The following is a 56,578-nucleotide window of genomic DNA, read 5'->3' on the forward strand; positions in this document are numbered from 1 at the left end:
GGGGGTGCGGCCGACCGGCCAGATACTGGTTCACACGCGGAAACCCGGCAGGGGCCAGCGCAGGTTCTGGTCGAGATGGCAGCGGATACCGGGGGAATCCGTGATGGTTGGCAGTCGGTTTCGCGATCAGGATTTCACGCGAGATGGCGGATTCCTACGTCCCGGGTTCCGCGCTTGGAACTGGCGCCCCTCGCTCTCCAAGCGGAGGCGCTCCGCCTGCGGCGAGCGTGGATCGAAACCGTTCCCTCGGTGATCGGGACAAATCACTTGTCACTGGCTGGTAGCGCCCCTCGACCTGTTCGGGTCGACGGGCGCCGCACTCGAGATCGTCTCCGCCCGGTTGTTTTCTTGCCGTGGGCGCCGAACAAGATCAGTCTGCCGCTCTCCGCGTTGCAGACGTCGAATCGACGAAGGCAGTTGACGGTTGGCACGGTTCGACTGTATCGATCCGCGTTCAGTTTTGCCGACGAGTTCTCCTCGATAGTTCGGCAGTACGTCCGCGCATCGTTGGCGCTGCGCCGTGAGCTGCCGCGATCACAGCCTGTACTCGCTCTGACCCACGGACGACCGTGGGTCGGTCGTCGCCGAATCGGTCAGACAGTGTCGCCAACTCAGCAAACGGTCCTCCTGGAAACACTGTCATCGATGTCTGGTCGATCACGATGAAACTCGCTTCGTGCGCAGGCTTGGTATCACTGAACTCGATGCCGCCATCCGGGAATTCCCGCGACAGTCGGTCCAGCGTGGCCACGTCTGTCTTGGACAGCTGTTGACGCGGCGGGGTTTCTAGTGTGATGGGGGACCCGGCTTGCAGCAATTGCCGCATCACCGCGACGAAGTGCTCGGCGCGGTTGGTCGGCCACAGTCTGGACGCGGAGATCAGAACTCCCTGCTCGGCGGCGAGTAGCGAAACTTCCGAGTACTCCGCGGCTTCCATCACCGAAAGGCGCCGCACCGGCGCGGCTGCCAACTGAGTGCGGATCTTTGAGCGCCGCGCGTCGAGCGCGGTCTCATTCCGGTTCTCGGCGGCGATGGGGGTCAGACGTCGCAACTCCTCAAGTGCGTCCTCGATGAGGACATCCGGAGTCCTTGCTTCGAGGATCTCTTCGGGCAGAAGCCGATCGACACGGCGCCGGTCCTCGTCAATGCGCTGGGTCAACCGCATTGAATCCAACAACCCGTGCTCTCGCGCGAGGGTCTCGATTCGCTCGTCCTGGCGACCGTCGACGCACACTCGCAAGTATCGGTCCTGCGGGTCTGTCTCGGATTCGAACAGCAGCGCCGTCGCGGCCAGGTATTGCTTGGTCGTCGATTCCACCCCCAGTACGGACAGCAGTGTGCTCTCTCGCTCCGGGCGCACCGGATCGACGCCGAGGAATCGTGCGGTGTCGTCAGGGCCGATGTCGATGTCGACGTCCGAGTCGGGGTTGAGGACCAATCGAGGGTCGTCATCGAGATCATCGGCGGTCAGCACGAGGTCGCGCTTCACCGAAACAGGTTCGCCGGACAGACCATCGACCAGGTATGCAACCGTCCGTTCGACGACACGCTCCTGCACCAGCGTGCTCACCAGCGTCTTGCCGGTTGGGCTTAATTGCAGAACCGCCTCGTCCCCTGTTGCGTCCACCGTTAAGTATCGATCGAACAGCAGGTCGGCGATGATCGCGTCAACTAACCGGTCCGGCACATTGAGAAACCGGGCGACGTCTTCGGCGCGTTTGACGCCGACGCTGATGGCGCGCAGCACAAACTCTGTAAACGTCGATACCGGACTCCTCTTCAGAACGCGGCAGCGCACCACGGTCCGCCAGATCGGGATCGCAGCGCTCCGCGTGGAAAGTAGTCGGAACCCGTCGCGTCGGAGTAGTACGTCCGGGTTGGCGCCCAGGCGACCCTCAACGTCCATTGCCACCTCCCGCAGCCGTGATCGCGCGCGCCACCTCGGCGAGCTTGCGAGACCTTTGGCGATCACCGGACCCGTCCGCCATCGCCCTGTTACCGACGATCACCAGACCGTCGCGTGCACGTGAGATTGCGACGTTCAGGCGTTCCGGAGAGCCGAGAAAACCGACGTCGCCGCGACGATTGCTCCGCGTCAGGGAGACGATGCAGATGTCCGCTTCTTGACCCTGGTACGAATCGATGGTCGCGGCCTTGACCCGCACCACCTTGAGCTTCGATTTCGTGCTACTGAGAACTTCCTGCAACGTGCGCACCTGCGCCGCGTACCCGGCGATCACCGCGACCTCCACCTCGTCGAGACCGAGCAGCACCGCATAGTTGTCGATGTTCCCTACCAGCTCTGCCACGGTGCGGGCCTCAGCCCGATTCTCGTAGCTCAGCCCAGAGCGCCGTTCGCTCTCCTTTCGTCCGGTGTCCCACCAGGTCACCGCACCGCCCAGAGCTCGCTGGACCAACGGCGACACCTCTCGCGCGCTCGAACGCAACTCGCCGCCGTAGAACACGTCGCTGACCACCTTGCCGATCTCGGGATGCATCCGGTGCTGGTGGCTGAGCACCGCGACTGATTGTGCGGGAAGTCCGCCACCCAGTTCGGTGAACAGTCGCTCGTCGACCTCAGCGCGTGTCAGCTCGCGTTCCGCGAGGAAGTCGGCGTCGACCAGTGACGAGTCCAGGAACGGCGGCAGTTGCTTTTCGTCACCTACAAGTACCCACTGCCTGGCGTTCGCCATCGGAACCATCAGTTCCGTAGGCGTCGCCTTGGATGCTTCGTCGATGATGCACAGGTCGAACTCCACGCGCTCGGCGCCCTTGGAGCCGGTCAGAGCGACACACGTGGAGGCCACCACCGAGGCTCGGAACAGCAGCGCAACCCGGAACTCGCCGGTTGGACGGAACCGCTCCAGCCACTCGCCCGCCACAAGCTGCAGGGCCTGTACTCGTTCATCGTCGGCCGACATCGATTCGTCGATCCGTTGCAGCATATCTTCCTCATCGGCTGCATCCGAGAGATCGCCAACCGTCCGCAGCTCCGCGACAGCACGCTGGGTGTCTTCCCGCAGCTCAGTGAGTCGCTCACGGAGCTGAACTACGCGCTCACGCAATCCCTCCAGTTGCCGGATCGCGGGCAACCGCTGCTCCAAGTCCACTCCCAGTTGCTCGACGGCGTCGGTGAGGTGGCCGAGGTCGCGTGCGACGACGTCTGCGGTGTCAGCCGGGGTGGTGTCGAGATTGCTGACCGCCACGAACAGCTTCTCGATGGCAGCCCGCGTGATCTCCTGTTCCTCACGCGCCGCGCCGAGTGCCGCTTCCGTCTTCGCCAGCTCCGATTCTGTGCGAGTGCGACGCTCCACCTGGGCTCGCAGCCGCGTGGCGGTGCTGCGAGTCTGCACGTCGAGGACGCCGGCAGATTGCAGGTGGTCCTGCACGAATGCGGTGACGGTTTCTTCGGTTTCTGCCCGCCAAGCGTCGAGCTGGGACGGTACGGTCCATGCTTCGGAGCTCGCCGAGAGCTGGTCCGGCGATCCGATCCGCAGCACGGAGGCCGTCGGGGTCACCTTCGCCACCTTGCTGAGCGCGTGATCCAGGGCGATGTGCGTCTGCGACGCGAGCAGGATCTGCGCGTCCGGCTTGATGCGCAACTGCTGCGCGACGAGTTCTGCGATGAGCGTGGTCTTTCCCGTGCCCGGGGGCCCCTTCACCAGGCTGATTCCCTGCGCGCCGAGCACTGACGCTACAGCGCTGCGTTTGGCGTCATCCAGGTGGTCTTGGATGAACTCCTTCACGTGGTGTTCGGTAGGGAGCGGGTTCACGGCAGGGTTGCTCAGAATGTCTTTAAGGTCGGCGCGAACTGCGCGCCCTTCGAAGACGCGACGGACCGCGTCCTGCTCCCGCCGCAGCTTCGAGACCGTGCGTTCCGCGTCGACAGCCAACACGCCCTTGCGTGGCAGGTCGTCCGGGTTCCCCTCGTTCACGTAGAACACGACCGCGTTGCCTTCGATCGCTTCCACCTCGCCACGCACGAACCGCCCTGTCGTGCTGCGGATCACCCGTAGCTCTCCCAGTTGAGGATCCGCGGAGCGGTCAGTAGTGGTGAGGTAGACCCGAGCCCCCTCAACCCGCAGCGCAGAGTAGGTGACGTCTTTACCTCGCTCACGCGCAATCGCGAACTTCGCGTCAAGGACCCTCTCCCAGCGGTCGTGGACCTCCACGCGGGTGTGCTGCTCAGGGTTGGCTGCTTCGCGTTCCGCGAGGACGCGAAGTAGTTCGCTGATCGCGGCATCCGCTTCCAGCGGGCGCATCGGTGTCGCAACCCAACGGATCGTTGCCCCGACGCCGCGCTTGCGCAAACGCTCGAGGTGCGCGACTGGTGGCCGCCACACGTGCTTTACGAAGATTGAACCGGCGCGTGACTCGTGCGGTGCGACTGCTGCCAGCAGCGACTGACCGACGAGCAAAAGGCCCTGCTTGTCCACCGACTTCGGGTCACGGACGAGACAGACCCGGGGTCCGAACTCTCGACGGAACTCTTCGAAGCCGGCCGTCTCGGCGAGGGTGACGTCACGGAAGATCTGGGTCACATTGACGGGCAGGTGGATTCCGATTTCGGGGACATCCTGCGCGACTGCTTGGCCCTTGGCGATCTGCTTGATCTCGGCGAGTACCACTCCTGCGCTCCCGGGCCGTTGCTCCTCCTCGTCGCTCAAGCATCTGGCCAGCAGCAACCGGATGGGTTCCGGCACCGCCACCCGGCCCAGCGCCGCGGCGGGGGTGGTGCCGCTCAGTTCGAAATCACCCAACAAGCAGCAGATCACCAGGACAGCGAACGAGTAGACGTCGTACGCAGGTAGCGGGTTCTCGGTTCCCGACTCCGGAGGACAATAGGGGCGCGTGCCGAGTTGACTCATCGTCTTCCCGAAGTTCGTCACCTCCCGGTATCGCATCGTGCCGAAGTCCGCCAGCTTCACCTGTTCACCGTCCACCAGCACGTTGCCAGGCTTCAGGTCCCGATGCACCCACCCTTTCGCGTGCAAGACACTCAATCCAGCGAGGATCTCTAACGCAATGGGTCGAAGCTGTTCCCAGCTCAAAGCCTCGCGTGCCACTACAGCGCCGAGATCCTCGCCGCACCACTCGAACGCAATCCACGGCGCGCCATCAGAGGGGGTGCCGAACCCGACCACCTGCAATAGATTGCGGTGCGCCTCGAGCCGGCTGTATACGTCGAGTTCATTGCTCCACGAGAGTTCCAACGTCCGCGGGTCAACATGGGTAACGGGCGCGAAAAGCTTCACCGCCACGTGCGCCCCCGTCTCGTTGTCATACGCCCTGAAGAGTCGCGCGTGACCTCCGGAGTTCAGCTCGTCACGCGGCAGCACAAAGCGGTTGTCCAAGACGACCGGACCGTTCTCCACCCCACCCATTCCCAAAGGCTATCGCCGATGTCAGACAGTACTCGTGAACTCGAAGCCGCCGGCTCTTAGACCAGTTCGACTACTGGATCTAGGAAGAGCACCTCAACCTGATGCAAATTGTCGAGCATCTCCGGGATGTCCGCCGTACGCTCGGCGGCCGCAATTCCCAACATGTAGCCATTTTGCTTGACTGTGCATGGCTCTACCTGTTGACATGACGCGCGCGATCGATCACATCCGTCCAGTGCACGTCTCGAATGTACCCCTCGACCTAGAAGAGTACCTGCTGGGCGGGCCGGCTCGCGTTCGGGAGAAGGAGAACATAGCGATGCTTCTGGGCGAACTGCAGGCAGCAGGTGAAGTCCCCGACTCTGTTAATACCGACCCGCTCCCGCCACACACGCTCGCCATGGCGGAGCTCGTGAACGGAATTGTGCGGCGCAGCGACATGGTCGTCGACGCCCTGCAACACCTTAAATACGTCTCGAGCGTCACCATGGTCTCCGCCACGACCAGCGTTGCCGAGAATTTGGGGGCCGCTACGATCCGATCGCCGCAAAGACTGCCGAGAACGTGATCACCTTCCTGGTTCAGAGTGCGGAACTAGACGGAAGACTGCTTTTCGCGGCGCGCGGACTGCTCATCCGACCGGCAGGCGATACGACGACCTCGGGTCTTTCAGCAGATCATCGCGGGCCAGCGCGTCGGAACTCCTCCGCTGATCCTGCGTCGCGGGGCTGTCATCGAACGGATAGATCGACCCCGTCGCCGCCCGTCCGTCCGTCCGTCGCGATCGAATCATCTTCCACGACACTTGGCAGTACTGCCAAGTGACTGACAACTAGCTGCAGATTTTGCCAAGTACACGCCGAACCTAAAAGTCAGTTGAAGTCGCCGCCGGGGGCCATGTCGGCGAAGCGGGAGTAGTGGCCCTGGAACGCGACCGTGATCGTGGCCGTGGGGCCGTTACGGTGCTTGGCGACGATGAGGTCGGCCTCGCCGGGGCGCACGTCCTTGTCGTACACGGAGTCACGGTGCAGCAGGATCACCATGTCGGCGTCCTGCTCGATCGACCCGGACTCGCGCAGGTCGCTGATCGCGGGCTTCTTGTCCTGCCGCTGCTCGGGGCCACGGTTCAGCTGTGACAGCGCGATCACCGGCACCTGTAGCTCCTTCGCGATGAGCTTGAGGCTTCGCGAGAACTCCGAGACCTCCTGCTGACGCGACTCGACGCGCTTGCCCGAGGTCATCAGCTGCAGGTAGTCGATGATGACCATGCGCAGCCCGGCGCGCTGCTTGAGCCGGCGGCACTTGGCGCGGATCTCGACGAGAGTCATGTTGGGGCTGTCGTCGATGTACAGCGGGGCGTCGTTGATGCGCCCTCGGGTCGCGGCGACCGTGGTCCAGTCGCGCGGGTCGAGCGTGCCCTTGCGCATGTTCTGCAGCGGGATGGCTCCCTCGGCGCTGAGCAGACGCATGGCGATCTCGCTCTTGCCCATCTCGAGCGAGAAGAAGATCGAGGGGAAGTCGTGTCCGATCGACGCGGCGCGCGCGAAGTCCAGCGCGAGCGTCGACTTTCCCATGGCGGGACGCGCGGCGACGACGATCATCTGCCCGCCGTGCAGGCCGTTGGTCAGCTCGTCGAGCTCGCGGAAGCCGGTGGGGATGCCGGTCATCGAGCCGTCGCGACCGTTCGCCGCCTCGATCTCCTCCACGGCCGCGTCGACCGCGACGGTGAGGGGCACGTAGTCCTCGGCCGTCTCCGACCCGGTGACGGAGTAGATCTCCGCCTGGGCGTTGTTGACGATGTCGGTCGCATCGCCCTGGCCGTCGTAGCCGAGCTGCACGATGCGCGTACCCGCGTCGACCAGGCGGCGCAGGATCGCGCGCTCGGACACGATGCCGGCGTAATACCCGGCGTTCGCGGCCGTCGGCACGATCGACGTGAGCGTGTGCAGGTAGTCGGCGCCGCCGGCCTTGCTCAGCTCGCCGGTCTTGATGAGCTCGTCGGTGACCGCCACCACGTCGGTGGGCTCGCCGTGCGAGTACAGCGAGAGGATGGCCTCGAAGATCAGCTCGTGCTTCGGGATGTAGAAGTCGGCGCCCTTGAGGGTCTCGATCACATCGGCGACGGCGTCCTTCGACAGGAGCATGCCGCCCAGGGCGCTCTGCTCGGCGAGGAGGTCGTGCGGCGGGGTCCGCTCGGGTGGGCGCTGCCCGCCCAGGCGCTCCTCTGAGATGTCGGCGATCGACACAGTGTTCCCTTCGATGCGACGGTTCCGATGCACCGCCCCGCCATGCCTTCACCGGGGCGATCGATCGGGTGGCCGCGGCCGCGCGGACGGCCATCCCCAGCCAAACAGGAGCCCCCGACATTTGGTCGCTCGACCACGCTATGAGCGGTCTCCACCGGGTGCAACACAGCCTGTGGATAACCTTGTGGAGAGCGTGCGGACAAACGCGGAGTGTCTGTGCAGAACGGGTGTGGATAACCCGGTGGACGGCGAGGGACAAGAACTTTTTTATTAGCCCTGACCCGGAGTTTCCCGTTTCCCCAGCCTGTGGATGAAAACCAGTTTAAATCGCGCGTTGAAGGTTGCCCCGCGACGGGGGACATGTGCAGAACCTGGGGAAAGTCAAGCCGGAAATCCGCCGGGCGCGTCACGATCTGACACCCCTCGCCGCGGATGTAAATGCCCCTGGACAGGGTGGGGCCCCACGAGTATTCTGCTCCCCATCGACACACCCGTGCCGACCGGACGTTGCCTTCAGAGGGGGAGGACGACGTGGACACTCGGGCCACCCGACGCGGCGTACCCGCCGTCGCTCTGTGGGGTGGCTTCGGCGCGCTCGCGTGGGCGGCTCTGACCGTCCTCACGGGAGGCGGCTCCGCCCAGGCGGACGAGCAGCCGAACGGTCCGCTGGATGGCCTGACCTCCGTGGTCAGCCAGACCGTGACCGCCGTGACGGCTCCCGTCGTGAACGAGGTCGTGGCACCGGTCGTGAACCAGGTGGCGGCTCCGGTCGTGAACCAGGTCGTCGCCCCCGCGGTGACTCAGGTCGTCGCCCCCGTCGTGACCCAGACCGTCGCACCCGTCCAGCAGGCGGCTCCCGCCATCGTGAGCACCGTGACCGACGCCGTGGCACAGGTCCCGGTCGTCGGAGAGGTCGCCGCACCGGTGCTCGACACCGTGACGGAGACGGCCGAGGCCGTCGTCGCTCCCGTGACCGACCTGCTCACCGACTCGCCGGTCTCCGGCGTGACCGACCCGCTCCTCGACGCGGTCTCCGGTCTGCCCATCCTCGGCGGCATCGTGGTCGACACCGGAGTCGTCGACCTGGTGACCGACGTGGTCGGCGTCGTCGACGGCACCGCCGGCCTGGTCGGGGGCGTCGTCGATGAGACGCTTCCGCCGGTCCTGGAGGTCGTGCCGGGTTCGCCCGCTACGCCCGGTGGCCCGGTGGTCCCCGCGACACCGGCCCTGCCGGCGACCAGCTCTGCCGTCGCGGGCGTCTCCGCGGCTTCCACGGCCGCCCTATCGAGCGCGCGCGCCCAGACGCCGTCTGCCGCGCCCCCGCTCGGCACAGTCGACTCCATCACCACTGAGGAGCCGAGCGCGACCGGCGAGCACGCGCCCGCAACGTCAACTGCGCCGCCCGGCGCACCGCTCGCCCCGTCTTCCTCCGCCAGCTCCGGCGGAGGCTTCTCGAACGCCCACGCTCGCCTCGGCGACGACGGCGTGCCCCCGCTCCGTGCCTGGGAGCGGGCTTCCGGCGCATCCGACGACGCCCTTCCCGGCGCCCCGGTCGCCGACACCGACGTCTCTCCTGACTGACTGACCGTCGCGCCATCCCCCGCGGATGGCAGATGCCGTGCTGCGCGCGCACTCTTCGCGCGCACCCATCAGACACCCCAGTCATGTCAGGAGAGAAATCATGCGTACATACGCGAAGCGAGCCCTGTGGGGCGCGCTCCTCGCCGGCGGGATCACCCTGCTCGGCGCGACGGCCGCCAACGCGGCCGAGACATCCGGAGACGACGGACTGCTCTCCGGCACCCAGGCGGTGGCGCCCATCACCGCGCCGATCACGGTCGTGGACAACGCGATCTCCGTGCTCGGCCATGCGGTCGCCCCTGCCCCGGCTCCCGCCCCTGCGCCAGCTCCGGCCCCAGCCCCCGCTCCGGCCCCAGCTCCCGCACCGGCCCCGGCCCCAGCCCCCGCACCGGTCGCTGACACGGACGGCAGCGAGGGGCTCGCCTCCGGCACCCAGGCCGTCGTGAACGTGAACCTGCCCGTCACCGTGTCGGGCAACGCGATCAGCCTCACCGACGACTCCATGACCAGCACCCCGGCCGCCGCTCCACCCCAGAGCGCGGCTCCCCAGGCCCCTGACGCGGCCGGGGTGCTTTCCCTCGACACGGACGGGCTGGACGGGGTGCTCTCGGGCACCCAGGCCCTGGTGGCGGTCACCGCCCCGGTGACCGTGTCGGGCAACGCGGTATCGCTGCTCGGCGACTCCGCGTCCGCCTCGAACGGCGAGGGCGCCGCAGCACCGGCACCCTCGACCGGCGTCGACGCGGGCACCAGCGGCCAGGACGGCACGGCCAGCGGCACCCAGGTCGTCGCACCCGTGACGGCTCCCGTGACCGTGACCGGCAACGCGATCTCGCTGCTCGGCGACAGCGGCACCACCGGCGGCTCGGCTCCGATGGCACCCGCCACCGGAACCGGGACGACCGGCGCCCCCGCCACCTCGGGCGAGGACGGCACCGCCAGCGGCACGCAGGTCGTCGCACCCATCACGGCCCCCATCGGTGTGACGGGCAACGCGATCTCCGTCGTCGACGACGCCACCGTCACGCGCGGCACCACCGGGACTGGCACCGCGCCGACCGCACCCGCGACCGGCGCCCCCGCCACCTCCGGTGAGGACGGCGTCCTCGGCGGCAGCCAGGTCGTCGCACCCGTGACGGCTCCCGTAACGGTCACCGGCAACGCGATCTCGCTGCTCGGCGACAGCGCCACTACCGGCGGGTCGGCTCCGATGGCACCTGCCACCGGAACCGGGACGACCGGCGCCCCCGCCACCTCGGGCGAGGACAGCGTCCTCGGCGGCACCCAGGTCGTCGCGCCCATCACCGCCCCCGTGGGCGTGACGGGCAACGCGATCTCCGTCCTCGACGACGCCACCGTCACCGGCGGCACGACGGCTCCGACGGCACCTGCCACCGGAACCGGCACCGCGCCGACCGCACCCGCGACCGGCGCCCCCGCCACGTCCGGTGAGGACGGCACCGCCAGCGGCACCCAGGTCGTCGCCCCTGTCACTGCCCCCGTGGGCGTGACGGGCAACGCGATCTCCGTCCTCGACGACGCCACCGTCACCGGCGGCACCGGAACCGGAACCACGCCGACCGCACCTGCGACCGGCGGCAACACCACGTCCGGTAAGGACGGCATCCTCGGCGGCACGCAGGTCACGGCACCTGTCACCGCCCCCGTGGGCGTGACGGGCAACGCGATCTCCGTCCTCGACGACGCCACCGTCACCGGCGGCACCGGAACCGGAACCGCCCCGACCGCACCCGCGACCGGCGGCAACACCACGTCCGGTGAGGACGGCATCCTCGGCGGCACCCAGCTGGGGCTTCCCGTGACGCTGCCGATCACGATCGGCGGCAACGCCATCTCCGTCGTCGGCGAGAGCACGGTGACGAACCCCGGCACCACCCCCGGAACGGACCCGGGCACCGACCCGGGCACGGACCCCGGCACCGACCCGGGAACGAACCCGGGAACCGACCCCGGCACCGACCCGGGCACGGACCCGGGCACGGACCCGGGAACGAACCCGGGAACGAACCCGGGAACCGACCCCGGCACGAACCCCGGCACGACGCCCTCGACGGGCGCCGGATCGGCGGGGATGGCGTGGGCGACCGGAGCTGCGGCCACGGGTGAGGCCACGGGTCTCGCGATGACCGGCGGAGCCTCCTCGGTGGCTCTGTGGGCCCTCGCCGCTCTCCTCCTGCTGGGAGGTGCCGGTCTGCTGCGTCGCCGCACGGCGTAGCTGCTGAGCCCCGGCGCGCCGGTGTCCTCGGGGGAGGAGACACGGCCGCCGGTGCGCGGCAGCGTCCGCTCCGTGAGGCGGCGACGCCGCCCCACCCCCGCTGAGCATGACCGCCGCGCGAAGCGCGGATGCCCCGTGGCGCACCGCCACGGGGCATCCGTCGTGCCCTCGTCAGGCCAGGCGCGCGGGGATCGGCTGGCTCACGTGGGGTTCGTCACCGAGCGCGGTCTGCAGCTCCCACAGGCGCAGCTTCAGCTGCTCCCGCACCTGCGCGTACGCGGGGTCGTGATACACGTTGGTGAGCTCGTCGGGGTCGCGGTCCAGGTCGTACAGCTCCCACTCCGGCGCGAATCGGTGCGGCGACGATCCGGGCAGCCCCATCCCGTCGCTGTAGAAGTAGATGAGCTTGTGATGCTCCGTGCGGATCCCGTAGTGAGCGAGGACGTGGTGATTCTCGTCGTCGTTCTCGTAGTAGCGGTAGTAGAACGCATCGCGGGTGGGCTCGTCCGACCCGGCGAGCTGCGGCAGGAAGCTCTGCCCCTGCATGCGCTCGTGCGCCGGCACGCCCGCTGCATCCAGGAAGGTCTGCGCGAAGTCCACGTTCGTCACGATCTGCTCCATCGGCCCCGCGGGCGCGATCCGGTCCGGCCACGACACCAGCAGCGGCATCCGGATCGACTCCTCGTACATGAACCGCTTGTCGAACCATCCGTGGTCACCGAGGAAGAACCCCTGGTCGGAGCTGTAGGTGAGCAGCGTCGAGTCACGCAGGCCCCGCGCCGTGAGCCAGTCGATGACACGCCCCACGTTGTCGTCCACCGAGGCGACGCAGCGGAGGTAGTCCTCCATGTACCGCTGGTACTTCCACAGCGCCAGCTCATCGGGAGCGAGGTCCTGCGGCGGCTCCACCTTGAGATCGTCGAGCGTGAGGTGCTCCGCGATGCGCATGGTCGCGTGCTTCGCCGCGCTAGCACGCCCGGCGTAGTCGTCGGCGAACGTCGAGGGCACCGGGATCGGGTCACTGTACAGATGGGCGTGGGCCTCGTCGGGCTCCCAGGCCCGATGCGGTGCCTTGTGATGGATCAGCAGGCACCACGGCTCGTCACCCTCGAGCGATTCCAGCCACTGCAGCGACAGATCGGTGATGATGTCGGTCGCGTAGCCCTTCTCGATGCGCACGCCGTCCTGCGTGAGGATCTGCGGATCGAAGTACTCGCCCTGATCGCGCAGCACGGCCCAGTAGTCGAAGCTCTCCGGATCGTGCCCCGGCCCCTCCCCCATGTGCCACTTGCCGACGATGCCCGTGCGGTAGCCGGCCTCCTTCAGCAGCGACACGAACGTCGGCTGGCTCGCGTCGATGGGCGTGACCAGCGTGGAGACCCCGTTGACGTGGCTGTAGGTGCCGGTGAGGATGCTGGCGCGGCTCGGTGTGCACAGCGAGTTGGTGCAGTAGCAATGATCGACCCGGCGACCGGACTGCGCGATCTCATCGATGCGGGGGGTCTCGTTCACCACGGATCCGTAGGCGCCGATCGCATGCGTGGCATGGTCGTCGGTCAGGATCATGAGGATGTTCGGTCGCCGGTCGGTCATCGTGCTTCTCTCTCTGCGGGACGGTGATGCGAATCGGTGGTGATCTCGGCCGGTGGTCCCGTCAGCCCGGAGAGGTCGATCGGCTCCCAGACCCCCGATGCCATCGAGCGATAGCCCGCATCGATCACGGCGTTGTCGATCACGCCGTCGGCCAGGGTCTGCCGCGGGGCCACCCCCGCGCGGAAGGTCTCGATGAAGTGGGCGAACTGCCCGTGGTAGCCGTACGTGCGCGGCTCGTCGAGCACGGGACGGAGCCAGCCGCGCGTCGAGCCGGCCTTCTCCCCCACGTAGTCGAGCTCCTGCCCCGCGAACGCAGCGAGGGCGCCCGGCCCCGTCTCGTCCACGCCGAGCCAGCCGTCCGAGCCGTGGATCTCCCGGCGATTGTCGAGCCCGGGGCGATGGGTCCATCCGGCCTCGACCTGAGCCAGTCGTCCGTCGTCGAACCGCACGAGCATCACCGCGTTGTCCTCGGAGTCGACGTCGTCCCGGTCGAGCCGGTCCCCCCAGGCGAAGGCCTCGACGGGCGTCGCACCCTCCAGGAACCAGCGCCCGACGGCGACGCCGTGACAGCCGAGACCGCGCAGCGGGCCTCCGCCCATCCGGTCGATCTCCGTGGCGTGCTTGTGCGGACTGCCGTGGGCTTCGCGGGCGCGCACGGTCAGCACGCGGCCGATGCCGCCGTCGTCGACCATGGCCTTGGCGTGCATCACCGCCGGCGCGAACACCGCGGTCTCGGCATAGCCGTGCCACACGCCGGCCTCCATCACCGCGGCGAGGCAGGCGGCCGCCTCGGCCCCGCTGCGCCCGAGCGGCTTGGTGCAGATCACGGCCTTGCCCGCGGCGGCGGCCGCGCGCACCGCGGCGAGGTGTGCATCCTGCGGGACGGCGATCACGACGATGTCGATGTCGTCGCGGGCGGCGAGCTCCTCGACCGAGGAGACGACGTGGGGGACGCCGTGCGCGTCGGCGAGCTGCCGGCCACGCTCCGGGGATCGTGCCGCGAGGGCGACGACGTCATGGTCGCGCACCTCGGACAGCGCGCGAAGGTAGAAGTCGGCGACGAACCCGGCGCCGACGACGCCGAGGCGCACCCGGTCCGTCACGAGCGCTCCTCCATGGCGGCGGCGAACAGCTCGGTGTTGACGAACGACGCGGGATCGGTCATCTCGTCCATGCGGCCGGACTGGACGAACACCCGCATGATCGACTCGTACTGCTCGAACGTGGTGCCGTCCTCGTTGTTCGACAGGATCTCGTCGGAGGGCGTCCACCCGGAGATGCTCGCCTGCTGGGTGAGCTGGTCGACCGGGGCGCCGGAGGCCGCGGAGGCCCACTCGACCACCTGCTCCGTGTCGTCGATGCGGTAGTCGTTGACCTCGGCGTACACCTCGAGGAACCGCTGGATCGCGTCGGCCTTCGCGTCGACCGCCTCGTTGGAGGCGACCCACGACCCGAGGAAGGACGTGTCGGGGAAGGCGGCGTTGTCGGCCACGGTCACCGTGTCCGGCACGCTATCGAGGATCTGCGCGCTCAGCGGCGAGAAGATCGCGGCGACGTCGATCTGACCCCCGACGTAGGCGCTGACGACGCTCGGCGGGTCGAGCACCACGCGCTCCACGTCGTCGAACGTGAGCCCGGCTTCCAGGAGCGTGAGAGCCAGGATCATCTCGCCGGAGCCGCCCTCGGGCACGCCGACCCGCTGACCCTTCAGGTCTTCGGGGTCCTTCACGTCGCTGCCCGGCCGCGCGAGCACCACATCCCCGAGCGAGGTCTCGCTGGGCACGATCACGGTCGCCTGGCCGGTGGCGGGGAGCCAGGTGGCGCCCGCGCCGATGTAGCCCACGTCGATCTGACCGGCCTGCATGGCCTGGATCTGGGTGGGTCCGTTCGTGAAGGGGGTGAGCGTGACGTCGAGGCCGTACTTCTCCCAGAGGCCGAGCTCGTTCGCGGCGGCGATGACCCCCACCCCGTTGATGCTCGTGTCGATGTAGCCGACGTTGAGGGAGACGGGCTCGCGTGCCTCCTCGCCGGGCGCGGCGGAGGACGTGGGTTCGGCGGAGCCGGTGCAGCCTGCGAGGGCGAGGGCGAGAGCGGTGGCCGCGGCGGCAGCGGCTGCCACGCGGCGGGACGGTGTCGGGAAGCGCATCTTCGGGTTCCTTACGTGATCGGGTGTGGAGGAACGGACGGGCGGAGCGCCCGGCCGGTCAGGCGGTGGTGGGTTCCGGCTGGTGGTGCACACCGCGCCACACACGGGCGCGGAGGTCGGCGAACTCGGGAGACAGACGCATCTCCTCCGTGCGGGGGTAGGCGAGCGGCACGTCGATCACCTCGGTGATGCGGCCAGGGCGCGGGCTCATCACGATGACCCGGTTCGCGAGGAACACGGCCTCGTCCACGTCGTGGGTGATGAACACGGCGGTGCGGCGCTCCTGCTGCCACGTCTCCAGCAGGTTCTCCTGCATGCTCACGCGGGTGAGGGCGTCGAGCGCGCCGAACGGCTCGTCCATCAGCAGGATCGACGGCTGCGCGGCGTAGGCGCGGGCGATCGCGCAGCGCTGCTTCATACCGCCCGAGAGCTCCTTCGGCAGGGCACCGGCGAAGTCCCCGAGGCCCACCAGCTCCAGGTAGTGCTGTGCGACCTGTTCGCGCTCCGCCTTCTTCATCCCGCGGACGCGGAGCCCGAACTCGACGTTCTGCCGGGCGGTGAGCCAGGGGAACAGCGCGTACTGCTGGAAGATCACTCCGCGGTCGGGTCCGGGGCCGGTCACGGGCTGCCCCGCCACGAGCACGTCCCCTTCGGTGGGCATCAGCAGCCCGGCCATCAGGTTCAGCAGGGTGCTCTTGCCGCAGCCGCTCGGTCCGACGAGGGTGATGAACTCGCCGTCGGCGACATCCAGGTCGACGTCGTCGAGACTGCGGACCGTGCCGCGGCTGGTCTCGTAGTGCTTCGAGACTCCACGGATCGAGATCATCGCGGTCATTTCCGGACCTCCTGCCAGGCGGTGAGCTTGTTCTCGGCGAAGAGCAGGGCGCGGTCCATCGCGAACCCGAGTGCGCCGATGAGGATGATCCCCACGACGATGCGCGGGGTGTCGAGGAACTGCGAGGCCGCCTGCATCATGCGGCCCAGGCCGAAGGCCGCCGCGATCAGCTCCGATGCCACGACGGTCGCCCAGGCCGCCCCGAGAGCGACCCGGGTGCCGACGAAGATGAACGGCAGCGACGCGGGCACGACCACGCGGAGGAAGATGGTGCCGTCGCTGGCGCCGAGCACGCGGGCGGCGTTGACGAGCGTGGAGTCGACGTTGCGCACGCCCTGGAAGGTGGCGAGCACGCACGACAGGAACGACGCCAGGAAGATGACGAAGATCTTCGCCGGTTCGCCGATGCCGAGGAACACGATCACGAGCGGGATGAGGGCGAGCGGCGGCACCGTGCGGAAGAACTGCACCCACGGCTCCAACAGTCCGCGACCCCAGCGATACCAGCCCATGATGAATCCGGCCGGCACCGCGACGATCACTCCCAGCAGGAAGCCGGTCACGACGCGCTGCACGCTGGCGACGGTGTTCAGCAGGAGGCTCCCGTCGAGGAGTCCTTCCCAGAAGCTCTGCACGACGGCGATGGGGGTCGGCGCGAGCGGGTTGTCGCTGACGACGGCGATGATCCACCACACGGCGATGCCGATCACCAGCGTGGCGAGGTACAGCAGTGTGAGCGGCTTCTCGGTGCGGTTCGCGGTGCGCCGCGTTCTGGCGGTGCGCGGCACCGCGAGCGACGTGGTCGCCGTCTCGGGTGTGGCGTCGATCATGGGGCTCGTTCCCTTCGTTGCGATGGAGCCTGTGCGTGTCAGTCGGCCTGGGCGGCCGGCAGGAGTGGGGGCCCGAACACGAAGCTGTCCAGGGCGATGGTGGCGGCGCCGATCATGCCCGCGTCGGCGCCGAAGCGCGGAGGATCGACGCGGATGCCCTCGCGCAGCACCGGCATGACCTGGTCCACCAAGGCCGCCCGCACCGGTTCGACCACCACGGGCGCGAGGTCGAAGAGGAGGCCGCCCAGCACGATCTGCTGCGGGTTGAGGAGGCTGACGAGGTTGAGCAGCGCGGTGCTGAGGTGTCGGACGAGGTCGTCCCGCAGCTCCGCGGCCTGCGGGTCGCCCGCCTTGACCGCGGCGACGAAGGTCTCCGTCCAGGTGCGGTCGTCGGGGGCGCTGTCGGCGGCGAGCAGTCCGGCCTCGATCATCCGGCCGCGCAGCACGCCGTCGCTCACCAGGGTCTCCAGGCAGCCCCGACCGCCGCACGTGCACACCGGGCCGTCTGCCTCGACGCGCAGGTGGCCGATCTCGACCGCGCCGTGGGTGCCGCCGCGGTACTCGGCACCGCCCAGGATGAGGCCCGCGCCGACACCGGTGCGGACGTACACGAAGGCCAGACTCTCCAGCCCCTGCCCTGTGCCGTAGCGGGACTCGCCCGCGGCCATGGCGCGCACGTTGTGGTCGAGCACCACGTCGACGCCGAGGGTTCGCTCGAAGTGATCCGCGATCGGCACATCGGTCCAGCCGAGCGTGGGAGCCGAGATGTTGATGCGACGTCCGGCGTCGACGATGCCGGCGACGCCGACGCCGAGGCCGAGCACCTGGTCGAGCGTGATGCCGGCGCTGCTCATGACGCGCTGCAGCAGCTCGTCGGCGAGAGCGAGCACCGCGTCGGGAGCGGTGGGCACGGGGAAGCGCACCTGCTCGGACGCGACCACCTGCGAGGTGAGGTCGACCACGCCCGCCTGCAGGAACCCGGCGCCGATCTGCAGTGCGAGCACGTGGTGGGTGCCGGCGGCGAGGGCCACGTCGGTGCTGGGCCGACCGACCCTGGCCTCCCGTGTGACGGGGATCTCCTCTTCGGCGAGTCCAGCCTCGACGAGCTCGACCACGACGTTCATGACGGCCGCGGGGCTCAGGCCGGAGGCGCGGGAGAGGTCGCGTCGCGACAGCGGGCCGTGCGAGCGCAGCAGCTGGAGGAGAACACGCCGGTGGTGCGCGCGGATCGCCGCCGCATCCAGGCGGACCTCCGATAGTTTTTTTTGCACGTAGCTAAATAAACAGCACCCGTGCCGAAGCTGTCAAGGGCGGTCGTGCGATCGGCCGCTCGCGCGTCAGAGGATGTCGTCGACCTCGCCGTGCGGGATGATCGCGGCGCGGTAGCGCTCCACGAGCTCACGCCACCCGAAGCCCTCGGTGTACTCGTGCTCGTACACGGCCTCCGTGAAGTGCCACAGCAGGTACGGGTGCGCCCCGAGGCCGTACAGCGCGCCGTAGTCGCGGGCGATGAACGCCGCTCGCTCCTCCGGGGTCAGCTCGCGGTCGTCGGCTACGGCATCCGGCCCCGCGCCGCCGGCCAGCCACCGGTCGACGAAGCCCTCGGTGTCGGCCACGTATGCGTTCACGTTCGCCGTGCTCATCTCCACGGCCCGCATGAACTTGCCGATCATGTATCTGCTCACGATGCAGACCTCCACAGGAAGAACGGGCTCGAGGCGAAGCGCGACGTGGTGGCCTCCGCCAGCTCAGCCGGGCGGCCCTGCATCGCGGCGAGCGCGGCGACGATGTTCACGTACTGGTAGGTGACGTTGCCCGCGGCCATGATGCGGTCGAAGCGGCAGCCGTCGATCGCGGCGTCGAGGTCGCCGTCGCGCATCCACCCGACCGCCTCGGCGTCGAACGCGGGGTCGGGCGAGCCGTTGAACGTGCGCGGCCCGCCCACATCGGTCGCCATGTGGCCCGAGGTGAGCAGTGCCACCCGCCGGCCGCCCTCCCACGACTCGACCGCGGCGCGCAGGTGATGTCCGAGGGCGGCGAAGCGGGCGGCCGAGGGCAGCGGCGGCAGGATGGCGTTCGCGTGGATGGGCACGATCGGCAGATCGAGCTCTGGTCGCACGTACTGCAGCGGCAGCACGAAGCTGTGGTCGAGCCGCCACTCGTGCGACACCGAGAAGTCGATGGCCTCCGGCAGCACCTCGCGTCCGGCGATCTGCGCCGCGAGCTCCGGGTGCCCGGTGACCTCGGCGTACTCCATGCCGAACGTGCGGACCTCGTTCTCGTAGGTGCCGTGGTACGACGCCGCCTTCCCGACGATGAACGCGGGCGAGTTGTCGGCGAAGAACTGCCGCACGTGGTCCGTGCCGAGCACGATCAGCGCATCCACCTCAGCCTCCGCGATCGCCTCGCGGATGCGGCGGAAGTTCGCCGCCACCGCCACGAGGTCGTCCGGGTACGGCTCGCGCATCGCGCGCCAGAGCAGCGGGTTGTGCGGGGTCGCCGCCGCCAGCACCAGTTCAGCCACGGGGGGCTCCTTCCCTCGCGCTCACAGCCGGAACAGCTTCCGCGCGTTGTCGATCAGGATCTTGCGGCGCGACTCCTCCTTGAAGCCGAGCTCGTCGAACTCCGCCATCCACCGGTCGGCGGTCATCACCGGCCAGTCCGAGCCGAACAGCACCCGGTCGGAGATGAGCGAGTCCGCATACCGCACGACCTCGGGCGGCAGATACTTGGGCGCCCAGCCGGACAGGTCGAGATACACGTTCGACTTGTGCCACACCATCGCCAGGTTCTCCAGGTGCCACGGCCAGGCCGGGTGCGCGCTGATGATGTTCAGCTCGGGGAACTCCGCGGCCACGTCGTCGATGTACGGCACCGGGCGGGCGTTCTCCAGCCGGTACCCGCCGCCGCCCGGGGTCCCCGCACCGGCACCGGGGAAGCCGGAGTGGAACATGACCACGAGGCCGAGCTCGGCGCAGGTCTCCCAGATCGGCCAGAAGCGCCGGTCGTTGGCGAGGAACTTCTGCCGCGAGGGGTTGAGCTCGCCGACGCCCTTGATGCCGTACTCGTCGTGCATGCGACGGATCTCGGCGACCGCGGCCTCGCCCTTCCAGGGGTCGATGCCCGCGAACGCCAGGAACACGTCGGGGTGGTCCTGCTGCGCTCTGCCGAGCAGGTCGTTCGGGGCGCCCTTGATGCCGCTCGTGGTCTCCGAGTCGGAGTTCACGATCACGGCCATCATCTTCCGGTCGCGGTACTGGTCGGCCTGCTCCGCGAACGACACGACCGGCCGCTCCCGACCGAAGTGCGCGGCCATCTGCGTGTGCCGCTTCCCCATCGCCGCGATGAACTCCTCGGTCTGCGGGTGGGTGTGGACGTCGATCGCCACGAGGTCGTCGATGCCGGGCATCAGGCCGCCCCTTCCTCGGTGTTCACGGCCGAGGGGCGCAGCCCCGTCAGCGCTTCGGTGTCCGCCCCCAGCGCAGGGGCGTAGCTCAGCTCGGGCCGCCCGCTGCGGTGGAACCGCGTGCTGGGCACGGGGACGCGCACCGCGCCATCCGGTCCGTCGATCTCCTCCACCAGGTTCATGCTCGCGATCTGGGGGTCGTCGAACAGGTCGCCCATGGTGTTCAGCGGACCGTGCGGGATGTCGTGGGCGGCGAGCCGCTCCAGCCAGTGGTCGCGCGGGCGGGTGGCGGCGATCTCCTTGAGCACGAGGTCGAGCTCGTCGTAGTTGCGCACCCGCGCCTCCCGCGTCGCGAACCGCGGATCGTCGGCGAGGTCGGGTCGCTCGAGCACGTCGAGCAATCCCGTCCAGAACTTCTCCGGCACGGACATGTGGATGACGAACGCGCGGTCGTCCGAGCCGCGGCAGGCGTAGGCCTGGGCGCGGCGGGGGCGGGAGTCGGGGGACGAGATCTGCCCCGTCTCCAGGAACGCGGAGGCGGACTCGGTGAGGAAGTCGAGCAGCGCGCCCACCATCGACACCTCGACGTGCTCCCCCACCCCGGTGACGTCCCTGGCGTGCAGCGCCGCGAGCACGGCCTGCACCGCGGACATCCCGGAGAGCAGATCGGAGAACGCGGGACCGAGCGGGCGGATGGTCGACGCGGGGACGATCTGGCTGTACATCCCTCCGGTCGCGGAGATCACGGTGTCGTAGGCCGGGCGCTTCGCCGCGGGCCCGGTCGGGCCGAAGCCCGTGATCGAACAGGTGATGACGCGCGGGTTGTGCGCCCGCAGCGCCTCCGGCCCGAACCCCAGCCGGTCGGCCACCCCGGGGCGGAAGTTGTCGATCACGATGTCGGCCTCGGCCACCAGGGCGAACAGGGCGGCGAGGCCCTGCGGGCTCTTGAGGTCGAGCACCACGCCGCGCTTGCCGCGGTTGTAGGCCGCGAACTGCGGGCTCATGGTCGCCCTGCCCTCCCACCGCCGCATCGGATCGCCCTCGGGCGACTCCACCTTCACGACCTCGGCGCCGAGGTCGGCGAGCAGCTTCGCGGCGTACGGGCCGGAGATGTACTGGCCCAGCTCGACCACGCGGATCCCGGCGAGCGCTCCCGCGCCCGGCAGTGCGGAACTCGTCACTTCTGGTCTCCTGTTCGATACGGAGGGCGGTCAGCGCACATCGACGACGACCTTCCCGTCGGCCTTGCGGGGGAACTCGCGGTACGCCGTGGCGATGTCGTCGAGCGGGTACCGCGCGCCGACGAGCGACGGCAGCGCCCCGGTCGCGGCGAGCGCGAGCGCCTCGGCCACATCGTCGAAGCGGGCGCTCGCCACGCCGGAGAGGGTGTTCCGGCGGAGGTAGAAGTCGCGCGCGTCGATGTGCAGGTCGGGGTCGACGGAGGCTGCGCAGAACACCGCCCTGCCGCCCCACCCGAGAGCGGCGATGCCCGCGGCGAGGGTCGGCGCGTGGCCGGACACATCGAGCACCACGTCGAAGCCGCCGTCCACGGCAAGAGCGTCGCGGAGCGCGGCGGGGTCGGCGGCCTGCACGACGCGCTCGTCGCCGAGCGGTGCGAGCGGTCGACGGGAGGCGGCGACCACCCGGGCCCCGCGGGCGAGTCCGATCGCGACAGCGGCGCGCCCGAGGGTGCCGCCGGCGCCGGTGACCAGCAGTCGTTCCCCCGCGACGAGCGCCGCCCGCCGCAGGGCGTTGATCACGATCGCGGCACTGTGCACGACGGCGGTGGCCTCGGCCGCGTCGAGTCCGCGGCGGTCGATGGCATTGCGTGCGGGCACCGCCACGAACTCCGCGGCGCCACCGTCGCGGTGCACGCCGACGACGGTCTGCTGCGGGCAGTCGGCCTCATCGCCGGACAGACAGCGCGGGCAGGTCCCGCACGGAATGTTGGGCTTCACGACGATGCGCTGGCCGATGCGGCCGATGTCGACGCCGGGGCCGACGGCGACGATCTCCCCCGCGGGGTCGATGCCGAGGATGCGGGGCAGCGGGGCGTGGGCACCGGGACCGACGCCGGCGATGACGTTGAGGTCGAGCTGGTTGACGCCCGCGGTCTCCACCCGCACCAGCACCTCGCCGGCCTCGGCGGTCGGAGCGGCCACCTGCGACACGCTCAGGCCGTCGAGGTCGTGGCGGCTCAGCACGGCGGCACGCATGGTCACCTCTTCGTCGTGGGACTGTTTCGGATACTGTATCCAATTTTCACCGCGGCCGTCCAGACCTCGTTGTCAGCACGATATCGGCCGAACCATGGACAGCCGTTTCCAAATTGGATACCGTATCCCAAAATCCGCGTGAGACGCCCCCCTCACGAAGGGGCGCACGCACTGCCCGAATGGAGAGTCATGCGCACGACAAGAACCAGGCTCGGCCTCGCCGTGGCCGGAGGCGCAGCAGCACTGACGCTGCTCGCCGGCTGCACCTCGCCGACACCCGCCCCCGAAGGACCCGTCGACCTCGGCGACGGCGAACCCGGCGCCGCCGAAGACACCAGCATCACGGTCGCCATCCCCTTCCCCGACGTCACGATGTACTCCATGTTCGTCCTCGCGAGCGACCTCGGCTACTACGAGGAGGAGGGCCTCACCGTCGAGGTCATCACCGCGGACAACGTGACCGCCGCCGTCGCGAGTGGTAGCGCCGACATCGGCGTCGAGTCCACCGGCACCGTGATCGACGCCATCCGCGGCGGCGTCGAGATCGACCTCGTCTCCGGTCACTACTGCCGACAGAACTTCGACTTCGCCGCCCAGTCGGACGTCGACAGCGTGAAGGACCTCGACGGCACCTCCATCGTGCTGGCCGGGACCCCCGGCGACCCCGCCGAGTTCCAGCGCGCGCAGGTGCTCGCCGAGGAGGGCTGGGACCTGGAGACCGTCAACGCCGAGGTCGTGTACCCGGGCCCCGGCTCCGAGTCCTGGACGGAGTTCTTCGTCAACGACCGGATCAGTCTGCAGCCGTTCTACGCCGACGACCGGGCCGCACTCGAGGAGCACGGCGCGAACATCGTCGTGGAGACGCTGCGCAACTGGGCCAACGACGTGCAGATCGCCGGCACGAAGTGGGTGCAGGAGAACCCGAACTCGCTCGTGCGCTTCCTCCGGGCCACCCTCAAGGGCACCGACTTCATGACGGCGCCCGCGCCCGGCGAGTTCCCGGAGAACGCCGAGGAGGCGCTCGACATCTACGAGGCCAACGACTTCGACGTGGCGGAGCTGCGCGACTCGGACAGCGTCTGGATCCTCGACGGCCACCTCGCCTGCCCGAACCTGTACTTCGACACGGAGGCCTGGGACACCACGATCGAGACCCAGAAGCTCGAGCCGCTGGAGTTCGACGAGGGGCAGCTCGCGTACCTGTTCAAGGCGCAGGAGCTGCTCGGCCTGGACAACGAGGGACCGGCCACGCTGCCCTACCCGTGACCCGCTGAACCCCGGCGAGGCCCCACCGTTGCGCATGGCGGTGGGGCCTCGTGCATGTTGTGCGGGCGAGCATCGCCGACAGTAACCGATCAAAACGATCGATTGGTACAATCGGGGTATGACCGACGTACTTCCGATCTCCGACGCCAAGAGCCAGCTCGGCGCGCTCGTCGACCGCGCGCACCTGATGCACGAGCCGGTCTTCCTGTCGCGCCGTGGTCAGCGCGTGGTCGCCATCGTCGACGCCGACGAGTTCGACCGCCTGCGCGAGCTCGCGGAAGACGCCGAGGATGCCGCCGCCGCGGTGGCGGCGCGTCGGGAAGCGGCGGAGACCGAATCCCTGCCCGTGCCCTGGGAGGAAGTGAAGGCCGAGCTGGGGCTCGCGTGACGTACCGGATCGAGATCGCCGCTGCCGCCCGGCGTCAGCTGCGGAAGCTGGATCCTCAAGCCCGCCGTCGGGTGCAGGCAGCCATCGAACTCCTCGCAGACGAACCACGCCCGCCGGCGGCGACCATGCTCATCAACAGCGACGGCGCCTGGCGGGTCCGCGTCGGCGACTACCGGGTGATCTACGACATCGAGGACGACCGGCTGATCGTCCTCGTCCTCGCCGCCGGACACCGCCGCGAGGTCTACCGCTGACGGAACCGACCCCCGTCGCGCATGAGACGGGGGCCGGGGTCGAGGGCGGCGTCAGCCGACGATCTTCCGTTCGTCGTACCAGGGGGCGAGCCGGCGTCGGAGGACCGAGATCAGGAACAGCGTCAGGTTCGCGATGATGACCATCACCACGACCATCGCGATCGCCTCGTCCATGCGGAACTGGTAGGCCGCGAACTCCAGCAGGTGCCCGAGGCCACCGGTCCCGCCGAGGAACTCGCCGAGCACCTCGCCCGTGAAGCCGAGCGCGGCGCCGCGCTGGATGCCGGAGAGGCTGTACGGCAGGGTCGCCGGGAAGATCACCTTCCACCCCAGCCCGATGCCCTTCGCGCCATACACCCGTGCGGCGTTCACGAGCGAGGGGTTCACGGTGACCGCGCCCTCCATCGTGTTCAGCAGGATCGGGAACACCGCGAGCAGGATCACCAGCGCGATCTTCGACTCGCTGCCGAGACCGAGGCCCAGGATGAACAGCGGTGCGAGCGCCACCTTCGGCGTGGAGTACAGCACCCACAGGAACGGCGCCACCATGAACCGCAGCACGGGCGACCAGCCCACCGCGAGCCCCACCACGACACCGACCACGATCGCGATCGCGAGGCCGATCAGCAGATTCGTGACGCTGAAGCCGAACGCCGCCCAGAACTCCGGGTCGACCATGAGCCGTCCGAACGCCACCGCGATGGCGCTGGGGGCGGGCAGGAACGCCGAGGGCACGAGCTGGAACCAGCTGACGGCGGCCTCCCAGACGAGAAGCACCGCGGCCACGACTCCGATCAGGAGCAGCGTCCACCGCCCCTCACCGGCGCGCACCACACGCCGCGGTCGCACGATCCGCACGGTGCCGGTTGCCGAGACGACGCTCATCGCTTGCCCTTCCTCGTCCACGGCGCGACCCCGCGCTCGATGGCCGTCACCACCTGCGTCATGCCGACGCTCCACACCACGACGAGCGCGATCGCCGCGAACGCCTGGTCGGTCTGATACGTGTTGGACGCCCGGATGATCAGCGCGCCCATGCCGCTCGACGAGCCGGCGAGCTCGGCCACGACCATGCCGATCGTCGCGAGCACGACCGCCTGCCGCAGCCCCGCGAACAGGAACGGGATCGTGGACGGCAGATACACGGAGCGGTACAGCCGCAGGCGGCTGGCGCCGTACACGCGGGCCGCGCGGATGATCGAGGGGTTCGTGGTGCGCATGCCCGCCGCGACGTTCAGCAGGATCGGGAAGATCGCGCTGATCGTGACGAGGAAGATGACCGGGCCGATGCCGAAGCCGAACCAGGCCTTCGCGAGCGGCTGGTACGCGATCGACGGGGTCGCGTAGATCGTCCACGCGATGGGACCCACCACCCGGTCGACCGGCAGCGAGGAGCCCATCAGCAGCCCCACCGGGATGCCGACGACCACGGCGAGCGCGAAGCCGGTCAGCCAGGCCTGCGCCGAGACGCCCGCGTTCGCGGCGAGGGAGCCGTTCGCGACGATCTCCCCGAAGCCCTGCGCGATGGACAGCGGCGGCGGGAGGAACACCGGGTTGATCCACCCGAGGACTCCGACCACGAGCTGCCACAGCAGCAGAAGCACCACGACCTCGACCGCGATCACCGCCGCCTTGCCGCGCGTGCTCAGCCCCGCGAGCCACGCGGCCGCTCCCCCGCGACCGAGGTTCGGCCCGCTGGCGAGGAGGGAGCTCATTTCGACACCGCGGCCGCTGTCGCCTCGCCCTCCAGCGCCTCCCAGAGGTGGTCGCGGAGTTCGAGGAAGCGCGGGTCGTGCTGCACGGAGCGCTCCGAGCGCGGGCGCTCGATGCCCGTGGTGATGATCTCCTTGATCGCACCGGGGTGGCTCTTGAACACCACGATGCGGTCGCCGAGCAGGATCGCCTCCTCGATCGAGTGCGTGATGAAGAGCACGGTCTTGCCCGTGGCCTCGATCAGCTTCTCGATCTCCTCCCGCATCACCTCGCGGGTGAGGGCGTCCACGGCGCCGAGCGGCTCGTCCATCAGCAGGATGCGCGGCTCGGCGACGAAGGCTCTGGCCAGCCCGACACGCTGCTGCATACCGCCGGAGAGCTCGCGCGGGTAGGAGGACTCGAAGCCCTTGAGGCCGACCATGTCGATCGCCTCCTGCACGCGGGCGCGCCAGTCGCCCGTGCGCACCCCCTTCTGCATCTCGAGTCCGAACTTCACGTTGTCGAACACGGTCCGCCAGGGCAGCAGCGCGTAGTCCTGGAAGACGACGGCCCTGTCGGGTCCAGGGCCGTCGACCTCCCGGCCGTCCACCAGGACGGACCCGGTGCTCGGCGCGACGAGGCCGGCGATGACGTTCATGAACGTCGTCTTGCCGCACCCCGACGGGCCGAGCACCGTGATGAACTCGCCCTCGAACACGTCGAGGTCGACGTTCTCGATGGCGACCAGCTTCTTCCCCGTGCGCGCCACGTCGTAGCTCACGGAGAGTCCGGTGACCGAGATCAGCGGATCCGTGGCGTCTCGTGCGGTGTCTTTCACGTCAGTCATCGTCGACCTCTCGTCTCGTGCCGCGCTCGGGTGCGCGGCTCTATCGCAGCTTAGGAAGCACCTCGGTGCCGAGGAGCTCGATCTGCTCGAAGAACCGATCGAACTTGAAGCGGAAGTCGAACACGAGGTGCTCGGTGCCGATCTCCTCGAAGCGCCTGATCTGGTCGACCGCCTCGTCGGGGCTGCCGACGATGAGCTGACCCTCCAGGTCCTCGACGGTCTCAAAGCTGCCGGACGGCGGCTTCACCGCGAACTTCGCCTTGTTGGCCCACGCGAGCAGACCGGGGATGTTCACGTGCTTGAGCGCCTCTTCGCGGGTGTCCTCGATGGAGGTGGGCGGGATGACGGCGATGGTCGGCATCGGCCGGCCGTTCTCGTCGGTCATCTCGCGCATGGTCTGGATGCGCTTCTCCATCGTGGCGAGGCCGGTGCGGCCGGGCATCCAGCCGTCCGCGAACTCCGCCGCGAGCCGGGCCGAGCGCGGCGTCGCGCCGCAGTACCAGAACGGGATGCGACCGCCGACCGGCTTCGGCTCGATCGTCACGTTCTCGAACGAGAAGATGCCGTCGTCGTAGGTGACGTCGTTCTCGGTGAACACGCGCTTGAGGATCTCCGCGTTCGAGCGCACCATCTCGACGCGGTCCAGGTCGCCCCAGCCGATCGCCTCGAACTCGTGGTCGAACGTGCCGGCGCCGAAGCCGAGGATGAGGCGCGGGCCGAGCAGCTGGGTCATCGTGCCGGCCATCAGCGCGGTCACCAGCGGGTGGCGGAACGGGATGAGGGAACCGGTGCCCAGCTCGATCTTCTCGGTCACGGCGCCGATCGCGGTCAGCGTGGTGAGGGCGTCGTAGAACGTGCGGTTCGGCTTCTCCATCTCGCCGTGCGGCTCGAACACCAGGTGATCGCGCACCCACACCGAGTCGAAGCCGAAGCTCTCGGCGAGCTTCGAGCCCTCCAGGAGCTTCTCCTTGCTCGCCTCCTCGCCGAAGTGCGGCAGCAGCAGTCCGAATTTCATGTCAGTTCCTCTCTGCGGCCAGTGCCGCCCTGTCTTCCGCCGAGGCGGCGAGCTTTCCGAAGGCGGGGTCGCCGACGACCTCGCGGTCCACGTACACGTCTTCTCCGCGCACGAGCGTGCGCTGGATGCGGGCACTGATGGTGCGCCCGTCGTACGGGGTCCAGCCGATCTTCGACAGCACGTCGTCGTTCGTGATGGTCCACTCGTCGGCGAGGTCGGCGATCACGATGTCCGCGTCCGCGCCGATCGTCAGGGAGCCCTTGACCCCCTCCAGCCCGAACTTCGCGGCCGGGATGTGGGCGACCATGTCGATCGCGCGCTGCAGGTCGAGCTCGCCCTTGTTCACGGCGTCGAGCATGAGCTCGTAGTAGTACTGGATGCCCGGGGTGCCCGTGTGCGAGCTCCACATCTTGGTCCAGCCGACCTCCTTCTCCTCACGCGTGTGCGGAGCGTGGTCGCTGGCGGCGATGTCGATCGTCCCGTCCCGCATGCCCTCCCACACGGCGGCGCGGTTGTCGTCGGGCACCCAGTAGCTGAGGGCGTAGGGACCGAGGGTCTCCACGTCGTCCCACGTGGACAGGAACGGCGCCCAGTGGTTGACCTCGCAGGTCACGTCGATGCCGTTCTGCTTGGCGCGGCGCACGGCCTCGATCGAGCGGCGCGTCTGGATGTGCGCGATGTGCACGGGGCAGCCGGAGGCCTCGGCGAGTCGCAGCACCACGTCGATCGCGGTGTCCCAGATGACGCCCTCGCGGGCGGCGTAGGCGGAGGCGTAGCCCTGCGGGGTGTTCTCGCCGCGGGCCAGGTAGGCGCCCTCGATGTAGTCCATGAGCGCCTGGTCGTGCGGGTGCACGATGAAGCGCTTCCCGGTCTGGGCGATGTGGTCCATGATCTCGAGCAGGTGCCCGTGGTCGTGGATGCCGGTGCCGGACGGGTGCGGGTAGTCGCGGCCGGTGTCGACGACCATGTAGATCTTGTAGGCGCGGATGCCGAGCTCGCTCATGCCCGCGATCTCGTCGAACTTGGTCGGCGCGGGGTTGTGGTTCCAGTCGACGATGGACGACTCCTCGTAGCGCCGGAACACGTCGGTCAGGGTCGCGACGTCGGTGGTCGGCGGCTTGAGGTTGGGCATGCCGAACATGGTGGTGACGCCGCCGGCCGCGGCCTGCAGGCTCGTGGTGTAGATGTCGTCCTTGTGCTCGTAGCCGGGCTCGCGGGTGTGCACGTGGACGTCGACCATGCCGGGCAGCACGAGCTTGCCGGTGGCGTCGATCGTGCGGTCGGCGGCGATGCCGGTGTCGGCGGCGACGATGCCGGCGACCTTGCCGTCGGCGATGAGCAGGTCGGCGACGACCGGTCCTGCCGGGGTGACGACGGTGCCGCCGGTGATCTTCAGATCCACGCTCATCGCGTGACCTCCTGTTTCTGAACGGATTCTGTCTGGATGGACTCGCCGATCGCGGGCGACGGCGTGGTCCGGTGGATGAGATGCGCGGGGCGCACGTAGCGGTCGAACCAGCCGACGATCACCGGCGTGGTCTGCTCCCAGTACGTGTCGTAGGCGGCGTAGTGGGTGGTGTGCCGCTGCATGATGAGCTGCTTCGGTCCGGCGGCGGCCTCGTACAGCGCCTCCGCATGGTCGGTCGGGGTGGTCGCATCGCCCTCCACGCCGATCACGAGCAACGGCGTGGTGAGCCGCGCGGCCGCGTCGAGCGGACGGTAGGCGATGATGCCCTCGGCGCACGCGAGCGGCACGGCGGAGGGGATGCGGTCGTCCACGTCCGCCTTGATGGTGGTGGCCCGGCGCTCAGCGGTGGGGATCATGATCTCCTCGCGCGGGTGCACGATGCGCCCCTCCCCCGTGGTGACGCGCTGGCGGCGGTCCTCGGCGAGGGCGTTCTGGAAGTCGAGCCACTCGTACTCGCTGCGCATGCGGTGCAGCCAGTCCTCGCCGTCGGCCACGGGCACCTGGCTCACGGCTGCCTTGATGCGCGGGTCGGCATCGGCGAGCAGCACGGCGTTGCCGCCGCCGGTGCCGCCCGTGCCGAAGACGCCGATGGCGTCGGCGATCACGTCATCGCGCGTGGTGAGGTAGGTGACCGCGTTCACGAGGTCCTGCAGCTGCCAGGCCGGGGAGAGGTAGCCGCGGTCGCCCTCGGAGTCGCCGAAGCCGCGGTAGTCGATCACGAGCACGGCGAAGCCGGCCTCGACGAGCGCCTCGTGGTAGCGGACGTAGAGCTTCGCGTCCTTGAGGCCGAGCCAGCCGGGACCCTGGACGATCGCGCGGTACGGGCCGTCGTGGTCGGGGGTCCGCCAGATGGCGGAGATGCGGGCGCCCTCGCTGAAGAACGAGACGGGTGTGGTCTGCATGGATTCCTCTCGGCTGAACGCGGCGTCGCGATCGGGCGATGTGCGCCGCGGCGGTGGGGCTTCTTCATCATGACCCATTTTGGATCCAGAATCCAGTATTGATTGGATCCAAAATCCGAGCTAGCATGGCCGCATCGCGCCGACCCGATTGGCCGGCGCCGGTGGTCCCGACCTGGACTGCGACCGTGCGCTCCTCTGCGCCCTCCCATCCACGTCCTCCGGAGAACCATGCCTGCCACCGTCCGCGCGCTCCGCGCCGCCCCCGTCCTCACGCTCGTCCTCGCCGCCGCTCTCGCGGGCTGCGCCGCCGGCACCGCCACGCCGCCGTCCGCAGAGCCGGTCACCCTCGACAACTGCGGCACCGAGGTCACCGTTGCCACCCCGCCTCAGCGCATCCTGACGGTCAAGTCGTCCACCCTCGAGCTCGTGCTCGCCCTCGGCGCCGGCGACCGCGTCATCGGCTCCGCGTTCACCGACGGCCCCCTGCCCGACGCTCTCGCGGCCGAGGGTGACGGCATCCCGTCCGTGTCGGACAAGGTGCCGTCGAAGGAGGCCGTGCTCGAACTCGAACCCGACCTCGTGTTCGCGGGGTGGGAGTCGAACTTCTCGATCGAGGGCGCCGGCGAGCGCGACGACCTGCAGCAGCTCGGCATCACCACCTATGTGGCGCCCGCCGCCTGCAAGGCTCCCGGCTACATGCCGGACCCGCTCACGTTCGACACCGTGTTCGACGGCTTCACCGAGGCCGGTGCCCTGCTCGGCGAGGAGGAGGCCGCGGCCGCCCTCGTCGCGGAGCAGCGCGCCGCGCTCGACGAGGTCGTGCCGGACGACCGGGGGCTGCGCGCCGTCTGGTATTCCTCGGGCACAGATCAGCCGTTCGTGGGCGCGGGCATCGGGGCGCCGCAGATGATCATGGCCGGCGCGGGGCTGGAGAACGTCTTCGCCGAGGTGGAGGACACCTGGACCTCGACCTCGTGGGAGCTGATCGCCGAGGCCGACCCCGATGTGATCGTGCTGGTGGACGCGGCCTGGAACACCGCCGCGTCGAAGAAGGAGCTGCTGGCGGCGAACCCGGTCACCGCGCAGCTCGACGCCGTGCGCGAGGAGCGCTACGTCGTGGTCGACTTCCCCGCCACCGAGGCCGGCATCCGCAACGTGGACGCCGTGGCCGCGATCGTGCAGCAGCTCGGGGAGCGATGAGCCTCGCCGCCCCCGCCCGCGCGGCCCTGCCCCTGGTCGCAGGGCGCCCGGCACGCACCCGCCGGCGCACCGTCCCCGCCCTCGCCGTGCTGCTGCTCGCACTCGCCGCGACCGTGGTGGCGGCGACCGCGATCGGCCCCGCGGCGATCACCCCGGCCGAGCTGGGGGCGAGCGTGTGGGCGCACCTGAGCGGCGCCGCGAGCGGGCTCACCCCGGTGCGCGACGCCATCATCTGGGAGGGGCGCGTACCCCGCGTGCTCACGGCTGCCGCGGTCGGCGGGGGCCTGGCGCTGTGCGGCGCGGTGATGCAGGCCCTCACCCGCAACCCGCTCGCCGACCCCTACCTGCTCGGGCTGTCCTCCGGGGCGTCGACCGGAGCCGTGATCGTGATCGTGCTCGGCGCCGCGGTGGCCTTGCCGTTCGCGGCGTTCGCGGGAGCCCTGCTGGCCCTCGCCCTCACTCTGGGCCTGTCCCGCGCCGCCGGCTCGGCCTCCCCCACCGCCGTGGTGCTCGCCGGTCTCGCGGTCTCCGCGGTGCTCGGCGCACTCACGAGTCTGGTGATCTTCTGGAGCGCCACGAACGACAGCTACCGCGAGATCCTCAGCTGGCTGCTCGGCTCGCTCGGCGGCGCCGACTGGGGCGATGCGACCCTCGCCGGCATCGCGGCCCTCGTGTGCGCGGTGCCGCTGCTCGCCGCCGCACGGCCGCTCGACAGCCTGGTGCTCGGCGACACCGCCGCCGAGGCGCTCGGCATCCCCGTCACCCGGCTGCGGGTGGCGCTGTTCGTCGTCACGGCCCTGCTCACCGGAGCCCTCGTCGCCGTCAGCGGCTCGATCGGCTTCGTCGGACTGATCCTGCCGCACGCCGTCCGTGCGATCGTCGGGGCGCGGCACCGTGCCCTGCTGCCGGTGTCCTTCCTCGCCGGCGCGGTGTTCCTGGTGTGGGCCGACACGATCGCCCGCACCGTGTTCGATCCGCGCGAGCTGCCGGTCGGCATCGTCACCGCCCTGATCGGCGGCCCGGCGTTCGCGATGCTGATGCTGCGCATGCGGAAGGCACGGCCATGAGCGGGCGTTCCGGCCTGGTGGTCCCGCCGGCGACCGCCGCGATGGTCGCCGCGCTCCCGGTGCCCGCACGAGGAGGGCGGCCTTGAGCGCGGGGCGGGGGCTCGACGCCCGGCGGCTGCGCTTCGCCCATGGGGACCGGCTCGTGATCGACGGCATGTACGTGACCGCACCGGGCGCCGCCGTGACCGCGCTGCTCGGGCCGAACGGCTCCGGCAAGAGCACGCTGCTGCGGCTGATCGCCGGGACGCTGCGTGGCGAGGTGGAATCCGTGGCGCTCGACGGCGTCTCCCTGCCGGGGCTCGGGCGACGGGCACGGGCACAGCGGGTGGCCCTCGTGGAGCAGGAATGGGCGGCCGCGGAAGGCATGACCGGACGGGACATCGTGGAGCTCGGGCGGCTCCCGCACCGCGGCTGGCTGTCGTTCGACGGTGCGGAGTCGGACACCGTGGTCACGGAGGAGGCGCTGGCCCGCGCGGGCGCCCTCCCCTTCGCCGACCGCGACGCCACGACACTCTCGGGCGGCGAGCGTCAGCGCGTGAACCTGGCCAGGGCGCTCGCGCAGCACCCGACGCTGCTGTTGTGCGACGAGCCCACCAACCACCTCGACATCCGCGCGCAGCTCGACGCCCTCGCGCTGCTGCGGGCCGTGGCCGGCGACGGCATGACCGTGATCGCCGCGTTGCACGACCTCAACCACGCCGCCGCCTTCGCCGACCGCGTCGTCGTGGTCGCCGACGGGCGGGTGCAGGCCGCGGGGACTCCGCAGGAGGTGCTGACGCGCGAGCTCATCGCCCGCGTGTGGCAGGTGGACGCGGAGGTACTGTCACGCCCCGGCAGCGACCGCCCGCTGATCGTGTTCGACCCCGACCACGCGCTCGTGCCCTGACGGGCGGCGGCGCCTCAGCTGACGCGCGGCGGCGGCGCCTCAGCGGACGCGCGGACGGAGGACGGCCACCGTGCGCAGGGCCCATCCGAACAGGATCGACAGGACGCCCATCCCCATCGCGAAGGCCGCGACGCCGAACGACACCACGGACGTGAACAGCGACGCGCGCAGGAACGACGCGTTCATCAGGGTCGCGCGCACCGGGTCGTCCATCTCGAGCTCCGCGTAGGTCTTGCCGTCGGACGCCTCCAGGGCGTGATGCTGGATGATGTCCGCCTGGACGTACGCGGTGAGCGGGCCGGCGACGGTCTGTCCCTGGAAGGCCATCGCGTCATCGGGGATGGTGATGTTCTCCGCGCGCAGCTGCGCCGACACCATGACCCACACGACGATGCCCGCCACGATCAGGACGATGCCGCCGATGATCCCGAGCACACCGATGATCCGTACGATCCTTCGCCGGCCGCCGTCCGAGTCGGACACGCCGTCCGTGGTCGCCGTCGCTTCGCTCATAGCCGTTCCCCCGCCTCGATGAATGCGCCTCCAGGCTAGGCCGCGGCCGCGTCCGGCCCACCGCCTTCGGGCCGGAAATAAGCCGGGTGAATTCCGCCGCGGACCGGGAGGGCCGCTCGAGCGGGCCGCCGCCTCAGCGAGAGTGCGGCGCGAGCGCGGCGTCGAGCGCATCACCCGCGAGCGCGGACGCGGCGTCCAGGTCCCGCATCCAGAGCGGGCGCACCGCGGTCGGGAGCCCCGCGGCCGCGAGCCCCGGCGCCAGCGCGGCGTCCTCGTCGGCGATCAGCCACGCATCGAGCAGCCCGCCCGCCGACCGTGCACCGTAGTGCCGACCGACGGCGTCCGCGGTGGCGGGGATGCCGACCGCGGCCAGGCACGCATCGGCCATGCCCCGGACCGGGCTGCCCGCGATGATCGGCGACACCCCGACCACGCGCCCGGGGGTCGCACGTACGGCCGCGGCGATGCCGGGCACCGCGAGGATCGGGCCGAGGGAGACCACGGGGTTCGAGGGGGCGAACAGCACGACGTCGGCCGCGGCGAGCGCCTCGCACACCCCGCGAGCCGGGGTCGCCCGCTCGATCCCCGGGTTGTCGAACCCCTGCGCGGGAACGGTCGCACGGTGCCGCGTCCACCACTCCTGGAAGTGCATCCGCCCCTGCGCGGTGAGGACGTGGGTGTCCACCTCGGCATCGGTCATCGGCAGCAGCGTCACGCCGAGAGGCCACCGCGACGCGAGCCGAGCGACGACCTCGGTGGGCGTGGCGCCGTCGCGCAGCCACCCGGTGCGGGCGATGTGCGCACCCAGGTCGAGGTCGCCGAGCGTGAACCACGGCCACCCGGCGCCCCAGGCGTGCAGTTCGGCGGCCACCCGCTCGGACTCTCCCGTGCGACCCCAGCCGCGAGTGGTGTCGTTCACCCCGGCCAGCGCGTAGAGCATCGAGTCCACGTCGGGCTGCAGTCGCAGGCCGCTCAGCCACAGGTCGTCGCCGGTGTTGGCGATCACGGTGAGCTCGGCCCGCGTGCCGCCGGTGCCGTCGGGCCAGCGCCGACGCGCCGCCGCCCGCACTCCGACCGTGAACTTTGCCCCGCCCACGCCGCCCGCCAGCACCACGACGCGCGGCGCCTCGGCCGCATCGGATGCGCGCCTCCCCCGGACCGCGGAGCCCGTGTCCGACTCGGGTGCGGTCGCCTCCGCCGCCCCCTCCCCACCGGACCGAGCCCTCATGAGGCGAGCACGAGCCGGGGATCGAGGAGTGCGGCGGTGCGCGGTCCGAGTCCGCACAGGCGGGCGCTGCGGAGGTGGTCGGCGTGGTCGAGGTCGCGCCGGAGCCCGCTGCGCACGGGGAAGCCGACCTCCGCGAAACCAGCCGTGCGGTGCGCGGCGGCGGAGCCTTCGCCGAAGCACGGCCGCAGTGGGACGTCCGCCCTGGCGGTCGCCAGCACGGTGCCGGTGCCCTCGGCGTCCGGCACGAACGCCCGCGGGTAGGCGGACGCGTAGTCGAGCGCCCTGCTCAGTTCGTCGGGCAGCAACGCGGGCAGGTCCCCGAGCAGCACGGCCCGCGGCAGCCGGGTCGGCGCCGCGGCGAGCCCCTGGTCGATGGCCGCCGTGAGACCGACTCCGCGGTCGCGGACGACGCGTACCCGGGGCACCGGCAGCAGCGCGGCCGCCGTCACCTCGTCGCTCGTCACCACCAGCACCTCGGCGACGCGCGGGCAGGCGGCCGCAGCCTCCACCGTGTCGAGCGCGATCGCCCGGGCGAGGGGCTCGCGGTCGACTCCGGGCAGCCGCAGCCGCGTCTTGCCCAGCTCCGCCCGCTTCACCGGGATCACGACCACCCACTCCCGTGCCGGGGCGTGGGGTGACGCCCCGACACGGAGACCGCCCGCCATGACCCGACCTCAGCCGCGCAGCCGGGGCGCGATGTCGCGCTCGAACAGCTGCAGGAAGCGGCGCTGGTCGTGACCGGGCGCGTGGAAGACGAGGTGGTTGAAGCCCCAGTCGATGTACTGCTGGATGTCCGCGGCGACGGCGTCCGGGTCGTTGCCGACGATCCAGCGCTTCGCGATGGTCTCCAGGGGCAGCGCGTCGGCGGCCTTCTCCATCTCGACCGGGTCGGTGATGTCGTGCTTCTGCTCCTTCGACAGCGACAGCGGCGACCAGAACCGGGTGTTCTCCAGCGCCGCCTCCCTGGTCTCCTCGTACGAGAGCTTGATCTCGATCATGCGGTCGTACGTGTCGAAGGAGCGCTCGGACTGCTCCAGGCCCTCCTTCACCGCCGGCAGCAGCTGGTCGACGTAGAGCTCCTGCCCCTTGCCCGACGTGCAGATGAAGCCGTCGCCCGCGCGGCCGGCGTAGCGCGCCACCATCGGGCCGCCCGCCGCGATGTAGATGGGGATGCCGCCCTCGGGCCGGTCGTAGATGGAGGCATCGTGCGTGGAGTAGTACTCGCCGTCGAAGCTCACACGGTCGCCGGACCACAGCGCGCGCATCAGCCGCACCGACTCGCGCAGCCGCGCGTACCGCTCCTTGAACTCGGGCCAGTCCTGCTCCCCGGCGCCGCGGAACCCGGTGGCGATCTCGTTGAGCGCCTCGCCCGAGCCGACCCCGAGGATGATCCGGTCCTGGTACAGGCAGCCGAGGCTCGCGAACGCCTGGGCGAGCACGGCCGGGTTGTAGCGGAACGTCGGGGTGAGCACGGAGGTGCCGATGCGGATGCTCGACGTGCGCTCGCCGACCGCCGCCATCCAGGTGAGGGAGAAGGGCGCGTGCCCTCCGGTGTGCCGCCAGGGCTGGAAGTGGTCGCTCGCGAACACGGACTGCATGCCGTGCGCCTCCGCCGCGACCGAGATCTCGACCAGCTCGCGCGGGTCGAACTGCTCGGCGCTGGCCTTGTATCCGAGGGTCAGTGTCATGTCGCATCCTTCTGTTCGGGTGGGGAGAGTTCGGCGCGGGCGGCGGCGTAGCCGTCCCGGTAGCCCTGGTCGAGCGCCTCGGCGGTGCCCAGCCAGAAGAGGTCACGGTCGGGGGCGCGCACGATGCTCGCCGCCCCGAGGAGGTCGAGGGAGCCGACCAGGTCGCCGCGGCCACGGACGACCGCGACCGGGTTGCCGCTGGCCTTGCCCTTGACGAGGTCAGCGGCCGCGGCGAGCTCGTCCGCGACGCACGGCGTGGTCACGCTGAGCACCTTGCCGGCCTGGTCGGTGGTGCCGCGGAGGTCGGCGACCACGTGCACGCCGCCGCCGCCGATCGCGACGTCGGTCTGCCCCTCGCGCCACGGTCGGCCGAGGGTGTCGCTGAGGAGCACCCCGACCTCGGCGCCGGTCGCGGTGCGGAGCCCTGCGGCGAGCGCACGGGCCGAGCGGTCCGGGTCCTCCGGCAGCAGCAGCACCCAGCCGTCCGGGGTGTTGCTGGCGTCGACGCCGGCCGCCGCGGCGACCATGCCGAGGCGGTTCTCGACGATGCGCATGGTGTGCCCGTCGTGGGTGCGGGAGGCGACGAGACGCACGGTCTCGGCGGTGATCGCGGCCTCCCGGTCAGCGGCCTGCACGTAGCGGCCCTCCGCCTTGGAGACGATCTTGGAGGTGACGACGAGGATGTCGCCGTCCCTCAGCTCGACGCCGGTGGCGAGGATCAGGGCGACCAGGTCGTCGCCCGGCCGCACCTCGCCCATCCCGGTCAGGGCGAACACGCTGAGCGCCTGGCCGGTCATGCGCGCACCTTCGGGAGCACGTCGCGACCGAAGACCTCGAGCCATTCGCGCTGGTTGGGGCCGACGTTGTGCAGGTAGATGCGGGTGAAGCCGAGGTCGGCGTAGCGCTGGATCTGCGCCCGGTGCACGTCGGGGTCGGCCGAGATGAGCATGGACGCGCGCAGGTCATCCGGGGTGACCCCGCGCACGAGCTGCTCGAAGTCGTAGGGCGAGCGCACGTCGCCCCGGCGCATGCGCAGCGCGGCGATGGGCCATTCGGCGTGGGCGTTCGCGAGCGCCTGCTCCTCGGTCGGCGCCCAGGAGAGCGGCAGCTGCAGCACGCGGGGCAGCGCGTCGACGTCGCGCCCTGCCTCTCTCGCGCCCTCCGCGAAGCGCGCGAGCAGTGGCGCGAGGCGTTCGACCTCGGCGGCGACCGTGATCAGGCCGTCGGCGTTGCGGCCGGCGCGACGGGCGGTGACGGGACCCGCGGTGGCGACGAACACCGGCGGAGCGGCCGGCGGCATGGTCCACAGCCGGGTCGACTCCATGCGGTAGTGCTCGCCGCGGTGGCGGGTGTCGCGACCGGCGAGCGAGGCCGTGAAGAGCTTGCGGATGAGGTCGACGGCTTCGAACATGCGGTCGATGCGCTCGGCCGGCTCCGGCCAGTAGGCGCCCGTGATGTGCTCGTTGAGTGCGTCGCCCGAGCCGACCCCGAGCCAGGTGCGACCGGGGTAGAGCGTGGCCAGGGTGGCGGCGGCCTGTGCGACGACGGCCGGGTGCGTGCGGAACCCTGGCGTGGTGACGCCGGGGCCGAGTTCGCCCGTGGTGTGCGCGCCGATCGCGCCGAGCATGGTCCACACGTGCGCGGAGGCGCGGTGCCGCGGCAGCCACGGCTGGAAGTGGTCGGTGGCCATGATGCCGCGGAAGCCGTGGGCCTCGGCGGCGATGCAGTTCTCGATGACGGCGGAGGGCTCGACCTGCTCCAGCATCGCGGCGTACCCGATGTGCATGGCCCCTCCTCTCGCGTCGTCGCTGCTTCTATTGAATGGATACTGGATCCAAAAGTCAAGGAGTGGGTTGTGCGAGCCCCGCACGGCATGCAGGAGATCTCATGAAATGAAGGAGTGCCTGGGGAATGGAGTCCCTCAATTCGCGAGATCTCCTTCATTCGCGGGGCCGACGGACGCCGCGCTCAGGGTTTCAGCCCTGTCGAGCGGCCCGCGCTCAGCTCTTCACACGAGCCCGGCGCCGCTGCACCGCGAGCGTGGTCGTCGCGGATTCCTCCCCGCCGTCCAGAGGCACCGCGGCCAGAGTGGGAACCCCTGCGGCGACCGGCTTGCGCGTGCGGCCGATCGCCCGGCGGGACAGCGCCCACTGCAGGCCGTAGCCGATCGCGAACACCATGAGCGTGAAGATCAGCGCCATCGCGGCGCCCTGATCCGGGGCGTACAGCTGCGCCGAGCGCGGGTTGATCATGGCGTAGATGTACATCGACAGCGGCCGGGACGAAGGCGTCGCCAGGAACGCCGGCAGCGTGAACTCGTTCGTGCCGAGGATGAACATCTGGATCCACACGGCCATCACGGTCGGCATCAGCAGCGGCGCGATGATGCGCCGGAAGCCCTGGAACCGGCTCGCCCCGCTCGTGAGCGCCGCCTCCTCCAGCTCCGGCCGGATCTGCAGCGTCGCGCTGTACGACGAGCGGTAGGCGATCGAGACCCGGTAGGAGTACGCGATCACGAGCGCCAGCAGCGTCCCGGCCAGCGGGATGTAGGGGTTGATGACCATGAACGTGAGGAACATCGCGAACCCGGCGATGGTCGCGGGGATCGCGACGGACGACGACGCGAACAGGTCGAGCGCCTTCACCCACCCGGTCTTCCTGCTGCGCGCGATCCCGTAGGCGAGCACGGTCGCGAACACCACCGCGATCGTGGCGCTGCCGCCCGCGATGAGCACGGTGCGCCCGAGCGACACCCAGAACTCGGAGTCGGCGAGCACCACCCCGAACGCCCCGAAGTCGGTGCGGTTCAGCATGGCGTCGAGCGAGAACGCCACCGGGTACGGCGTGATCGCGGCCCACAGCAGCGCCAGCAGCGGCAGGACGCCCGTGAGCAGCACGAACACCGCCACCAGCACCATGACCGGGATCTTCCACGGGCCCATGCGCATGGTCGACGGACGGAAGCCCTTGCCCGAGACCGACGCGCGGCGCTCGGCGTTGCGCGTGGCACGGAGGTAGATGGCGAACGCGATGGTCGTGATCACGAGGAACACCAGGCCCCACGCGGCGGCGAGGCCGTACTGCGGGAGCTCCCCCGCGTTCGAGCTGATGAGCGTCCACAGCTTGAGGGCGAAGATGCTGCGCCCCGACTCCTGCCCGAACAGCAGCGGCACCTCCAGGCTGCCGAGCCCCAGGATGAACGTCAGCACGGTCACCCCGAGCAGCCCGGGCCACAGCATCGGCAACGTGACCCGGCGCAGGGTCTGCGGCCAGGAGGCCCCGGAGACGCGCGCGGACTCCTCCAGCGAGCCGTCCATGTTGGTGAGGATCGGCACGATCATCAGGTACGGGAAGGTCACGTTGGTGAGCGCCTGGATGAAGATCATCGTCGGGAACGCGTACGGGTCGATCGGGACGTCGCTCGCGAACGGCAGCAGTCGCAGCAGCTGGTTCAGCACGCCCGACTCGGGCGACAGCATCAGCAGGTACGCCTGCGCCTTCACGATCGGCGGGATGATGTACGGCACGATCACGAGGACGGAGATCAGCCGCCGCCACGGCGCATCCGTGCGGACCGTGATCCAGGCGAGGCAGAACGCCATCAGCAGCGTGAGCAGGGTCGAGCCGCCGACGAACGCGCCGGTGGCGCCGAGCACGCCCCAGAAGTCCTCGCGCAGCTGCCACAGGGTGACGAAGTTCTCGACGCCCCACTGCGCCGAGGAGACGCCGAACGGCAGGAACGGACCTCGGAACGCGGTGATCACCTGCACGATCAGCGGCACCGCGAGAAGGATGAAGATGACTGCCCCGGAGACGACCATGGCGATCGTCATCGATGTGGGGCGCCGACGCCCCGGGGTCCGTCCTGCCTGGAACATCACTATCCGTTCAGTGCCTTGTCGGCGGCGTTGATCATCGCCTGCCAGTCGTCACGGGTGTCCTGCGTCTCGGTCTCGGCACCGCTGTCCAGGCCGAGGAGCAGCGCGTCCGCGTTGGTCTTCATCAGCCCCGTCGCCTCGGCGAAGGTCGCGGCGGGCAGTCCCGCGAAGGGCACCTGCGTGCTGGCGAACCGCTCATCCGTCATGCGCAGTGTGATCCAGTCCGGGTCGAACGCGTTCCACAGGGTCCACAGCGCCGCGCCCGGCTTGTTCTTCGCGTCGGAGTTCACGCCGGAGAACTGCGCCCACACGCCGGAGTGCTCGAACGGCGCCACCTGGAGCGAGGGGTTCGGGTTGAACAGGGTCTGGTTGAGCGCCACGGGCACGTCGCCGCTCGACAGGGGTGCGCCCTGGTCCTCCAGCAGCTTCATGGTGCCGGAGGAGAGCAGCTCGTCGATCAGGGAGAGCATCGCGTCCTCGCCTTCGGCCATGCCGTAGCCGGCGAAGACCACGGCGTTGTAGCCGGCGACCGAGACCTTGCCCTCGTACTCGGGGGCGAGCAGGCCGTCGAGGGTCTCCGGCACCGCGGCGACCTTGTCGGTGTTGTACTGCAGGAGCGACCCGTTGATGCTGTCGGGCATGAGCTCGGGGGCGCCGATCGTGAGGTACTCCTCCGGCACGCCGAAGCTCGCCCAGTCGACCTTCTCCCAGAAGCCCTCGTCGTACATCGCGGCCATCGAGGTGATGGAGCCGGAGACCACGTCGGTGTTGCGCGAGCCGGTGGCCTTGGCGGAGATGATCGCCGAGGACAGGTTGTAGGTCAGGCCCCTGGTCTCGACGGTGATGTCGGGGAAGCGCTCGTTGAACTGGGCGATCACGTCGGGCGACAGCTCGTACCAGTCCCAGATGACGAGGGTGCCGCCGTCCTCCTTCTTCGCCTGCTCGTAGAGGGCGTCGAGCTGCGTGTCGATCTCGGGCCAGTAGTCGTCGTAAAAGTTCTCGCAGCGGGTGATGGCACCCACGTCGACGGCGTCGCAGACGGCGGAGGCGGCGTCGCCCTTCAGCGTGCTCTCCCCGTCGCCGGCTTCGGCCTGCGTGCCGCATCCGCTCAGGGCGAGGGCGACGACCGCCGCTCCGGCGACGGCTCCCAGTGTTCTCTTCATGTTCTGGATGTCCTCTCTGACATCAGTGCGTGATTCGGGTGTGGTGCGGGTGTGCGTCATGCGGCCAGCACGCGGCAGGCGTGCGGGACCAGTTCGAGGAAGACCCTGCCGCCCTCGGGGGGTGTCTGCAGCGGCGCGCCGCGGCCGACGATCGTGCCGACGACCTCGCCGCCCGCGAGCACCTCGGCGTCGTACTCGACGATCTCGCCGAGGAACTCCACGCGGGTGATGCGCACGGGCAGCACGTTGGCGCGGTCGACGGCGGTCTCGTGCCAGCGCACGGTCTCCGGGCGGAACGTCAGCGTGACCTCGTCCCCCGCGGCGACACCGTCCGGCACCGGCGTGACGAGCCGCGTGCCCAGGGCCTCGACCACCGCGTCTCCCGCGCCGTCGCGCTCGACGACCACCGCGGGGACCATGTTCACGCGACCCACGAAGTCGGCGACGAAACGGTCGGCCGGCTGGTCGTACAGCTCGCGGGGCGCCGCCTCCTGCACGATCCGGCCGCCGTTCATCACGGCCACGCGGTCGGACATCGACAGGGCCTCGGACTGGTCGTGCGTGACGTACAGCGCGCTGATGCCGAGCGAGCGCTGCAGGCTCCGCAGCTCGTTGCGCATGGTGTCGCGCAGCTTGGCGTCGAGGTTCGACAGCGGCTCGTCGAGCAGCAGCAGGCGCGGGCGGTGCGCGAGGGCCCTGGCGAGTGCGAGCCGCTGCTGCTGGCCGCCGGAGAGCGCGGTGGCGGGGCGCTGCGCGAGGTGGTCGAGCTGCACGAGCTCGAGCGCCTCCATCGCGCGCTTCTTCGCCTCCTGCTTGGGCAGGCGGGAGCCGGACACCTGGAGCGGGAAGACGGCGTTGGCGAAGACCGTCATGTGCGGCCAGATGGCGTAGTTCTGGAACACCATGCCGATGTCGCGCTTGTCGGGCGACACGTGCTGGGTGCCGGTGGAGAGCACGCCGCCGTCGAGGGAGATGAGGCCGCCGTTGCTGCGTTCGAGTCCGGCCACGCAGCGCAGCGTGGTGGTCTTGCCGCAGCCGGACGGACCGAGGAGGGAGTAGAACATCCCGGGCTCGATGGTGAACGTGACGTCCTTGACCACGGGGACGGCCGCGCCGTCGAGCTCGTAGTCCTTCTTCAGGCCGTCGACGACGAGTCGTCCGCCTCCGGAGTCCGCGGTCATCACTGCCCTCTCCTGAGAGTCTGTTCTGGATTCTGGATCCATAATTGTCGCTGCCATCATCGTCCCTCTCTCGTCGTCGCCGCCACTGGCTGCGGCGGAGCGGCCGGTGCGCCCCAGGGCCGCGGCTTCACGAAGAACAGCACCACCAGAGCGCACACCCCGAAGGCCACGGCCGACAGCAGCAGCGACTGCGACATCGCGCGCGCCAGTCCCGCTCCGTCCTCGTCGGACAGCACGCTGCCCGGGTGGATCGCGCCGGGCACGAACCCGCGGATCTGCGCGGCCAGGGTCACGTTCATCAGCACGGCCAGCAGCGCCGAGCCGATCACCGAGCCCATCTGCCTCGTCGTGGAGTAGACACCGGACCCCGCGCCCGCCTGGGTGTGCGGGAGGTTGCGCGTGGCGGTCGACGCCAGCGGGCCGAACATGCCGGACACCCCGACGCCGAGCAGCGCGGACGGCAGCAGCAGCAGCCAGAACGGCGCCTCCAGCGTCATGGTCGCGGCGTACCAGACCATCGCGACCGCCGAGATCACGAACGCTGCGAACGTCACCCAGCGCGGTCCGACCCGGTCGCTGAGCCTGCCGACGAACGGTCCGAGCACACCGGAGACGACCGCCATCGGCGCGAGCATGAGCGCCGCGAGCGTCGGATCGAGGCCGCGCGCGACCTGGAAGTAGAAGGCGAGCGGCACGGGCATCGCGGTGATGCCGACTCCCACCAGGAAGATCGTGGCGTTCGCGACGGAGAAGTTGCGGTCGCGGAACAGGGGCAGCGGCATGAGCGGCTCGGCGCGGTTGAAGCGCTGCCAGAGCACGAACAGCACGAGCAGGACGACCCCCGCGGCGATCAGCCCCCACACCGTGACGGGTCCGGCGATCACGCCCCAGTCGTACACCTCGCCCTCCTGCAGCCCGAAGACGAGGAGGAAGAGCCCGCCGCCGGAGAGGATCACGCCCAGCAGGTCGAACCGGTGCGGGTGCCCCTCCAGGTCCGGCACCAGCCGCCAGGCGACGACGAACGCCGCGATGCCGACCGGCACGTTCACGAAGAAGATCCACTCCCACCCGACGGTGTCGGTGAGCACGCCGCCGAGGATCGGCCCGACGAGCGTCGCGAGACCGCCCACGGCACCCCAGGCGCCCATCGCCTGCCCGCGTCCGCGGGGAGGGAACACCCGGGCGATGATCGCCATGGTCTGCGGGGTCATCAGCGCGGCGCCGAAGCCCTGCACCGCCCTCGCAGCGATGAGCATCTCGATGCTGCCGGCCAGGCCGCACGCGAGCGAGGCCAGCGTGAACAGCACCAGGCCCGCGAGATACACGCGCTTGGGGCCGAACCGGTCGCCGAGGCGGCCCGTGACCAGCAGCGGCACCGCGTACGCCAGGAGGTAGGCGCTGGTGACCCAGATGACCGTCGTGAGGTCGGCGTCGAACGCCGCGAGGATCACCGGGTTGGCGATGGCCACGATCGTCGTGTCCACGAGGATCATGAAGAAGCCGATGCACAGGGCCCACAGGGCGGGCCACGGCCGGACTGTCTGCGTCATGAGCTGCTTTCGGGTGTGAGCGTCGCGGGGGGGGTGATCCGGTGTCCGTCCTGCAAGCCCCCGAGTGCAGGACGGACGCCGGAGTTCCGGGGGCCGGTGTCAGCCGTCGGTGGAGGGGATCCCGATGACGGGCTCGCCCAGCAGCGGTGTGGACACGGCGTAGATGCCGTGGTTGGCGAACAGCCAGATGAGGTTGCGGTCCCACTCGACGAAGATGCCGTGCACGGGAGCGGCCAGGTCGTCGTCGTCCTTCAGCCCCATCGGCGGCACGAAGTACGCGCCCACCTTCGGCTCCTCGGGGTCGCGCACGTCGAAGATCTGCAGCCCCGCCGCGTAGAACGCGTAGGGGATCACGCCGCCGTGCGGGGTGCCGGTGTTCGTGAAGTAGCCGGAGCGCTTGGGGCCGAACGAGCCGCGGCGCTGCGCCCAGTCGGTGAAGGCGGCCTCGGCGGGCGGCGTCGGGCGCGGGAGGGTGCGCACGACTCGGGGCTGCGTCGGGTCGCTCACGTCGATCTGGTAGATCTCCTTCGCGGGCTCGTAGCAGTCGGTGTTCATCGGGTAGCCCGAGACGTACACGTAGCCGGTCTCCTCGACCTGCGTGGTGTCGACGTTGTCGCCCTCGGTGCCGGCGACGCTCGTGGGCAGCGGGCACCAGCCCACGTGGTGGATGTTCGCGGGGTCGGAGACGTCGAGCACGAAGAAGCCCTGTCCGCCCTGCGCCGCATAGGCGTACCGATAGCCGGACTCGACGGAGCGCGGCAGGAAGACGCCCATGCGCGAGCCGAACCAGCTGGTCTTGTTGTTCCAGCGGTCGTTGCCCGCGAGGTACTCGGAGTCGGCCTCCTCCCCGGCGCGGGAGCCGGGCACCCACCAGGTCGACAGCAGCTCGGGGTTCTCCGGGTCGCTCACGTCGTAGGCGGCATGGCCGGCGGCCCACAACGTGGTCTTGTACGGCTGGTTGGTGAAGGTGTTGTCGGGCGCGGTCGCCACGAAGAGGTACCGGTCGCCGTAGTAGACGGGCAGGTCGAGCACGCCGTTGCCCTCCTGGATCTCGTCCGGCCCGTGGTTCGGGTCGGTCGACACCTCGGTGAGCAGCGTCCAGTCGCGCGGGCTCGGTCCGTCCATCCGCCAGGTGCGGAAGCCGCGCAGGCCCTCCCACTCCTTCAGCTGGCCCTCGACCGTGTCGTCGATCCACTTGTTCGCCACGCGGCCCTTGAGGAAGTACCGCGGGGTCTCGCTCGCCTGGATCGCGATGTGCATCCCGAGCTTCGCGTTCCACTGCACGGTCGTCGCCCCGAACTGCGGGCGCGGGTCGTCCCACCCCCACTGCTCCTCGTCGACGATCGTGAGGTCGCGCGGGTCGGTGATGTCGTAGAGCTTCCAGTGGTTGCCGCCACCGTAGTGCAGCATGAGGCGCCGACCGTCCCAGTCGTAGATGCACTGCCACGAGTGACTGGTGTTCACCACGATCGGGTAGAACGCCTCGGCCTTCGCGTTCAGCGTGTAGGTCTCCGGGTCGCGGTAGTCGAGCTGGCCGGGCCAGTCGACGAACACGTCGCGCGGCACGGAGGGGGTGTGCGCGGGCGGCAGGAACGTGCCGTCGGGCTGCATGCCCCACGTGGAGGGGTCGGGGTCGGACGGCTCACCCTCGACGCGCTGGAAATCCTCCGGGCGGTACTTCTTCGCATCGGGCACGTAGGGAGAGCCGGCCATGTCGCCTCCATTGGCTGAATCGGGTGGGATCGTCACGACGTCGTGTCGTCCCCCTCAGATTCACCCGGTCGAGCGATGCTGTCCAATATCCATACGGGTCAGAGCTATGACCGTGCGGGCATATCAACCCACGGGCCGCGGCTCCTTCGCCATGTACTCGCTCTCCAGCGCCGCGAGCCGCGCGCCCTCCTCCCGCAGATGCCCCAGCAGGGCGGTCGCGGCAGGCGAGGGCGCCCGATCCTTGGGCAGCGTCACCCCGACCGAGCGGCGGATCGAGCTGAGCGGCGTGGGGAGGATCCGCAGCTCCCTGTCGTCCACCGCGATGAACATCGGCAGCGCCGCGATCACGTCCGTCGAGATGAGCAGAGTGCGCAGCGTCAGCATCGACGTGCACTCCACCCGGTCGGGCGGCAGCGGCAGCCCCTCGTGGAAGAACACGGCCTCCAGCTCGGCGCGCAGTGCGGTCTGCGCGACCGGGAAGATCCAGGGATACGACAGCAGCTCGGCCAGCGAGTTCGCCTTCGCCCCGCCGAGCACGGGATGGCCCGCGCGAGCCACCAGCCGGATGGGCTCCTGGTGCAGCCGCTCCTGTTCGAGCCGCACGGGCACCGTCGGCGAGAGCCGGCCCACGGTGAGGTCGAGGTCGCCGGCGAGCAGCAGCTGCTGCAGCGTGTCCGGCGTGCCCTCGCGCACCACCACGGTGAGGCGCGGGTGCTCGGCCTTGAGCCCGGCGATCGCCCGGGGCAGCAGCAGGTTCGACCCGGCGAGGTGCGTGCCGACCGTGACGGTGCCGAGCTGTCCGGACTGCAGCAGTCGCACCTCCTCGCCCGCGGCGCGCAGCTCGGCGAGGACCGACCGGGCGCGCTCGATGAAGGAGTGCCCGTACGGCGTCGGTCGCACGCCCCGGGGCAGTCGCTCGAATAGCGGCACCCCCAGCACCTCCTCCACCTCGCGCAGGCCGCGGGTCACCACGGGCTGGGTGATGTGCAGCGACTCGGCAGCGCGCACGAGGGTGCCCTCGTCGGCGATGGCGGTGACGAGGACGAGGTGCCGGATCTTGACCCGGCCGTCGAGCAGGCGATCGGTGGCCATGACCGGGACTATAGCCGTGCGGGCATGGCAGTGCATCAAGAGAGTATTTGTCGGCATCCCTCCGGCTTCCTAGCCTGAGCCCATGCCTTCCGAGACGATGACGCCTCCGCTCCGTGCCGCCGAGCCGGGGCGCGCACCCCGCGCGATCCACAACATGATCGCCGGCGAGCGCGTCGAGGGCGTCGGCCTCTTCACCAAGATCGACCCCGTCGACGGCACCGTGATCGCCGAGGTGCACGAGGCCGGCGCCGAGCAGGTCGACCGCGCGGTGGCCGCGGCCCGCGCGGCGTTCGACGGACCCTGGGGTCGCATGACCGTCGCCGAGCGCGCCCGCCTGCTGCGCGGCGTCGCCGACGCCATCGACCGCCGCGCCGACGAGCTCGTGGCCGCGGAGGTGGGCGACACCGGCAAGCCGGAATCCCTCGCCCGCGACCTCGACGTGGCCAGGGCTGCCGCGAACTTCCGCTCCTTCGCCGACACCGTGTCCGCGACCGGCCTCGACTCCTTCCTCACCGAGCTGCCCGACGGGCGCCGCGCCCTCAACTACGCCGTGCGCAAGCCGCTCGGGGTCGTCGCCGTGATCGTGCCGTGGAACCTGCCGCTGCTCCTGCTCACCTGGAAGCTCGCGCCGGCTCTCGCGACCGGCAATACGGTCGTCATCAAGCCCTCCGAGGAGACCCCGTCCTCGGCCACGCTGCTCGCCGAGATCCTCGCGGAAGCCGGGGTTCCCGCGGGCGTGGTGAACGTGGTCCACGGCTTCGGCGCCGACTCCGCCGGCGAGGCCCTGACCCGCCACCCCGGCATCGACGGGGTGACCTTCACGGGCGAGTCGTCGACCGGCTCCGCGATCATGCGCGCGGTCGCCCCGCGCGTGCGACCCGTGTCGTTCGAGCTCGGGGGCAAGAACGCCGCCGTGGTCTTCGCGGACGCCGACCTCGACGCCGCGGTCGCCGGGCTCGCGCGCAGCACCTACCTCAACACGGGCCAGGTCTGCCTGTGCACCGAGCGCATCTACGTCGAGCGCTCCGTGTTCGACGACGTGGCCGCGGGGCTCGCGGAGCACGCCGCCCGCCTGCGCCTCGGCCGCCCGGAGGATCCCGCCACGACCACCGGCCCCCTCATCTCGCAGGCCCATCGGCAGAAGGTGCAGTCCTACCTCGACCTCGCGGTCGCCGAGGGCGCCACCGTGCTCGCGGGCGGCGGCATCCCCACCCTCGGCGACGGCCTCGACGGCGGCTCCTGGATCGAGCCCACCCTGTGGACCGGCCTCGACAACAGTCACCGCACGGTGCGCGAAGAGGTGTTCGGCCCGGTCGCCGCCCTCATCCCGTTCGACACCGAAGAGGAGGCGATCCGGCTGGCGAACGACACCGACTACGGGCTCGCCGCCGTCACCTGGACCACCGACCTGACCCGCGGACACCGCGTCGCCCAGCAGATGCGGGTCGGCATGTCGTGGGTCAACACCTGGTACCTGCGCGACCTGCGCAGCCCCTTCGGCGGTGTCGGGCTCTCCGGCATCGGCCGCGAGGGCGGCCATCACTCGCTCGAGTTCTACACCGAGCCGACGAACGTCTGCGTGCAGCTGTGACCGGGACGACCGCGACCGAGGCCGTCCGCGCCGCCGACGAGCGGCTGCGCGCGGCCGCGGCATCCGGCCGTCCGTGCGCCCCCGTGCGCGACCTGATCGGCGACAGCGACCAGGATGCCGCGTACGCGGTGCAGTCGCTCGGCATCGCCCGGCGCCTCGACGAGGGTCGGCGCGTGGTCGGCCGCAAGATCGGGCTCACCTCGTCGGTCGTGCAGGCGCAGCTCGGCGTGGACACCCCCGACTACGGCGTGCTGCTGGACGACATGATCGTGGCCGACCGGGAGCCGCTCGACCTCGGCCGCTTCCTGCAGCCCCGCGTCGAGGCCGAGGTCGCGTTCGTGCTCGGGCGTGACCTGGACCTGCCGACCGCCACCGTGGCGGACGTGCTGCGGGCCACCGAGTTCGTGCTCGCGGCGATCGAGGTCGTGGACTCCCGGGTCGCCGGATGGGACATCACGATCGCGGACACCGTCGCCGACAACGCCTCCAGCGGCGCGGTCGTGCTCGGCACCACCCCGCGACGCCTCGACGGGTTCGACCTCACCGAACTGGGCATGAGCCTGGAGCGCGACGCGACCCCCGTGTCCACGGGCAGTGGCGCCGCGTGCCTCGGCAGTCCCGTGATCGCGGTGGCCTGGCTCGCGCGCGAGGTGGCGCGACGCGGACAGCCGCTGCGGGCGGGAGAGGTGATCCTGTCCGGCGCGCTCGGCCCCATGGTCGACGCGACCGCCGGCGTGTACCGCGCCCGGCTCGACGCACTCGGCGAGGTGCGGGCCGACTTCCGCCGCACCGCCTCGGACACCTCCACGGAAGGAGCGGCCGCATGAGCACGGGCATCGCCATCATCGGGTCGGGCAACATCGGCACCGATCTGCTGATCAAGGTCATCCGACTGTCGAAGACGCTGCATCCGGTCGCGATGGCCGGCATCGACGAGCACTCGGACGGGCTCGCCCGCGCCAGGCGCCTGGGCGTCGCGACCACGCACGAGGGCATCGACGGGCTCATCGCGATGCCGGAGTTCGCCGACGTCGAGCTCGTGTTCGACGCGACCTCGGCCGGCGCGCACGCCCGCAACGACGCCCTGGTGCGCAACGCCAGGCGGCTCATGGTCGACCTCACCCCCGCGGCGATCGGCCCCTACGTGGTGCCGGTCGTGAATCTGGGAGCGCATCTCGACGCCACCAACGTGAACATGGTCACGTGCGGCGGCCAGGCGACCGTGCCGATGGTGGCCGCGGTCTCGCGCGTGGCCCCGGTCGCGTACGCCGAGATCGTGGCGTCGATCGCCTCGAAGTCCGCCGGCCCCGGCACCAGGGCCAACATCGACGAGTTCACGCAGACCACGGCCAGGGCCATCGAGGTCATCGGCGGCGCGGAGCGCGGCAAGGCCATCATCGTGCTGAACCCCGCCGATCCCCCGCTGATCATGCGCGACACCGTGTTCTGCCTGGTGGAAGGCGACCCCGACGCGCTCGACCGCGACGCCGTCCGCACCTCGGTGGCCGACATGGTCGCGGCCGTGCAGGAGTACGTGGGCGGCTATCGCCTCAAGCAGGAGGTGCAGTTCGACGCGGTGGACGAGCCCTTCGTCCCTGCGCTGAACCGTCCGTTCCGCGGCACCAGGGTCACCGTGCTGCTGGAGGTCGCCGGGGCGGGGCACTATCTTCCCGAGTACGCGGGCAATCTCGACATCATGACCTCGGCCGCCCTGCGCACCGCCGAGCGCCTCGTCGCCGAACGGACAGGGGTCCCCGCATGACCGCCACCCCCCGCGTCTATGTGCAGGACGTCACCCTCCGCGACGGCATGCACGCGATCGGCCACGGCTACACGATCGATCAGGTGCGCGACATCGCGCGGGCCCTGGAAGCCGCCGGCGTCGACGCGATCGAGGTCGCGCACGGCGACGGCCTCGGCGGGTCCAGCGTCGCGTACGGGCAGGGAGCCCACACCGACGGGGACTGGATCGAGGCCGCCGCCCAAGTGCTCGACCGCGCCGTGCTGACCACGCTCATCCTGCCCGGCATCGGGACGATCGACGACCTCGCCCGCGCTCGGGACCTCGGCGTCGCGAGCGTGCGCGTGGCCACGCACTGCACCGAGGCCGACGTGGCCGTGCAGCACATCGGCTGGGCCCGCGAGCACGGCATGGACGTCTCCGGGTTCCTCATGATGAGCCACCTCAACGACCCGCGCGGGCTCGCGGAGCAGGCGAAGATCATGGAGGACGCGGGGGCGCACTGCGTCTACGTGACCGACTCCGGCGGACGCCTCACCATGGGGGACGTCGCGGCGCGCGTCGACGCCTACCGCGACGTGCTCGACCCGGACACCGAGATCGGCATCCACGCGCACGAGAACCTGTCGCTCAGCGTGGCCAACAGCATCACCGCGGTGGAGCACGGCGTCCGTCGCGTGGACGCCTCGCTCGCGGGGCAGGGCGCCGGTGCGGGCAACTGTCCCCTCGAGGCGTTCATCGCCGTGGCCGACCTGCTCGGATGGGAGCACGGCTGCGACCTGTTCGCCCTGCAGGATGCGGCCGAGGAGCTGGTGCGGCCGTTGCAGCGTCGCCCGGTGCGGGTCGACAGGGAGACCCTCGCGCTCGGCTATGCGGGCGTGTACTCCAGCTTCCTGCTGCACGCCGAGCGGGCCGCGGCACGGCACGGCCTCGACGCCCGCGCCATCCTCGTCGAACTCGGGCGCCGCCGCATGGTCGGCGGGCAGGAGGACATGATCGTGGACGTCGCGCTCGATCTCGCCGCCGAGGCCGCGAGCGGGGTGCGCGCATGAGCGTGGACGCGGTGTTCGCCGCCGCCCTCGACACCGCGCAGCGCACCGCCGCCCCCATCAGCCAGCTGTCCGCCGCCGACGCGGTCGGTCTGGACACGGCCTATGCCACGCAGCACGCGCTGATCGCCCGGAGGCTCGCCCGCGGCGAACGCGTCGCGGGGGTCAAGCTGGGCTTCACGAGCAGGGCGAAGGCGCAGCAGATGGGTGTGCACGACGTGATCCTCGGCACGCTGACGGATGCCATGCGCCTCGACGACGGCGCCGTGTTCGACCGCCGCTCCGCCATCCACCCGCGCGTCGAGCCCGAGGTCGCGTATCTCCTGGCCGCCGACGTCGACGGCACCGCGGGGGATCGACCCCTGTCGTCGCTCGTCGCCGCAGTCGCCCCGGCGCTGGAGATCATCGACTCGCGGTACCGCGACTTCCGCTTCAGCCTGGCCGACGTGATCGCCGACAACGCCTCGGCCGCGGCCTATGCGATCGGCCCCTGGACCCCGCTCAACCGGGCGGGCGCCCTCGACAACAGGGCCGTCCGGCTGGAGATCGACGGCAGGACGGTGGCCACCGGCTCCACGGCCGCCATCCTCGGCGACCCGGGCAGAGCCATCGGCGCCGCGGCGCGCCTGGCCGCACGCCATGGCTTCACCCTGCGCGCCGGCACCGTGCTGCTCGCGGGAGCGGCCACCGCCGCACTCCCGCTGCCCGGTCGCGGCGTGGTCGACGCCGCCGTCGCCAGGCTCGGGCGCGCCATCCTCCGTACCGACGACGGCACCGCCCCCGGCGCCGGAGAGGCAGCATCATGACCGACTCCCCTCGCACGACCGACCCCGCAGGCACGACCGGCCCCGCGGACGAGCGCGACTCCCGCGGCATCCTCGCCGAGGGACGGGCCACGCCGCGCGGCCGCTTCCCGCACGCCCGGGTCTCCGGGGATCTCGTATTCGTCTCCGGCACGTCCAGCCGCCGTCCGGACAACACGATCGCCGGCGCCGAGGTCGATGCGCTCGGCGCCACGCGGCTCGACATCGCGGTGCAGACCCGTGCGGTGATCGAGAACATCCGCGGCGTGCTCGCAGCCGCCGGCTGCGGGCTGGAGGACCTCGTGCAGGCCACCGCGTTCCTCGTCGACATGAACGACTTCGCACCGTACAACGCCGTGTGGGCCGAGTACTTCGACGAGCAGGGCCCGGCCCGCACGACCGTCGCGGTGCACGCCCTCCCCCACCCGCACCTGCGCATCGAGATCCAGGCGATCGCGCGACGCCCGCAGACCACCGACCGCACCACCGCTGCCACTCTCGAGGAGGAGAAATGAGCACCATCCCACCCGTCATCGATTTCGCCGCATGGATCAAGGAGAACGAGCACCTCCTGAAGCCGCCGGTCAACAACAAGGCCGCGTGGACGCCGATGGGCGACTTCATCGTGCAGGTCGTCGGCGGTCCCAACCAGCGCACGGACTTCCACTTCGACCCGTACGAGGAGTGGTTCTACCAGTACCGCGGCAACATGCACGTGAACATCCAGACGCCGGAGGGCCTGCAGCGCATCGACATCCGCGAGGGCGAGATGTGGCTGCTGCCCGGCAACGTGTTCCACTCCCCGCAGCGCCCCGAGGAGGGGTCGATCGGCATCGTGATCGAGCGCATCCGCGAGGAGGGCACGCTCGAGAAGTTCGCCTGGTTCTGCCCGAACTGCAACACGAAGGTGCACGAGGTCGAGCTGCAGGTGCGCGACATCGTGGAGGACCTCCCGCCCGTGTTCCGCGAGTTCTACGAGAGCGAAGAGGGGCGCACCTGCCCCGCGTGCGGCGCCGTCCATCCCGGCAAGGGCTGACGCGGCATTGGGCACGATCGACGTCCATACGCACTTCGTGCCGAGCGCCTGGCCCGACCTGTCCACGCAGGTCGGGCCGGGGCTCTGGCCGACCCTGCGCGTGGACTCCGAGCGCGAGGCGATGATCATGCTCGGCGAGTCCGAGTTCCGTCGCATCGGCGACGACTGCTGGGACGCCGCGGTGCGCCTGGCCGACATGGACGCGGACGGCGTCGAGATGCAGGTCGTCTCCCCGACGCCGCTGTTCTTCTCCTATGACAAGAGCGGAGACGAGGCGGTCAGGGTCGCGCGCATCTTCAACGACCTCGCCCTGGAGATCTGCGCGCCCGCGCCCGACCGGCTCATCCCGTTCGCGCAGGTGCCGCTGCAGGACCCGGACGCCGCGTGCGTCGAGGCCGACCGCGCGATCGCGTCCGGCCATGCCGGCGTGGAGATCGGCAACCACGTGGGCGACCGCGACCTCGACGACGCCGGGATCGTCACGTTCCTGCAGCACTGCGCCGACCGCGGGATCCCCGTCTTCGTGCACCCGTGGGACATGGCCGGCTCCCCGCGGCTCGACCGCTGGATGGCCCGGTGGCTCACAGGCATGCCCGCGGAGACCCATCTGTCGATCATCGCGCTGATCCTGGGCGGCGTGTTCGACCGGGTGCCGCCCACCCTCCGGCTCGCGTTCGCGCACGGCGGCGGCTCGTTCGCGTTCTGGCTCGGCCGGTTCGAGAATGCGTGGCGACAGCGGCCCGACGTGATCGGCGTGAGCGCGCAGCCGCCGTCCGCCTACCTCGACCGTTTCAGCGTCGACAGCGTCGTGTTCGACCCCGCGGCACTGCGGCTCCTGGTCGACACGCTCGGCGCCTCCCAGGTGATGGTGGGCAGCGACTACCCGTACCCGCTGGGCGAGCGGCCCGTGGGCGGCGTCGTGCATCGCTCCGACTTCCTCGACGCGGCGCAGAAGAGCGCCATCCTCCGCGGCAACGCCCTGCGGTTCCTCGGCCGCTGACCCTCCGACCCGAAAGACCCCCATGAGCCTCACGTCCTCCCGCCCCGTCCTCGACCGAGCCACGTGCGAGGCCCTCGACGACACCGACCCGCTGGCCCCGTTCCGCGCGCGGTTCGTGCTGCCGGAGGGCGTGGTCTACCTCGACGGCAACTCGCTGGGCGCCCTCCCCCGCCACACCGCCGCGCACGTGCAGCGGGTGATCACGGAGGAGTGGGGTGTCGGTCTCATCCGCAGCTGGAACGACGCCGGGTGGTTCGCGAAGCCGCAGACCATCGGCGACCGCATCGCCCCGCTGATCGGTGCGGCGCCCGGTGAGGTCGTGCTCGGCGACTCCACCTCGGCGAGCCTGTTCCAGGCGGTCGTCGCTGCCGTGCGGATGCGCCCCGGCCGGCGGGTCATCGTCGCCGAGCGCGGCAACTTCCCCACCGACCTGTACATGCTGGAGGCCGTGCAGGAGCTGCTGGGCGGGGGCGAACCCCTGGAGCGGCGCCTGATCTCGGACGACGGTCCCACGCTCGACGACGTGCTCGACGACCATGTCGCCGTGGTCGTGCTCACCCAGGTCGACTACCGCACCGGGCGGCTGCACGACCTCGCCGAGGTCACCCGCCGGGTGCAGGCCGCCGGCGCCCTGGTCGTGTGGGACCTGTGCCACAGCGCGGGGGCGCTGCCGATCGACCTGAACGGCGCGGGGGCCGACTTCGCGGTGGGCTGCACGTACAAGTACCTCAACGGGGGCCCCGGCTCGCCGTCGTTCGTGTTCGCGGCCGAGCGGCACCACGCGGCCGCCCGCCCGGCGCTCACCGGATGGCACGGCCATGCCCGTCCGTTCGACTTCACGGTGGACTACGCCCCGGCGCCCGGCATCGAGCGCTTCCGCGTGGGCACGCCGCAGCTGCTGTCGGTCGCGGGACTGGAGGCGAGCCTGGACATCTGGGACGAGGTCGATCTGGAGCTCGTCCGGGAGAAGAGCCTGCGGCTGACGGAGCTGTTCCTGTCCCTCGTCGACACGCGCCTCGCGCCGCGGTGGGGCCTGCCGACCGTCACGCCGCGGGAGTCCGCGCGCCGCGGGAGCCAGGTGTCGCTGCGGCACGAAGACGGCTACGCCGTGATGCAGGCGCTGATCGAACGCGGCGTCATCGGCGACTTCCGCGCGCCCGACCTGATCCGCTTCGGCTTCACCCCGCTGTACACCTCGTACACGGACGTGTGGGATGCGGTGGACGTGCTCCACGACGTGCTGGAGACCGAGGTGTGGCGCGAACCCCGGTTCGCCCGCCGCGGCACCGTCACCTGACCCACGGGTGAGTCAGGCGTTGTCCGCGCCCGGATGCGTCCCCGCGCCGACGCGGCTCAGGCGTTGTCCGCGCTCTCCGCCGCGGAGTCGTCGAGCAGGGCGATCACGCCGTCGCGCACCTGCGTGAGGTGGGCCTCCAGCACGCCGAGAGCCTTCTTCACGTCGCCCGCGGCGACCACGTCGACGAGCTCGGTGTGCGAGTGGTCGTGCGCGCCCGCTGGTCCGAGCCGCCAGCCGAGCACGTACCGGCCGAGCTTGAGGCGGAGCTGCTCGATCATCTCCCACAGCAGCGGCCGCGCCTGCGCGTCGTACAGGGTGGCGTAGAACTCGGTGCGCGCCTCGACGAACTCCCCGCCCTCGGAGATGTCGTCGGCGGTCTTGGCGAGAGCCCGCAGCTGCTCCAGCCGCTCGGGCGTGATCTCGGCCATGGCCAGCCGCAGCGCCTCCTTCTCCAGCAGCATGCGGAGGTGGTAGACCTCGCGCGCCTCCTCGGTGGAGAGCGCGCGCACCATCGCGCCGCGGCGGGCGTGGAACACGACGAGGCCGTCGGCTTCGAGCTGGATGAGCGCGGACCGGATGGGCAGGCGGGAGATGCCG

General features: G+C 70.4%; 51 protein-coding genes (1 of these 51 cut by a window edge). 18 read left to right on the forward strand and 33 right to left on the reverse strand.

Features of this window, described 5'->3' with window-relative positions; genetic code table 11:
- Window positions 1-454: 454 nt before the first annotated feature.
- Together M3C17_RS07355 and M3C17_RS07360 are read right to left on the reverse strand one after the other, a co-directional pair.
- The gene (locus M3C17_RS07355; protein ID WP_259976984.1) at window positions 455-1,747 is read right to left on the reverse strand and encodes a hypothetical protein; all 1,293 of its coding nucleotides are present in this window, start codon (window positions 1,745-1,747) and stop codon (window positions 455-457) included.
- Window positions 1,748-1,895: 148 nt separating this feature from the next.
- Window positions 1,896-5,384, reverse strand: coding sequence for an AAA domain-containing protein (locus M3C17_RS07360; RefSeq protein WP_259976985.1), 3,489 nt, complete (start codon window positions 5,382-5,384; stop codon window positions 1,896-1,898).
- Window positions 5,385-5,589: 205 nt separating this feature from the next.
- On the opposite strand from M3C17_RS07360, the gene M3C17_RS07365 reads away from it, so the two are divergent.
- Window positions 5,590-5,952: a hypothetical protein gene (locus M3C17_RS07365; RefSeq protein ID WP_259976986.1), complete on the forward strand. Its 363-nt coding sequence runs from the start codon at window positions 5,590-5,592 to the stop codon at window positions 5,950-5,952.
- Window positions 5,953-6,256: 304 nt separating this feature from the next.
- Here the strand turns inward: M3C17_RS07365 and dnaB are convergent, their stop codons facing one another.
- Window positions 6,257-7,630 (reverse strand): replicative DNA helicase, encoded by a 1,374-nt coding sequence (dnaB, locus tag M3C17_RS07370; protein WP_062637804.1) that lies wholly within the window; start codon window positions 7,628-7,630, stop codon window positions 6,257-6,259.
- A gap of 531 nt (window positions 7,631-8,161) precedes the next feature.
- Here dnaB and M3C17_RS07375 point away from each other — a divergent pair.
- Both M3C17_RS07375 and M3C17_RS07380 read left to right on the forward strand, forming a co-directional pair.
- Window positions 8,162-9,211, forward strand: a complete 1,050-nt coding sequence (locus tag M3C17_RS07375; RefSeq protein ID WP_259976987.1) for a hypothetical protein — start codon at window positions 8,162-8,164, stop codon at window positions 9,209-9,211.
- Window positions 9,212-9,311: 100 nt separating this feature from the next.
- Entirely contained in the window at window positions 9,312-11,447 is a 2,136-nt protein-coding gene (locus M3C17_RS07380; RefSeq protein WP_259976988.1) for a cell wall anchor protein, read from the forward strand.
- Between the two features lie 171 nt (window positions 11,448-11,618).
- On the opposite strand, the gene M3C17_RS07385 is transcribed toward M3C17_RS07380, so the two are convergent.
- From M3C17_RS07385 to M3C17_RS07435, 11 genes are all read right to left on the reverse strand, one after another.
- Window positions 11,619-13,040 carry a sulfatase gene (locus M3C17_RS07385; protein ID WP_259976989.1) on the reverse strand — a complete coding sequence of 474 codons (1,422 nt, stop codon included), beginning with the start codon at window positions 13,038-13,040 and terminating at the stop codon, window positions 11,619-11,621.
- Window positions 13,037-14,143, reverse strand: coding sequence for a Gfo/Idh/MocA family protein (locus M3C17_RS07390; RefSeq protein WP_259976990.1), 1,107 nt, complete (start codon window positions 14,141-14,143; stop codon window positions 13,037-13,039). The genes M3C17_RS07385 and M3C17_RS07390 overlap by 4 nt, the downstream gene beginning before the upstream one ends.
- Window positions 14,140-15,186 carry an ABC transporter substrate-binding protein gene (locus M3C17_RS07395; RefSeq protein WP_259976991.1) on the reverse strand — a complete coding sequence of 349 codons (1,047 nt, stop codon included), beginning with the start codon at window positions 15,184-15,186 and terminating at the stop codon, window positions 14,140-14,142. Before M3C17_RS07395 ends, M3C17_RS07390 begins: the two co-directional genes overlap by 4 nt.
- Window positions 15,187-15,244: 58 nt before the next feature.
- On the reverse strand, window positions 15,245-16,021 hold the full coding sequence (locus tag M3C17_RS07400) for an ABC transporter ATP-binding protein (protein ID WP_259976992.1): 777 nt from the start codon (window positions 16,019-16,021) through the stop codon (window positions 15,245-15,247).
- Window positions 16,018-16,851, reverse strand: coding sequence for an ABC transporter permease (locus tag M3C17_RS07405; RefSeq protein WP_259976993.1), 834 nt, complete (start codon window positions 16,849-16,851; stop codon window positions 16,018-16,020). The genes M3C17_RS07400 and M3C17_RS07405 overlap by 4 nt, the downstream gene beginning before the upstream one ends.
- 38 nt (window positions 16,852-16,889) lie before the next feature.
- On the reverse strand, window positions 16,890-18,122 hold the full coding sequence (locus tag M3C17_RS07410; protein WP_259976994.1) for an ROK family transcriptional regulator: 1,233 nt from the start codon (window positions 18,120-18,122) through the stop codon (window positions 16,890-16,892).
- A 66-nt stretch (window positions 18,123-18,188) separates the two neighbouring features.
- Window positions 18,189-18,536 (reverse strand): hypothetical protein, encoded by a 348-nt coding sequence (locus M3C17_RS07415; RefSeq protein WP_259976995.1) that lies wholly within the window; start codon window positions 18,534-18,536, stop codon window positions 18,189-18,191.
- Window positions 18,533-19,375: a hypothetical protein gene (locus M3C17_RS07420; protein WP_259976996.1), complete on the reverse strand. Its 843-nt coding sequence runs from the start codon at window positions 19,373-19,375 to the stop codon at window positions 18,533-18,535. Before M3C17_RS07420 ends, M3C17_RS07415 begins: the two co-directional genes overlap by 4 nt.
- Before the next feature lie 21 nt (window positions 19,376-19,396).
- Window positions 19,397-20,260, reverse strand: coding sequence for an amidohydrolase family protein (locus M3C17_RS07425; protein ID WP_259976997.1), 864 nt, complete (start codon window positions 20,258-20,260; stop codon window positions 19,397-19,399).
- Entirely contained in the window at window positions 20,260-21,438 is a 1,179-nt protein-coding gene (locus M3C17_RS07430) for a CaiB/BaiF CoA-transferase family protein (protein ID WP_259976998.1), read from the reverse strand. The genes M3C17_RS07425 and M3C17_RS07430 overlap by 1 nt, the downstream gene beginning before the upstream one ends.
- Before the next feature lie 30 nt (window positions 21,439-21,468).
- On the reverse strand, window positions 21,469-22,473 hold the full coding sequence (locus tag M3C17_RS07435) for an alcohol dehydrogenase catalytic domain-containing protein (protein ID WP_259976999.1): 1,005 nt from the start codon (window positions 22,471-22,473) through the stop codon (window positions 21,469-21,471).
- A gap of 189 nt (window positions 22,474-22,662) precedes the next feature.
- Here M3C17_RS07435 and M3C17_RS07440 point away from each other — a divergent pair, with 189 nt between their 5' ends.
- The 3 genes from M3C17_RS07440 to M3C17_RS07450 all read left to right on the forward strand — a co-directional run bounded on the left by M3C17_RS07440 (window position 22,663) and on the right by M3C17_RS07450 (window position 24,381).
- Window positions 22,663-23,739 carry an ABC transporter substrate-binding protein gene (locus M3C17_RS07440; RefSeq protein ID WP_259977000.1) on the forward strand — a complete coding sequence of 359 codons (1,077 nt, stop codon included), beginning with the start codon at window positions 22,663-22,665 and terminating at the stop codon, window positions 23,737-23,739.
- A gap of 118 nt (window positions 23,740-23,857) precedes the next feature.
- Window positions 23,858-24,127 (forward strand): type II toxin-antitoxin system Phd/YefM family antitoxin, encoded by a 270-nt coding sequence (locus tag M3C17_RS07445; protein ID WP_259977001.1) that lies wholly within the window; start codon window positions 23,858-23,860, stop codon window positions 24,125-24,127.
- Window positions 24,124-24,381, forward strand: a complete 258-nt coding sequence (locus M3C17_RS07450) for a type II toxin-antitoxin system RelE/ParE family toxin (RefSeq protein WP_259977002.1) — start codon at window positions 24,124-24,126, stop codon at window positions 24,379-24,381. The genes M3C17_RS07445 and M3C17_RS07450 overlap by 4 nt, the downstream gene beginning before the upstream one ends.
- Before the next feature lie 51 nt (window positions 24,382-24,432).
- Here M3C17_RS07450 and M3C17_RS07455 read toward each other — a convergent pair whose 3' ends face one another.
- From M3C17_RS07455 to M3C17_RS07480, 6 genes are read right to left on the reverse strand one after another with little or no spacing between them, the layout of a single operon-like run.
- Window positions 24,433-25,266, reverse strand: a complete 834-nt coding sequence (locus tag M3C17_RS07455) for an ABC transporter permease (protein WP_259977003.1) — start codon at window positions 25,264-25,266, stop codon at window positions 24,433-24,435.
- The gene (locus M3C17_RS07460; protein WP_259977004.1) at window positions 25,263-26,096 is read right to left on the reverse strand and encodes an ABC transporter permease; all 834 of its coding nucleotides are present in this window, start codon (window positions 26,094-26,096) and stop codon (window positions 25,263-25,265) included. Before M3C17_RS07460 ends, M3C17_RS07455 begins: the two co-directional genes overlap by 4 nt.
- Window positions 26,093-26,920 carry an ABC transporter ATP-binding protein gene (locus M3C17_RS07465; RefSeq protein WP_259977005.1) on the reverse strand — a complete coding sequence of 276 codons (828 nt, stop codon included), beginning with the start codon at window positions 26,918-26,920 and terminating at the stop codon, window positions 26,093-26,095. Before M3C17_RS07465 ends, M3C17_RS07460 begins: the two co-directional genes overlap by 4 nt.
- A 40-nt stretch (window positions 26,921-26,960) precedes the next feature.
- Window positions 26,961-27,935, reverse strand: coding sequence for an LLM class flavin-dependent oxidoreductase (locus M3C17_RS07470; RefSeq protein WP_259977006.1), 975 nt, complete (start codon window positions 27,933-27,935; stop codon window positions 26,961-26,963).
- Between the two features lies 1 nt (window position 27,936).
- Window positions 27,937-29,343 (reverse strand): dihydroorotase family protein, encoded by a 1,407-nt coding sequence (locus M3C17_RS07475; protein ID WP_259977007.1) that lies wholly within the window; start codon window positions 29,341-29,343, stop codon window positions 27,937-27,939.
- Window positions 29,340-30,305 (reverse strand): alpha/beta hydrolase, encoded by a 966-nt coding sequence (locus M3C17_RS07480; RefSeq protein WP_259977008.1) that lies wholly within the window; start codon window positions 30,303-30,305, stop codon window positions 29,340-29,342. The genes M3C17_RS07475 and M3C17_RS07480 overlap by 4 nt, the downstream gene beginning before the upstream one ends.
- Window positions 30,306-30,533: 228 nt before the next feature.
- Here M3C17_RS07480 and M3C17_RS07485 point away from each other — a divergent pair, with 228 nt between their 5' ends.
- The 3 genes from M3C17_RS07485 to M3C17_RS07495 all read left to right on the forward strand — a co-directional run bounded on the left by M3C17_RS07485 (window position 30,534) and on the right by M3C17_RS07495 (window position 33,458).
- Window positions 30,534-31,505: a putative F420-0 ABC transporter substrate-binding protein gene (locus M3C17_RS07485; protein WP_259977009.1), complete on the forward strand. Its 972-nt coding sequence runs from the start codon at window positions 30,534-30,536 to the stop codon at window positions 31,503-31,505.
- On the forward strand, window positions 31,502-32,572 hold the full coding sequence (locus M3C17_RS07490; RefSeq protein ID WP_259977010.1) for a putative F420-0 ABC transporter permease subunit: 1,071 nt from the start codon (window positions 31,502-31,504) through the stop codon (window positions 32,570-32,572). Before M3C17_RS07485 ends, M3C17_RS07490 begins: the two co-directional genes overlap by 4 nt.
- Before the next feature lie 82 nt (window positions 32,573-32,654).
- Window positions 32,655-33,458, forward strand: coding sequence for an ABC transporter ATP-binding protein (locus M3C17_RS07495; RefSeq protein WP_259977011.1), 804 nt, complete (start codon window positions 32,655-32,657; stop codon window positions 33,456-33,458).
- Between the two features lie 39 nt (window positions 33,459-33,497).
- On the opposite strand, the gene M3C17_RS07500 is transcribed toward M3C17_RS07495, so the two are convergent.
- The 12 genes from M3C17_RS07500 to M3C17_RS07555 all read right to left on the reverse strand — a co-directional run bounded on the left by M3C17_RS07500 (window position 33,498) and on the right by M3C17_RS07555 (window position 47,464).
- Window positions 33,498-33,971 (reverse strand): aromatic ring-opening dioxygenase LigA, encoded by a 474-nt coding sequence (locus M3C17_RS07500; protein WP_259977012.1) that lies wholly within the window; start codon window positions 33,969-33,971, stop codon window positions 33,498-33,500.
- A 133-nt stretch (window positions 33,972-34,104) separates the two neighbouring features.
- Complete coding sequence (gene cofD, locus M3C17_RS07505; RefSeq protein WP_259977013.1) at window positions 34,105-35,199, reverse strand: 2-phospho-L-lactate transferase; 1,095 nt, start codon at window positions 35,197-35,199, stop codon at window positions 34,105-34,107.
- Entirely contained in the window at window positions 35,196-35,864 is a 669-nt protein-coding gene (gene cofC / locus M3C17_RS07510) for a 2-phospho-L-lactate guanylyltransferase (RefSeq protein ID WP_259977014.1), read from the reverse strand. The genes cofD and cofC overlap by 4 nt, the downstream gene beginning before the upstream one ends.
- A gap of 9 nt (window positions 35,865-35,873) precedes the next feature.
- Window positions 35,874-36,887, reverse strand: a complete 1,014-nt coding sequence (gene fgd, locus M3C17_RS07515) for a glucose-6-phosphate dehydrogenase (coenzyme-F420) (RefSeq protein WP_259977015.1) — start codon at window positions 36,885-36,887, stop codon at window positions 35,874-35,876.
- Window positions 36,884-37,684 carry a coenzyme F420-0:L-glutamate ligase gene (gene cofE, locus M3C17_RS07520; protein WP_259977016.1) on the reverse strand — a complete coding sequence of 267 codons (801 nt, stop codon included), beginning with the start codon at window positions 37,682-37,684 and terminating at the stop codon, window positions 36,884-36,886. The genes fgd and cofE overlap by 4 nt, the downstream gene beginning before the upstream one ends.
- Window positions 37,681-38,673 carry a TIGR03557 family F420-dependent LLM class oxidoreductase gene (locus M3C17_RS07525; protein WP_259977017.1) on the reverse strand — a complete coding sequence of 331 codons (993 nt, stop codon included), beginning with the start codon at window positions 38,671-38,673 and terminating at the stop codon, window positions 37,681-37,683. Before M3C17_RS07525 ends, cofE begins: the two co-directional genes overlap by 4 nt.
- A 214-nt stretch (window positions 38,674-38,887) precedes the next feature.
- Entirely contained in the window at window positions 38,888-40,720 is a 1,833-nt protein-coding gene (locus M3C17_RS07530) for an iron ABC transporter permease (RefSeq protein WP_259977018.1), read from the reverse strand.
- A gap of 47 nt (window positions 40,721-40,767) precedes the next feature.
- The gene (locus M3C17_RS07535) at window positions 40,768-41,928 is read right to left on the reverse strand and encodes an ABC transporter substrate-binding protein (protein WP_259977019.1); all 1,161 of its coding nucleotides are present in this window, start codon (window positions 41,926-41,928) and stop codon (window positions 40,768-40,770) included.
- A gap of 56 nt (window positions 41,929-41,984) precedes the next feature.
- A complete protein-coding gene (locus M3C17_RS07540; RefSeq protein ID WP_259977020.1) occupies window positions 41,985-43,109 on the reverse strand; it encodes an ABC transporter ATP-binding protein in 1,125 nt (374 codons plus the stop codon).
- 56 nt (window positions 43,110-43,165) lie between these two features.
- Window positions 43,166-44,659, reverse strand: a complete 1,494-nt coding sequence (locus M3C17_RS07545; RefSeq protein ID WP_259977022.1) for a DHA2 family efflux MFS transporter permease subunit — start codon at window positions 44,657-44,659, stop codon at window positions 43,166-43,168.
- A gap of 99 nt (window positions 44,660-44,758) precedes the next feature.
- The gene (locus tag M3C17_RS07550; protein WP_259977023.1) at window positions 44,759-46,372 is read right to left on the reverse strand and encodes an LVIVD repeat-containing protein; all 1,614 of its coding nucleotides are present in this window, start codon (window positions 46,370-46,372) and stop codon (window positions 44,759-44,761) included.
- Window positions 46,373-46,495: 123 nt separating this feature from the next.
- Complete coding sequence (locus M3C17_RS07555; protein ID WP_259977024.1) at window positions 46,496-47,464, reverse strand: LysR substrate-binding domain-containing protein; 969 nt, start codon at window positions 47,462-47,464, stop codon at window positions 46,496-46,498.
- 82 nt (window positions 47,465-47,546) lie between these two features.
- Between M3C17_RS07555 and M3C17_RS07560 the strand changes: the two genes are divergently transcribed.
- From M3C17_RS07560 to kynU, 9 genes are read left to right on the forward strand one after another with little or no spacing between them, the layout of a single operon-like run.
- Window positions 47,547-49,055 (forward strand): 2-hydroxymuconic semialdehyde dehydrogenase, encoded by a 1,509-nt coding sequence (locus tag M3C17_RS07560; protein ID WP_259977025.1) that lies wholly within the window; start codon window positions 47,547-47,549, stop codon window positions 49,053-49,055.
- Window positions 49,052-49,882 carry a 2-keto-4-pentenoate hydratase gene (locus M3C17_RS07565; RefSeq protein WP_259977026.1) on the forward strand — a complete coding sequence of 277 codons (831 nt, stop codon included), beginning with the start codon at window positions 49,052-49,054 and terminating at the stop codon, window positions 49,880-49,882. Before M3C17_RS07560 ends, M3C17_RS07565 begins: the two co-directional genes overlap by 4 nt.
- On the forward strand, window positions 49,879-50,817 hold the full coding sequence (locus tag M3C17_RS07570; RefSeq protein WP_259977027.1) for an acetaldehyde dehydrogenase (acetylating): 939 nt from the start codon (window positions 49,879-49,881) through the stop codon (window positions 50,815-50,817). Before M3C17_RS07565 ends, M3C17_RS07570 begins: the two co-directional genes overlap by 4 nt.
- On the forward strand, window positions 50,814-51,848 hold the full coding sequence (gene dmpG, locus M3C17_RS07575) for a 4-hydroxy-2-oxovalerate aldolase (RefSeq protein WP_259977028.1): 1,035 nt from the start codon (window positions 50,814-50,816) through the stop codon (window positions 51,846-51,848). The genes M3C17_RS07570 and dmpG overlap by 4 nt, the downstream gene beginning before the upstream one ends.
- On the forward strand, window positions 51,845-52,651 hold the full coding sequence (locus M3C17_RS07580) for a 2-keto-4-pentenoate hydratase (RefSeq protein ID WP_259977029.1): 807 nt from the start codon (window positions 51,845-51,847) through the stop codon (window positions 52,649-52,651). Before dmpG ends, M3C17_RS07580 begins: the two co-directional genes overlap by 4 nt.
- Entirely contained in the window at window positions 52,648-53,163 is a 516-nt protein-coding gene (locus M3C17_RS07585) for a RidA family protein (protein WP_259977030.1), read from the forward strand. Before M3C17_RS07580 ends, M3C17_RS07585 begins: the two co-directional genes overlap by 4 nt.
- Complete coding sequence (locus tag M3C17_RS07590; protein WP_259977032.1) at window positions 53,160-53,684, forward strand: 3-hydroxyanthranilate 3,4-dioxygenase; 525 nt, start codon at window positions 53,160-53,162, stop codon at window positions 53,682-53,684. Before M3C17_RS07585 ends, M3C17_RS07590 begins: the two co-directional genes overlap by 4 nt.
- Window positions 53,685-53,691: 7 nt before the next feature.
- The gene (locus M3C17_RS07595; RefSeq protein ID WP_259977033.1) at window positions 53,692-54,684 is read left to right on the forward strand and encodes an amidohydrolase family protein; all 993 of its coding nucleotides are present in this window, start codon (window positions 53,692-53,694) and stop codon (window positions 54,682-54,684) included.
- Between the two features lie 22 nt (window positions 54,685-54,706).
- On the forward strand, window positions 54,707-55,981 hold the full coding sequence (gene kynU / locus M3C17_RS07600) for a kynureninase (RefSeq protein WP_259977034.1): 1,275 nt from the start codon (window positions 54,707-54,709) through the stop codon (window positions 55,979-55,981).
- Window positions 55,982-56,037: 56 nt separating this feature from the next.
- Here kynU and M3C17_RS07605 read toward each other — a convergent pair whose 3' ends face one another.
- Window positions 56,038-56,578: the 3' portion of a GntR family transcriptional regulator gene (locus tag M3C17_RS07605; protein WP_259977035.1), read on the reverse strand. Its footprint extends 191 nt past the window's final position; 541 of the gene's 732 nt are visible here — the last part of the coding sequence; its start codon lies off the right edge, out of view; it ends in the stop codon at window positions 56,038-56,040.

The sequence above is a fragment of the Microbacterium sp. p3-SID336 genome (genome assembly GCF_025143365.1).
Lineage (GTDB): Bacteria > Actinomycetota > Actinomycetes > Actinomycetales > Microbacteriaceae > Microbacterium.

What these genes read in the sequence shown, in the direction of transcription:
- M3C17_RS07360 (WP_259976985.1), bottom strand. Translation starts at nt 5,384, where the DNA reads ATGGGTGGGGTGGAGAACGGTCCGGTCGTCTTGGACAACCGCTTTGTG.
- M3C17_RS07365 (WP_259976986.1), top strand. Translation starts at nt 5,590, where the DNA reads ATGACGCGCGCGATCGATCACATCCGTCCAGTGCACGTCTCGAATGTA.
- M3C17_RS07380 (WP_259976988.1), top strand. Translation starts at nt 9,312, where the DNA reads ATGCGTACATACGCGAAGCGAGCCCTGTGGGGCGCGCTCCTCGCCGGC.
- M3C17_RS07385 (WP_259976989.1), bottom strand. Translation starts at nt 13,040, where the DNA reads ATGACCGACCGGCGACCGAACATCCTCATGATCCTGACCGACGACCAT.
- M3C17_RS07395 (WP_259976991.1), bottom strand. Translation starts at nt 15,186, where the DNA reads ATGCGCTTCCCGACACCGTCCCGCCGCGTGGCAGCCGCTGCCGCCGCG.
- M3C17_RS07400 (WP_259976992.1), bottom strand. Translation starts at nt 16,021, where the DNA reads ATGACCGCGATGATCTCGATCCGTGGAGTCTCGAAGCACTACGAGACC.
- M3C17_RS07405 (WP_259976993.1), bottom strand. Translation starts at nt 16,851, where the DNA reads ATGATCGACGCCACACCCGAGACGGCGACCACGTCGCTCGCGGTGCCG.
- M3C17_RS07425 (WP_259976997.1), bottom strand. Translation starts at nt 20,260, where the DNA reads ATGCCCGGCATCGACGACCTCGTGGCGATCGACGTCCACACCCACCCG.
- M3C17_RS07435 (WP_259976999.1), bottom strand. Translation starts at nt 22,473, where the DNA reads ATGCGTGCCGCCGTGCTGAGCCGCCACGACCTCGACGGCCTGAGCGTG.
- M3C17_RS07440 (WP_259977000.1), top strand. Translation starts at nt 22,663, where the DNA reads ATGCGCACGACAAGAACCAGGCTCGGCCTCGCCGTGGCCGGAGGCGCA.
- M3C17_RS07445 (WP_259977001.1), top strand. Translation starts at nt 23,858, where the DNA reads ATGACCGACGTACTTCCGATCTCCGACGCCAAGAGCCAGCTCGGCGCG.
- M3C17_RS07455 (WP_259977003.1), bottom strand. Translation starts at nt 25,266, where the DNA reads ATGAGCGTCGTCTCGGCAACCGGCACCGTGCGGATCGTGCGACCGCGG.
- M3C17_RS07460 (WP_259977004.1), bottom strand. Translation starts at nt 26,096, where the DNA reads ATGAGCTCCCTCCTCGCCAGCGGGCCGAACCTCGGTCGCGGGGGAGCG.
- M3C17_RS07465 (WP_259977005.1), bottom strand. Translation starts at nt 26,920, where the DNA reads ATGACTGACGTGAAAGACACCGCACGAGACGCCACGGATCCGCTGATC.
- M3C17_RS07470 (WP_259977006.1), bottom strand. Translation starts at nt 27,935, where the DNA reads ATGAAATTCGGACTGCTGCTGCCGCACTTCGGCGAGGAGGCGAGCAAG.
- M3C17_RS07475 (WP_259977007.1), bottom strand. Translation starts at nt 29,343, where the DNA reads ATGAGCGTGGATCTGAAGATCACCGGCGGCACCGTCGTCACCCCGGCA.
- M3C17_RS07480 (WP_259977008.1), bottom strand. Translation starts at nt 30,305, where the DNA reads ATGCAGACCACACCCGTCTCGTTCTTCAGCGAGGGCGCCCGCATCTCC.
- M3C17_RS07485 (WP_259977009.1), top strand. Translation starts at nt 30,534, where the DNA reads ATGCCTGCCACCGTCCGCGCGCTCCGCGCCGCCCCCGTCCTCACGCTC.
- M3C17_RS07490 (WP_259977010.1), top strand. Translation starts at nt 31,502, where the DNA reads ATGAGCCTCGCCGCCCCCGCCCGCGCGGCCCTGCCCCTGGTCGCAGGG.
- M3C17_RS07500 (WP_259977012.1), bottom strand. Translation starts at nt 33,971, where the DNA reads ATGAGCGAAGCGACGGCGACCACGGACGGCGTGTCCGACTCGGACGGC.
- cofD (WP_259977013.1), bottom strand. Translation starts at nt 35,199, where the DNA reads ATGAGGGCTCGGTCCGGTGGGGAGGGGGCGGCGGAGGCGACCGCACCC.
- cofC (WP_259977014.1), bottom strand. Translation starts at nt 35,864, where the DNA reads ATGGCGGGCGGTCTCCGTGTCGGGGCGTCACCCCACGCCCCGGCACGG.
- fgd (WP_259977015.1), bottom strand. Translation starts at nt 36,887, where the DNA reads ATGACACTGACCCTCGGATACAAGGCCAGCGCCGAGCAGTTCGACCCG.
- cofE (WP_259977016.1), bottom strand. Translation starts at nt 37,684, where the DNA reads ATGACCGGCCAGGCGCTCAGCGTGTTCGCCCTGACCGGGATGGGCGAG.
- M3C17_RS07525 (WP_259977017.1), bottom strand. Translation starts at nt 38,673, where the DNA reads ATGCACATCGGGTACGCCGCGATGCTGGAGCAGGTCGAGCCCTCCGCC.
- M3C17_RS07530 (WP_259977018.1), bottom strand. Translation starts at nt 40,720, where the DNA reads ATGACGATCGCCATGGTCGTCTCCGGGGCAGTCATCTTCATCCTTCTC.
- M3C17_RS07535 (WP_259977019.1), bottom strand. Translation starts at nt 41,928, where the DNA reads ATGAAGAGAACACTGGGAGCCGTCGCCGGAGCGGCGGTCGTCGCCCTC.
- M3C17_RS07540 (WP_259977020.1), bottom strand. Translation starts at nt 43,109, where the DNA reads ATGACCGCGGACTCCGGAGGCGGACGACTCGTCGTCGACGGCCTGAAG.
- M3C17_RS07545 (WP_259977022.1), bottom strand. Translation starts at nt 44,659, where the DNA reads ATGACGCAGACAGTCCGGCCGTGGCCCGCCCTGTGGGCCCTGTGCATC.
- M3C17_RS07550 (WP_259977023.1), bottom strand. Translation starts at nt 46,372, where the DNA reads ATGGCCGGCTCTCCCTACGTGCCCGATGCGAAGAAGTACCGCCCGGAG.
- M3C17_RS07555 (WP_259977024.1), bottom strand. Translation starts at nt 47,464, where the DNA reads ATGGCCACCGATCGCCTGCTCGACGGCCGGGTCAAGATCCGGCACCTC.
- M3C17_RS07560 (WP_259977025.1), top strand. Translation starts at nt 47,547, where the DNA reads ATGCCTTCCGAGACGATGACGCCTCCGCTCCGTGCCGCCGAGCCGGGG.
- M3C17_RS07570 (WP_259977027.1), top strand. Translation starts at nt 49,879, where the DNA reads ATGAGCACGGGCATCGCCATCATCGGGTCGGGCAACATCGGCACCGAT.
- dmpG (WP_259977028.1), top strand. Translation starts at nt 50,814, where the DNA reads ATGACCGCCACCCCCCGCGTCTATGTGCAGGACGTCACCCTCCGCGAC.
- M3C17_RS07580 (WP_259977029.1), top strand. Translation starts at nt 51,845, where the DNA reads ATGAGCGTGGACGCGGTGTTCGCCGCCGCCCTCGACACCGCGCAGCGC.
- M3C17_RS07585 (WP_259977030.1), top strand. Translation starts at nt 52,648, where the DNA reads ATGACCGACTCCCCTCGCACGACCGACCCCGCAGGCACGACCGGCCCC.
- M3C17_RS07590 (WP_259977032.1), top strand. Translation starts at nt 53,160, where the DNA reads ATGAGCACCATCCCACCCGTCATCGATTTCGCCGCATGGATCAAGGAG.
- kynU (WP_259977034.1), top strand. Translation starts at nt 54,707, where the DNA reads ATGAGCCTCACGTCCTCCCGCCCCGTCCTCGACCGAGCCACGTGCGAG.